Below are 54,257 nucleotides of genomic sequence, written 5' to 3' on the forward strand. Positions count from 1 at the left end.
AACGGAACATGGCGGAGAAGGTTTGCGTGATCATCGGCGGGGGCCGCGGCATGGGCGCCGCCACCGCGCGGGAGATGCACGGGAGGGGGTACAAGCTGGCGCTGATGTCGCCGTCGGAGAGCTGCGAGGCGCTGGCGGCGGAGCTGGGCGGCGTGGCGCGGCGCGGCAAGGCGGAGGTGGCCGGGGACACGCAGGCGCTGTTCGACCTGGCGATGGAGACCTATGGCCGGATCGACGCGCTGCTGATCCACGTGGGCGGGCCGCCCAAGGGCGACCTGCTGGAGATTTCCGAGGAGGATTGGGACCGGGCCAACGAGATGGTGCTGAAACCGGTGATCCGCATGGCCAAGCTGGTGACGCCGGTGATGGAACGCCAGGGCGGCGGCTCGATCGTGGCGATCACCACGTTCTCCGCCTTCGAGCCGAGCCTGACCTTCCCGACCTCGAGCGTCTACCGGGTGGGGGTGTCGTCCTTCGCCAAGCTCTACTCCGACCGCTACGGGCCGGCGAATATCCGGTTCAACTGTCTGTTGCCCGGGTTCACCGACAGCCTCGACCTGCCGCAGAAGTTCGCCGAGATGTCGGCGCTGGGGCGGCTGGGAAAGGCCGAGGAGCAGGCGAAGGCGGCGGCGTTCCTGCTGAGCGAGGACAGCGGGTTCATCACCGGCCAGTCGCTCAGGGTCGACGGGGGCGTGACGCGGCATATGTGAAGGGGTGGGGCATGGCCGGCCCGGGCCGGCCTGCCGTCACGAGAAGGAGAGTGCCGATGACCCTGCGCGCGTTTGTCTTGCTGATGCTGCTGGCCGGCCTGCCGATGGCGGCGGGCGCGGTGGACCGGGCCGCGGTGGAGCGGCAATACCAGGACTGGCTGGAACAGGCGGTGTGGCCCAGGGCCAAGGCCGAGGGCGTGTCGCGGGGCACGTTCGAGGCGGCGTTCCGGGGCGTCACGCTCGACTGGAACCTGCCGGACCTCGTGCCGCCGGGCAGCGAAGCGCGCACGCCCGAGACGCAGTACCAGTCCGAGTTCGGCGTGCCGGCCTCCTATTTCGGGCGCGGCAACGTGGAAGGCGCGGCCGAGGTCGGGCGGGTGATGGCACGGCGCCATGCCGGGGCGCTGGCCGCGGCGGAGGCGGCGACGGGCGTGCCGGGCCGGATCGTGCTGGCGGTCTGGGGGCGCGAGAGCGGGTATGGCCGGGTGGCGATCCGCCATGACGCGTTCGAGGTGCTGGGCACCAAGGGGTTCATGAGCACGCGGGCGGCGTATTTTACCGAGGAGCTGATCGCCGCGCTGCGGATTGCCGAGGCGGGCCATGCGCCCGGTTCGGGGCTCAAGAGCAGCTGGGCCGGGGCGCTGGGCCAGCCGCAATTCATGCCCACGCGGTATCTGCAGTTCGCCACGGATGGCGATGGCGACGGCAAGGCGGATATCTGGGGATCGGAGGCGGATACGATCGCCTCGATCGCCGTCTACCTGAAGCATTTCGGCTGGGTGCCGGGGCGCGACTGGGGGTTCGAGGTGGAGGTGCCGGCGGCGGTCTCCTGCACGCTGGAGGGCCCGGACCAGGGGCGGCCGATCGCCGAGTGGGTCGAGATGGGCGTGACCCGCGTGTCGGGGCGGCCGTTTCCGGAACACGAGCTGGCGGGCGAGGGGTTCCTGATGATGCCCGCCGGGCGGAAGGGGCCCGCCTTCATCGTGACGCCGAATTTCTACGTGCTGAAGAAATACAACGAGAGCGACCTTTACGCGCTCTTCGTGGGGCATGTGGGGGATCGCATCCAGTACGGTGTCGGGGATTTCCGCGGCGACTGGGGCCGCGTCGGCGGGCTGAAACGCTCGGACGTGGCCGAGATGCAGGCGGCGCTGGTGGAGCAGGGCCACGACGTGGGCGGGGTCGACGGGCTGGCAGGGTTCAAGACGCGGCGGTCGATCGGGCGCTGGCAGACGCAGGAGGGGCAGGAGGCGACCTGCTTCCCGGAGGCGTCGATGAAAGGGGCATTGGTGCGGTAAGTGGCCGTTTTCTTTAAAAGAAAACGGTCCGCAATCCTTTCAGGATTTCGGTCGCTCAGTCTTTCATCACCGTCAGGAAGTCGTTGAAGGCCTGCATCCGCGAGGCGAATGAGCCGGTGCGGTTGATGCCGGCCTTGTCGCCGTCCATGTTCTCCCACGCGGTCTTGCCCAGCTCGTAAAGCTTGTCCGAGGCATAGAGGGAGAGCTCGGACTCCTGCGCGCGGAGGCGGTCAAAATTCTCGGTGAACATCTGCCAGCAGATTGCCTTGAAGTCGATTTGCGGGTTCTGCGGGCGCTTGACGGAGAAATTCGCGGCCTCGGCCCGCTGTTGCAGCAGCTCGGGAGCGGCGGGGAATTCGAGGACCTTCCCGTCATATTGCGAGGGACGGTGATAGTCGGACTGGGTGAAATCGACCTCCCACGGTTTGTCGTACTGGACATAGGCCAGCTTTTCGCAGAGCGCCCGGGTGATGTCGAAGACGACGCGGCCGGTGGCCTTGACCTCGGGCGGCAGGCCGCGGGCGGCCTTGAGGAGCGAGACGGAGACGCCGGGGTTGATATCCTCGGCGTTGCCGATCTTGGGCATCTTGATGCCGTAGTGATAGCTGTTGCGGAAGAAGAAATAGTGACTGTCGACCTTCTGGCTCAGGGTGGCGCCGGGCAGGTGATCGAAGGTCGCGGTGTAGAGCGGCATCGCCGCGGTGATGATGTCGGGAACGTCCTCCCACGCTTCGCGGGCCATGAGGTGACGGCGGAGCGTGGGGTGGTCAAAGGGCTGGCGGCGGTCGGTGACCTGCAGGAATTTCTGAAAGACGTCGCGGTAGATTTCGCCCGCGCCGCCCAGCATACGCACGCCCTTGACGCCGCCGATGGCGTGGACGCTGTTGAGCTGGGACTTGGGGAAGAAGTGATAGGTGCCGAAGAAATGGCTGCGGCGCTTGAGCAGGCGGTCCTGCGGCGTACCCACGTCCCAGCCGATGGTTTCGGGTGTGGGGTGATAGCTTCCGCCGAATTCCTTGACGAGGCCGGTGGCAATGGCGACGTCGATGTCGCCCAGCTTGTTGGGCGTGACCTTGGTGTTGAAGACCACGTCCTTCATCCGCCTGAGGGCGACGACGGCGGCCAGCACGATGCGGCTGTCGCGCCCGCCGGAGATGTCGCACGTCACCGGGCGGCCCGAATCGAGGATGGCCTGCACGTTGGCGATGATCTCTTCGGCGCCCTTCTCGACAAGGGCGTGGTATTCCTCGGGGGTGAGGGTCTGGGGGGTGCCCTTGTCGTCGGTGGGCGGGCCGGGGAAGACCTCGTCGCGCCGGTGGACGGTGACGGTATCGGTGACCTCGACCTCTTCGCCGCCGAGAAGCACGCTGACCCCTTCGACGGGCGTGGCGATGGTCGAGAGCTGATGGCAGATGACCGAGTTGAAGGCGGCGTTGGCGAAGGCGCCGCGCTGGTCGAGCCGGCCCACCGCGATGGCCGCGAGGTGCAGGCGGTTGGTGACGATCCCGTTGCCGTAATAAAGCGAGTGGTGGGCGCAGATATCGGTGCGCACGCTGGTCTTGTCGGGCCAGAAGCTGAGCAGGTTGAACATGCCGACGCCGGGTTTTTCCGGGAAGCGGTCGAGCACGGCGGGGCCGATGGCGAAGCGGCCGTCGAAGATGCCCGTGCCGGAGAGGATGTGCTGCCCGCGGGGCAGGTTCCACGTGTAGACGGTGTGGCCATTGCGGACCATCGCTTCGGCGCCGAGGGCGGAGAGCCGGCTGCGCAGGGCGTCGGAATCGCTGGTGGTGATCAGGAAGTCACCGCAGGCGCCGTCATACGGGATGAAGTCGAGGGAAGCAGGACCAAACGCGTCGTACATGAAATGCCTTCGTCTTTTTGCCGGGCCGCGGGCCGGTCGCCGGGTCCGGAATAACGAAGGTGCCGGGGATTGGGAAGCCGGAAGCGGCAAGGGGAGGGTGCCGCGGCCGGAACGCGCGTGGCGATATTGCGTTGGGATAGCATCACAACGCGGGTTCCGGGGCCGTCACCATGTTCGAAACATTGTCGCTACCGCTGGTCTTCGGCGCCTTCGCGCTGGCGGCGCTGGTCGTGCTGGTGTTGGGCACCAGGATGGCCGGGCTGGCCGACCGGATCGCCGACAGCACGGGCCTGGGCGAGGCGGTGACCGGCGGGCTTCTGCTTGGGGCCGCGACCTCGCTTTCGGGCACCGTGGTGTCGCTGACCGCCGCGCTGGACGGGCGCGCCGGGCTCGCGTTTTCCAACGGCATCGGCGGGATCGCCGCGCAGACGGCGTTCCTGGCGCTGGCCGACATGGTCTACCGGAAGGCCAACCTCGAGCATTCGGCGGCGGACGTGACCAACATCTTCCAGGCGGCACTGCTGTCGCTGATGCTGGTGGTGCCGCTGGGGGCGGTGCTGACGCCGGACATGTCGGTCTGGGCGGTGCACCCGGCCTCGCTGATCCTGCTGGTGATTTACCTGATGGGCGCCTACCGCACGGCGGACATGAAGGAAAACCCGATGTGGGAGGCGGTGGACACGCGCGAAACCCGCCACGACACGCCCGACGAGGACACCACCGCGAAGGAGAGCCCGGCGCGGCAGATTGCTGCTTTCGTGGCGATGATGCTGGTGCTGGGCGTGGCGGGCTGGGTGATCGCCCAGTCGGCGGAGCAGATCACCGACCGGATGGACCTGTCGGCGGCGCTGGTGGGGGCGCTGATGACGGCGGTGGTGACCTCGCTGCCGGAGCTGGTGACGACGCTGGCCGCCGTACGCCGGGGCGCGCTGCAGCTGGCCGTGGGCGGGATCATCGGCGGCAACAGTTTCGACGTGCTGTTCCTGACCCTGTCGGATGTCGGCTATCGCGAGGGCTCGCTCTACCACGCGATCGGGTCGGGCGACCTGTTCTGGCTGATCGTCGGGCAGGCGATGACGGCGGTGCTGCTGCTGGGCCTGATCGTGCGCGAGAAGCAGGGGCCGGGGGGGATCGGCTGGGAAAGCGTTCTGATGCTGTCGATCTATGGCGGCGCGGTGGGCTTCCAGGCGTGGTCGGGCTGAGGGGCGCCGGCGGGCGGCGCGCCTCCTTGCCGGTGCCGGGTCAGCTGCCGTCGGCGGCAGGGCTGACCGAGACGAGGTAGGCCCAGAGATCCTGCGCGTCCTCGGCCTTGCGGACCTTGAAGGTCATCTTGCCGCGCCCGCTTTCGCCGGTGGTCTCGTTGAGCCAGGTGGTCGGGTCCTGCACGTAGCCGGCGAAGCTGTCCGCGTCCCAGGTGACGCCCTGCTCTCCGGCCGTGACGAGAAGGTCGGAATAGCGGAAATCCTCGACCGAGCCGGCCACCCGGCCCGGCAGGCCATAGAGGTTGGGCCCGGTCCGGCCGCCGCGCACGATGGTCTCGTCGGCGGACGCGATGGTGTGGCAGGATTTGCACTGGCGGAAGGCCTTTTCCCCGGCCGCCGCATCGCCGGCCGTCTCGGCATGGGCGGGCAGGGCAAGGGCGATCGTGGCGGTGAGGGCTGCAATCGTTGGTTTCATCGGGATGCCTCCTGGCTTTTGATGGCCGGAGTGTTCGCGGCGCGGGCCGCCCCGTCAACGCAACGCGGTGTCGCAGGTGCTGGCATCCGGACGGGATGGGGGTTACAAGGCGGCGGAACGTGAATTGCAAAACGATGACCGACGCCATGGCCGCAGCAGAGACAGTGACGCCCGACATGATCCCCGCCTGGGTGGAGGGGGAACTGGTGCCGGTGGAGAAGATCGAGGCGCATCGCCGGGGGCTCCTGCACAAGGCGGTGTCGGTCTTCGTGCTGTGTGGTGACGAGGTGCTGATCCAGCGGCGGGCGCTGGGGAAGTACCACACGCCGGGGCTGTGGGCGAACACCTGCTGCACCCATCCGCACTGGGGCGAGGCGCCGGAGGCCTGCGCCCACCGGCGGCTGCGGCAGGAGCTGGGGCTGGAGGGGCTCGACCTTGTGCACCGCGACCGGGTCACGTACCGCGCCGATGTGGGCGGCGGCCTGACCGAGCACGAGCGGGTCGACATCTTCGTGGCGCGGGTGGCGGAAAAGCCGGTGCCGGTGCCGAACCCGGCGGAGGTGATGGCGGTCGACTGGATGGCGATGAGCGAATTGACGGACCAGACCCGCGAGAGGCCGGAGCTGTTCACGCCCTGGCTGCGGATCTACCTGGCCGAGCATGCCGACCAGATATTTGCCTGAGCGCCGCGCCTGCCCAATCTTCGGGCCAAGCGGCGGCCGGGCCGGCGGCATCGTGCGGTTTGCGGCACCGGTTGTTTGACATGACCGTTGAAACCCTGAAAAACAAGGCTTGACCAAGGCGCCCGCGCGGCGCGCCACAGGCAGGAGGCCAGCGGGCACGTGCCCAGCAAATCCAACCCATTCGACGCACGGCTGCGCGCGCTGGTCGGCCGTATCTATCCGCAAGCCGACCAGAAGGCGATCTGTGACCGGATCTGCGCGGCGTTCTGGCCCGAGGGCACGCATCGGCGCAAGCGGGCGCGGGCGCCGTCGAACCGGCTCTGGTCGGAGCAGGACGCGGTGCTGATCACCTATGGCAACTCGATCGTCGACGGCACCTACAAGCCGCTGGACCTGCTGGAGGATTTCCTGACCGAACGGATGCAGGGGGTGGTCAACGGGGTGCATATCCTGCCTTTCTTCCCGTTCAGCTCCGATGACGGGTTCGCGGTGACCGATTACCGCGCGGTGAACCCGCAGCTTGGCGACTGGACGGACATCACCCGGATCGCCCGGCGGTTTCACCTGATGTCGGACCTGGTGCTGAACCACGTGTCGAGCCAGGGGTCGTGGTTCCACGATTACCTGCAGGGGCGCGAGCCCTACGACCGGTTCTTCTACGAGGGCAACCCCGCGGACGACCTGAGTCAGGTGGTGCGACCGCGCACGACGCCGCTTCTGCGCGAGGTCGAGACGCGGGACGGGGCGAAACATGTCTGGTGCACCTTCAGCCATGACCAGGTCGACCTCGATTTCACCAACCCCGAGGTGCTGCTGGAGATGCTGCGCATCATCCGGATGCATATCGCCCGCGGCGTGCGGATCCTGCGGCTCGACGCGGTGGCCTTCCTTTGGAAGGAGCCGGGCACGCCCTGCATCCACCTGCCGCAGACCCATGCCATCGTCCAGCTCATGCGGCTCCTGTGCGACTACGCGACCGAAACCGTTGTTCTGCTGACCGAGACCAACGTGCCGCGGACGGAGAACCTCAGCTATTTTGGCAACCGGAACGAGGCGCACGCGGTTTACAACTTCCCCCTGCCGCCGCTGATCCTGCACGCGGTGCAGTCGGGAACGGCGAAGTTCCTGCACCGCTGGCAGTCGGCGATGCCGCCGGCGCAGCTGGGCTGTGCCTATCTCAACTTCACCGCCAGCCATGACGGGATCGGGATGCGCCCCGCCGAGGGCGTGCTGCCGCCCGCCGAGCAGGCGCGGATGATCGAGGCGGTGACCGCCGCGGGGGGGCTGGTGTCGATGCGCACGCTGCCCGACGGGCGCGAGGCACCCTACGAGCTGAACTGTTCGCTTTTCGACGCGATGCGCCAGACCTTCCACGGCGAGGACGAGCATCACCACGCCCGCTTCCTGTGCTCGCAGACCATCGTGATGTCGCTCGAGGGGATCCCGGCTTTCTACATCCACGCGCTGCTGGCCACGCCCAACGATCACGACGCGGTGGCGCGGCGGGGGATGAACCGGGCGATCAACCGGCACCGGTGGCATTACCCCGAGCTGCTGGAAAAGCTGGGCGACGAGGGCTCGGACCAGGCCCGGGTGATGGCCGGCATGGCCGAGCGCCTCAGGCTCAGGGCGAAACAGAAGGCCTTCCACCCCAACGCCACGCAGTTCACCCTGGCGCTCGACGAGCGGCTCTTCGGGGTCTGGCGCCAGAGCCTCGACCGGCACCAGTCGATCTTCGCCATCCACAATGTCAGCGCCGACGAGGTGCGGGTCAGCGCCTATGCGTTCAACATGATCGAGGGCGAGCGCTGGGTCGACCTGCTGTCGGGCGAGGACATCGTGACCGAGGGTGACGATATCACCTTCGCCCCCTACCAGTGCCGGTGGATTTCCAACCGGGGATAGGGCGACCCCTGCTTCTTCTTGGCCCAAATATCCAAACCGGAATTCCCGGAATTCCGGAAGGAAAACCCCGTTTTCCTGACCGTTTTCCGTTCGGAAAACGCCCCCTCAGGCAAATTCCGCCGCGTCCTCGTTGGCGGCCTGCCTGAGGTCGCGCAGGAACTGTGGGTCGGCGGCGTGGACGCGGTTCCACGTCGGGATGAACGGGCTCTCGTTGGGGTTCTCGAGGAAGATCTGCCCGGCACGGATGATGTTCTCGGCGAACAGCTCGACCGATTTCTCCTCCTTGTGGCGGTCGACGCGCAGGCCGTTCATCTTGGCGTCGTTGTAATAGCTCTCCAGCAGGTCGAGCGCCTGGCGGTAATAGGTGGCCTTGAGCGTGCGGAAGAGGTTGGGCGTGAACACCGTGCCGTCGGAGGCGAGCTTGCGGAAGACCGCCTTGCAGATGTCGGTGGACATGCGGCTGAGGCCCTTGCTGGCATCCTCTTCCGAGAGGTCCTGGTGCTTGTGGTCGTAGGCGTCCGAGATCTCGACCTGGCAGACCGATTGCGGCGCGAGGTTGCGCCAGGCTTCGGAGAGGACGCCGATCTCGAGCCCCCAGTCGGAGGGGATGCGCAGGTCGGGCAGGGTCTGCGTGCGCATGGCGAACTCGCCCGAGAGCGGGTAGCGGAAGCTGCGCAGGTAATCGAGGTAGTCGCGGTCGCCCACCACCTTCTTCAATGCGATGAGCAGCGGGCTGACCAGCAGGCGCGTGACCCGGCCGTTCAGCTTGCCCTCGCCGATGCGGGGGTAATAGCCCTTGGCCATCTGGTAGGGGAAGGTCGGGTTCGCCACCGGGTAGACCAGCGAGGCCAGCATCGCGCGGTCATAGGTGAGGATGTCGCAATCGTGGATCGCCATGACCGAGCTGTCGGCGCAGGCGATCAGGTAGCCCATGCAGGTCCAGACGTTCTTGCCCTTGCCCGGCTCCTGCGGGTAGAGGCCGAGCTCCTTCAGCCGTTCGCCCAGGGCCAGCATCCGCGGGCTTTCGTTCCAGAGCACCATGTGGGTCTGGGGCAGCTCGGCGAAGAACTCGCGCGCGTGGCGGAACTGGGCCTCGTCGGCCTGGTCGAGGCCCACGATGATGCGGTGCAGGTAGGGCACGGTCTTGAGCTCGGCCAGGATGTTGGGCATCGCCGGGCCTTCCAGCTCGGAATAGAGGCAGGGCAGGACCAGCGTGATGCGGCGGCTTTCGGCGAAGGCCTGAAGCTCGTATTCGAGGTCGTCGAGGCTGCGGGTGCGCAGGTTGTGGAGTGTGGTGATATTGCCGTTCTGGTGAAAGTCGCTCATGCCCTGGCCTGTTGTCAGCGTTGCGTTTCGGTAAGCCCGAGCTCCTGCATCAGCGCAAGGACGGCGTGGCACCAGCCTGTCGGGCCTTCCTCGGCGGTGCGGCGGATGCGGCCCTCGGCCTCGCCCGGCAATTCGGGCAGGGGCGGGGCGGCGTCGTTGCGGATGATGACGCCGAAATCGGCGCGTTCGAGCATCTCGGTGTCGTTCGGGGCATCGCCCAGGGCGATGGTGTGGCGGGGTCGGTAGGTGTCGATGATCTCGTCCATGTGGCCGGCCTTGGTGCCTCCGAAGGAAAATGTCAGGAAGCGGCCGCCGCGCCGGGCGGAGAGGCCGGCCGCCCCGGCGGCCTTGAGGAAACGTTCGAGGGCGGCGTCGGTTCCCGTCCAGACGCCCGGTTCGGAGAAGCGGCGCCGTCGGGCCAGCGCGGCGGCGGGTTCGGGCAGGCCGGTTACCTTGGCCACCTCGGCCGCGTCCATGTCGCCGAAGCCGCGGAAGCCAGCCGGCAGGCTGGCGAGGCGGGCGCGGAGGTCGGTATAGGGGCTGTCGCCGGTCTCCGTCACCGCGTCGCCGGGGGCCAGCAACCCGCTGCCGTTCTCGACGATGGCGGGCCAGTCACTGAGCCCCATCTCGGCCCTCAGTGGGGCGATCTCGGCGGCGGTCTTGCTGCTGGCGAGGATGACGCCACAGCCCTTGGCCTTCAACGCGTCGAGGGCGGGCCCGGCGGCCTCCCAGGAATAGTCGTCATGGTCCAGCAGCGTGCCGTCGAGATCCGAGAAGACCAGGATATCGGGGGTATGCCTCATGCCGTCGCCTATCTGTGCCTGTCGGAACGACACTAGCCAGCAAGGCGCGGGGGCGTAACCGGATTCTCAGGAAATGGCGAAGCCGGTGATCAGTTGGCGCAGGCCGATGGCCGCACCGATGAAAATTGCGGCGAAGGTGACGGGCGCCGAGAAGGCCAGCACCGAAAAGGCCGAAAGCCCCTGGCCGATGGTGCAGCCGAAGGCCAGCACCGAGCCGAAGCCCATCAGCACCGCGCCCAGCACCTGCCGGCGGAGTTCGCGGGGGTCTTCGCAGGCTTCCCAGCGGAAATGGCCCTTGATGAGGCTGCCCGCGAAGGCCCCGGCCAGCACGCCCGCGACCGAGCCCACGCCGAAGCTGAGCCCGCCGCCGCTGGAGGTCATCACGTAGAGCAGGGTTTCGCCCAGGGGGGCCGAATAGGTGTGCGAGACCACCGGCAGGGCGCTGAAATGGCTTTGCACGACAGCCGACGTCCCCCACCAGCCCGAGACGATGGCCAGGCCGACGACCGCGCCCCAGAACAGGTGGACGGGTCTGGAGAGCGCGTCTTTCGAGGCGAGCGCAGCCACGGTGATGGCAAGGCCCGCGACGAGGCCGGGGATTGTCGGGCCGGCATGGCCGATCTGGCCGATGACGCCGGCGATGGAGAGCGTATCGAGCCTGGCTTCGGTGGCCTCGATCAGCGCCACGCGGGCGGCGGCGAGGGGGCCCGACAGCATGATGTAGGCCGAGATGCCCATGACCAGCACGATGACGAAGGCCCGGAAATCCCCGCCGCCGGTGCGGGCCAGCGCGCCGAAGCCGCAGGTGCCGGCGATCGACATGCCGTAGCCGAATATGAGCCCGCCAAGGATGCTGGCGACAGGCGACCAGGGCGAGGCGAGGTAGAGCGTTTCCGACAGGTCAATGGCGCCCAGCCCCGCGAGGAGATGCACGCCGGTCACGGCCACGCCGATGGCGAGGATCCACATGCGCAGGCGCAGGGCGCTGTGCTGGTAGAGGACATCCTCGATGGCGCCGAGGGTGCAGAAGCGCCCCAGCCGCGCGGCGAGGCCAAGCAGCGTGCCGCCGACAAGGCCCACGAGGGCCATCAGCGCCGCATCGGAGATGCCGTCGAACACGTTTTCCTCCTCCCGGTGTCCGGACCTCAGCGCTTGCGGCAGAAGAGGTCGTGGACAGTGTCGAGTATTCGGATCGCGCGGTCGTCTGTCAAACGGTAGTAGATGGTCTTGCCCTCGCGGCGCGGGGCGACGAGGCCCTCGGCCCGCAGGCGGGCCAGCTGTTGCGACACCGCGGCCTGCCGGGCGGAGAGCAGTTCTTCCAGTTCGGTCACCGATTTCTCGCCGGTGGTCAGGTGGCAGAGGATCATCATCCGCCCCTCGTGGCTGATCGCCTTGAGGAAGGCGGCCGCCTCGGTGGCGCTTTGCACCATGCGGTCGAGCTCGGCCTCCGAGGCCGGGGGCTCCGTCGCGCCGGAGGGCAGGCCGGGGGTCATGAGTCGCCTCGCCCGGTGGCCTCGGGGTGGGCGTCGAGCAACTGCGTCAGCATCGGCCAGAAGAAATGTTCGCCCGGGTAGCCCTCGATCCGGCCAAGTTCGGCGCCGTCCTCGACCAGCACGAAGGTGGGGGTGTAGACGGGGGTGGTGGCGAAGTCGATATCGGGGGGCAGGTCGCTGATGCGGACGCGGCGGAGGGGCGCGCGGCGGGCCTCCTCCGTCTTGTCGTAGCTCGTGCCGATCTCCTCGTGCCAGAGCTGGCACCAGTGGCAGCCGGGCCGTTCGACCATGACAAGCTCTGCCGCGTCTACCGCGCGCAGGGGCAGCACGGTGATAGCGGCCAGAAGGAGGGCCGTGACAATTGCAGGGCGAAAGGGCATGAAGGCTCCGGTTGACTGGATCGCGACATATAACATAGTTTGAATATGACGGGCGATCAAGAATGACGGGCGTGGATTATGCTGGATGTTTCGCTGATTGGCGCCTTTCTTGGCGGGCTGATCGTTTTCTTCTCGCCCTGCGTGCTGCCGATCGTGCCATTCTACCTGAGTTACATGGCCGGCGCCTCGATGCAGGAGATCAGCGGCGAGGGCGAGCTGGCGCCGGGCGTGCGGCGGCGGGCGTTCTGGGCGTCGGTGATGTTCTCGGCCGGGATCATCACGGTGTTCGTGCTGCTGGGCGCCGCGGCCTTCGGCCTGAGCCAGGCGTTCCGGTCGGTACAGACGGAATTCCGGCTGGTGGCGGCGCTGACCGTCTTCATCCTCGGGCTGCATTTCCTGGGCGTGCTGAAGATCGGGTTCCTCAACCGGGTCTTCCAGATGGAGGCCGGCTCGACCCAGAAGATGTCGGTGATGGGCGCCTACGTGGTGGGGTTCGCCTTTGCCGCCGGATGGACGCCCTGCGTGGGCGGCGTGCTGACGGCGGTGGTGTTCACCGCCTCGACCGAGGCCACGGCGCTGCGGGGGCTGGTACTGCTCTTGGTGTTCGGGCTGGCGATGACGACGCCCTTCATGATCGCGGCGCTGTTCATCGGGCCGTTCCTGCGCTTCGCCGCGCGGTTCCGGCGGCACCTGCCCAAGGTGGAAAAGGCGATGGGGTTGCTGCTGATCGTGTTTGCGGTTCTGATCGCGACGGATAGTGTCAACTATATCGCGCAATGGATGCTGGAGGCCTTTCCGGCCTTCCAGAATATCTGACGGAGGAGAGATGTGATGACACGCCTGCTGACCATGATCGCCGCCCTGGTGCTGGCCCTGCCGGTCTATGCCGCCGAGCTGGGCGATGACGGGCTGCACAAGACCGACTGGATGCGGGACACGTTCAAGGACCTGAACGAGGACCTGGCCGAGGCCAATGCCGAGGGCAAGCGGCTGATGATCCTGTTCGAGCAGCGCGGCTGCATCTACTGCACGCGGATGCACGAGAACGTCTTTCCGATGGAGGTGATCGAGGACTACATCGAGGCCAATTACTTCGTCATCCAGATGGACCTTTACGGTGCGACCGAGGTGACGGATTTCGACGGCGAGCTGATCTCGGAACGCGATGCGGCGCGGAAATGGGGGGTGATGTTCACGCCCTCGATCCTGTTCATGCCCGAGGAGGTCGAGGAGGGAAAGACCGCCGCGCAGGCCGCCGTGGCGGTGATGCCGGGCGCCTTCGAGGCGGGCACCACGCTTGACCTTCTGACCTGGGTCAACGAAAAACGGTATGAAGGCGGAAACGCCGAGGATTTCCAGCGCTACCATGCGCGGATGGTTCGCGAGCGGGACGTCGACCTGGGGGACTGAGCCGGAGATGGATCTTCGTCAAATTCAAGAATGCGAATTTATTCTTGCCCGGGCGCGGCCTGCCGAGCTATGGTATATAAAAACATGAATGTGTAACGGGAGGACACATGCGGATACTCACAGCAACTTGCGCGGCCGTACTGATGACGGCGGTCAGCGCGGCAGCCGACGAGGTCGCCCCTGACGACGTGACCTTCGGAGAATACGGCGAGGTCGAAACCTCGCTGTCCGGTGCGGAGGGCGATGCCGAGAACGGCGCGATGGTGATGAAGACCAAGTCGATGGGCAACTGCATCTCCTGCCACCAGGTCAGCGCGCTGAGCGATGCGCCGTTCCACGGCGAGATCGGCCCGGTGCTGGACGGGGCGGGCGACCGCTGGTCCGAGGCCGAGCTGCGCGGGATCGTGAGCAACGCCAAGAACACCTTCCCGGAATCGATGATGCCCGCCTATTACAAGAGCAGCGGCTTCATCCGCCCCGGCGACGCCTTTACCGGCAAGGCGGGCGAAGAGTCGCTTCCGCCCCTGCTGACCGCACAACAGATCGAGGATGTCGTGGCCTTCCTGATGACCCAGAAGGAAGAGTGACGTCCTGCGACGGAGACACCCAGAGGAGATGACAATGGAATTCACGAGACGCGAAACGCTGGTGATCGGGGCGGCCGCCGCCACGGTGGCCGCGCTGCCGATGCCGGCATTCGCCGCGACGACCGACGAGTTGATCGCCGAGTTCACCGGCGGGGCCGACGTGGCCGAGGGCGGCGTCGATCTCGACGCCCCGGAGATTGCCGAGAACGGCAACACGGTGCCGATCGAGGTGGGCGCCGAGGGCGCGACGGCGATCATGGTTCTGGCGGCGGGCAACCCCGTGCCGCCCGTGGCGACGTTCAATTTCGGCCCGCTGGCCGGGGCCACCCGCGCCAAGACCCGCATCCGCCTTGCCACCTCGCAGGACGTGATCGCGGTGGCGAAACTGGCCGATGGCAGCTTTGCAAAGGCCACCAAGGCCGTGAAAGTCACCATCGGCGGCTGCGGCGGCTGAGGCATTAGGAGACAAGACAGATGGCAAAAGGTGTACGCCCCCGCGTGAAAGTTCCCTCGTCGGCCTCGGCCGGGGAGGTGATCACCATCAAGACCCTGATCAGCCACAAGATGGAATCGGGTCAGCGCAAGGACAGCGACGGCAACAAGATCCCGCGCTCGATCATCAACCACTTCACCTGTACCTTCAACGGCGAGACCGTGATCGACGTGAAGATGGAGCCCGCGATCTCGACCAACCCGTATTTCGAGTTCGACGCCACGGTGCCCGAGGCCGGTGAGTTCAAGTTCGTCTGGAACGACGATGACGGCTCGGTCTACGAGGAAACCAAGGCGATCGAGGTCGGCTGAGGATCTGCAAGCCAGTTCCGCGCCCCGGCAAAGAGGGCGCGGGACCACGCCAGGGAGGATAGGATTAGATGAAACTCAAAGCACTCACCGCCGCCGCCGCGCTGCTTGTCGCGCCGGGGCTGGCGCTGGCCGGGCCGGATGACGACACGCTGGTGATCAACGGCGAGACCGAGATGGTCACCAAGACCGAGGCGCCCGCCCACATGGAGGAGACCGGGATCAGCGAGATCATCTCGGGCTGGCATTTCCGGTCGGACGAGACGCAGGCGCTGGAGATGGATGATTTCGACAACCCCGGCATGGTGTTCGTCGATATCGGCATGGAACAGTGGGAAACGGTCGAGGGCAGCGCCGAGAAATCCTGTGCCAGCTGCCACGACGCCCCCGAAGACAGCATGACGGGCGTCCGCGCCGTCTATCCGAAATGGAACGAGGCCGCCGGAGAGGTGCGCACACTGGCCCAGCAGATCAACGCCTGCCGGGAAGACCAGATGGGCGCCGAGCCCTACGGCTACACCAGCGGCGAGATGGCCAACATGGAGGCGCTGATCTCGCTCCAGTCCCGCGGGATGCCGGTGGACGTGGCCATCGACGGCCCGGCGCAGAGCACGTGGGAGGCGGGCAAGGAGCTGTACTATACCCGCACCGGGCAGCTCGAGCTGAGCTGTGCCAATTGCCACGAGAACAACTATGGCAACATGATCCGCGCCGACCACCTGAGCCAGGGGCAGATCAACGGCTTCCCGGTCTACCGGCTGAAGAACGCCAAGCTGAACACGGTGCATGCCCGCTTCAAGGGCTGTGTGCGCGACACCCGCGCCGAGACCTACAGCCCCGGCAGCCCCGAATTCGTGGCGCTGGAACTGTATGTCGCCAGCCGCGGCAACGGCCTGTCGGTCGAGGCACCGTCGGTTCGTAACTGAGTGGAGCCCCGCATCGCGCGCGCGGTGCGGGGTTTTCCTTGTCTGAACACATTCAATATTCCGCATGTCAAGGCGGGTCAGGAAGCGCATAACATGATTTCACGCCGCGATTTTCTTCAGGTCGGGATGGCCGCCTCGGCGCTGGTGGGCGCCAGCGGGTTCGGCAACTGGTCGAAACTGGCCGCACAGCAGGCGCTGACGCAGGACGAACTTCTGCAGTTCGACACGTTCGGCAACGTGAGCCTCATTCACGTGACCGACATCCATGCCCAGTTGAAACCGGTCTATTTCCGCGAGCCGGAGGTGAATATCGGCGTGGGCGCGAACAAGGGCGAGGTGCCGCATGTCACCGGCGCCGCCTTCCGGAAACTGTACGGGATCGAGGATGGCAGCCCCGCGCATTACGCGCTGACCTATGACGATTTCACCGCGCTGGCGCGGGCCTATGGCCGGATGGGCGGGATGGACCGCGTGGCGACGGTGGTGAACGCCATCCGCGCCGACCGGCCCGACGCGATCCTGCTGGATGGCGGCGATACCTGGCACGGCTCCTACACCTGCCATCACACCGAAGGGCAGGACATGGTCAACGTGATGAACGCGCTGAAGCCCGACGCGATGACCTTTCACTGGGAATTCACGCTGGGCCAGGACCGGGTGCGCGAGCTGGTCGAGGGGCTGCCCTTCGCGGCGTTGGGGCAGAACATCTTCGACGCCGAGTGGGACGAGCCGTCGGAGGAGTTCGCGCCCTACGAGTTCTTCGAGCGCGGCGGCACCAGGATCGCCGTGATCGGGCAGGCCTTCCCCTACACGCCGATCGCCAACCCGAGCTGGCTGTTCCCGGATTACAGCTTCGGCATCCGCGACGAGCGGATGCAGGAGATGGTCGACGAGGTGCGCGGGCAGGGGGCCGAGCTGGTCGTGCTGCTGAGCCATAACGGCTTCGACGTCGACAAGCAGATGGCCACCGTGGTCGAGGGGATCGACGTGATCCTGTCGGGCCACACCCACGATGCCCTGCCCGAGCCGGTGCTGGTGGGCGAGACGATGATCGTGGCGAGCGGGTCGAACGGGAAATTCGTCAGCCGGGTGGATCTCGACGTGCGCGACGGGCGGATGATGGGCTTCCGGCACAAGCTGATCCCGGTCTTCTCGGATGTGATCGAGCCGGATGCCGGGATGACAGCGCTGATCGACGAACAGCGCGCGCCTTTTGATACCGAGATGGCCGAGGTGATCGGCCAGTCCGACAGCCTGCTCTACCGCCGGGGCAATTTCAACGGCACGTGGGACGACCTGATCTGCGACGCGCTTCTGTCGGAGCGGGAGGCGGAGATCGCGCTGTCGCCCGGCGTGCGCTGGGGGCCGAGCCTGATACCGGGCGACGACATCACGCGCGAGGATATCTGGAACGTCACCTCGATGAGCTATCCCGAGGCCTATCGCACGGAAATGACGGGTGAATTCCTGAAGGTCGTGCTGGAGGACGTGGCCGACAACATCTTCAACCCCAACCCCTATTACCAGCAGGGCGGCGACATGGTGCGGACCGGCGGGCTGGGCTACCGGATCGACGTCTCGAAACCGCAGGGCGAGCGGATCTCCGACCTGACCCTGCTTGGCAGCGGCGAGGCGATCGAGGCGGATCGGAGCTACGTGGTGGCCGGCTGGGCCAGCGTCAACGAGGGCACCGAGGGGCCGCCGATCTGGGACGTGGTGGAAAACCATATCCGCAAGCTGGGCACGGTCACGGTCGGCGGGGCCGACAGCGTGACGGTGACCGGCGTCGAGGGCGAGTGAAGGAGGGCGGGCGATGTCCGACAGTTTCGCAAGCAAACCCACCTCGCGCCGCGCGTTCCTTGGCGGCAGCGCGGCGGCGGCGGTGGCGGTTGGGGCCGGGGCGGCACGGGCCGGCGCGCCCGATCCGCTGATCACCGAGGTGCAGGACTGGGCCGCCGGGCTGGGCGAGGGGGTGGATGCCACGCCCTACGGCCTGCCGATCCGGTTCGAGGATGACGTGATCCGGCGGAACGTGGAATGGTTGACCGCCGACACGATCAGCTCGATCAACTTCACGCCGATCCACGCGCTGGACGGAACGATCACCCCGCAGGGCTGTGCCTTCGAGCGGCACCATTCCGGCGCGATCGAGCTGCGCAAGGAAGATTACCGGCTGATGATCAACGGGTTGGTCGAGACGCCGCTGGTCTTCACCTACGAGGATCTGACGCGCTTCCCGCGCGAGAACCACGTCTATTTCTGCGAATGCGCGGCGAATTCCGGCATGGAATGGGCGGGCGCACAGCTCAACGGCGCGCAGTTCACCCATGGCATGATCCACAACATGGAATATACCGGCGTGCCCCTGCGCACGATCCTCGAGGAGGCGGGCTACAGCGCGCAAGGCAAATGGGTCTATGTCGAGGGCGCCGATGCCTCGTCGAACGGCCGGTCGATCCCGATGGAAAAGGCGCTGGATGACGTGCTGGTGGCGTTCAAGGCCAATGGCGAGGCGCTCAGGAAGGAGCATGGCTACCCGGTGCGGCTGGTGGTGCCGGGCTGGGAAGGCAACCTCTGGATCAAGTGGCTGCGGCGGGTCGAGGTGACGGATGCGCCGGTGGAAAGCCGCGAGGAGACCAGCAAGTACACCGACACGCTGGCCGACGGCACGAGCCGCAAGTGGACATGGGAGATGGACGCGAAATCCGTCGTGACCGCGCCCAGCCCGCAATCGCCGATCCCGCACGGGCCGGGGCCGATGGTGATCACCGGGCTCGCGTGGTCGGGGCGCGGGGCGATCACCCGGGTGGACGTGTCAAAGGACGGCGGCCGCACGTGGGAGACGGCCCGGCTGGCCCGGCCCGGCGAGGCGCGGGCGCTGACGCGGTTCTACCTCGATACCGAGTGGGACGGCTCGGAGATGCTGCTGCAATCCCGGGCGATGGACGAGACGGGATACGTGCAGCCCAGCAAGGCGGCTCTGCGCGAGGTGCGGGGCGAGAACTCGATCTACCACAATAACGGCATCCAGACATGGTGGGTGCGCGAAAGCGGGGAGGCGGAGAATGTCGAGGTATCGTAAATGGGTTGTACTGGGCCTGTGCCTTGGACTGGCCGGGCCCGCAATGGCCGGGCAGTACGACCTTGGCCGCCCGGCGCTGCCCGAGGAGATTGCCGCGTGGGACCTGGACGTGCATCCAGACGGCACCGGCCTGCCCGCGGGGCAGGGCTCGGTGAAAGACGGCGAGCGGCTCTTCTCGGAGCGCTGCGCCGCGTGCCATGGCGAGTTCGCGGAAGGCGTGGGCAACTGGCCCGAGCTGGCCGGGGGCGAGGGCACGCTGGCCGACAAGGATCCGGTGAAGACCGTGGGCTCCTACTGGCCCTACCTCTCGACCGTGTGGGATTACGTGCACCGCTCGATGCCCTTCGGCGATGCGCAGAGCCTGTCGGATGACGAGGTCTACGCGATCACCGCCTATATCCTTTATTCCAACTACCTGGTGGAGGAGGATTTCGTGCTGTCGGACGAGAATTTCCTCGAGGTGGCCATGCCCAATGCCGACGGGTTCATCGTCGATGACCGGGAAGAGGCGGAGGCGCATTTCTGGACGGACGAGCCCTGCATGGAGGATTGCAAGGACAGCGTCGAGATCACCATGCGCGCCCACGTGCTGGACGTGACACCCGAGGATGAGGGCGGGGAAGTTGTGGCCGAGGACGCCGTCGAGGTGGCGGCCACGGATACCGCGTCGGACCCGGAGCTGGTGGCCGAGGGCGAGAAGGTGTTCCGCAAGTGCAAGGCCTGCCACCAGGTGGGCGAGGGCGCGAAAAACCGGGTTGGCCCGCACCTGAACGGCGTGGTGGGCCGGGCCGCCGGGGCGGTCGAGGGGTTCCGGTATTCCAAGCCGCTGGAGACGGCGGCGGCGGAGGGGCTGGTCTGGTCCCAGGAGGCGCTGGGCGCGTTCCTGGCCGATCCGCGGGGGTTCCTGAAGGGCACGAAGATGGCCTTCGCCGGGTTGAAATCGGAAGTGGACCGGGCGGCGATCGCGGCCTACCTGGCGACGTTCGAGTGATGGGCTGGCCCTCTGCGCCCGGTTTGCGGCGGGGGTTCTGCGACGCGCGTTCGGATGCCTCCGGCGGGGATATTTGGCCCAAGAAGAAGCCGGGGGTGTGGCTGGCGTGACCGGGGCGCGTCTGGCATGATGGGGTCAGGTTCGGGTGCGGCGAAAGGAGCGGGCATGAGATACCTGGTGACAGCGCTGGTGCTGGCCGCGATGCCGGCGGCGGCGGACGACGCGGTGACCTACGATTTCGACGGCAGCTACGAGGATGCCACCTTCGCGCTGGAAAACGCGATCATCGGGCAGGGGCTGGTCGTCGATCACGTGAGCGACGTGGGCGAGATGCTGGCCCGCACGCGCGAGGACGTGGGCAGCGATGTCGTGCTCTATGACGGGGCGGTGGTGATGCAGTTCTGTTCCGCCAGCCTGTCGCGGAAGATGATGGAGGCCGATCCGCTGAACATCGCGCATTGCCCCTACGGGATCTTCGTGATCGACCGGGACGGCGCGGTGCAGATCGGCTACCGCACCTTTCCCGAGGGCGAGATGCAGGAGGTGCAGGAATTCCTCGACGCGATCGTGCAGGAGGCGCTGGAATAGCGCCTCAAACATATTCCAATTGATGCATATCAAGGCGTGGGATTCCGGCCGGGGGTAGGACCCGGGTATGTTGGAAACCCTTGTCGACACCTATGGCGAAGGCGCGGTCCTGATGATGGCGGGGCTGGCGGTGGGCGTGCTGTTCGGCGCGGCGGCGCAGCATTCGCGGTTCTGCCTGCGGGCGGCGGTGGCCGAGGTGACGGGCGGGCAGCTTGGCCCGCGGCTGTCGATCTGGCTGGTGGCGTTCTTCGCCGCGGTGGCGCTGGTGCAGGGGGCGGTGGCGCTGGGCTGGTTCGAGGTGGCGCAGTCGCGCCAGCTGGCCGCGACCGGCAGCCTGTCGGGCGCGGTGATCGGCGGGCTGATGTTCGGCGCGGGCATGATGCTGGCGCGGGGCTGTGCGAGCCGGCTGCTGGTGCTGTCGGCGACGGGGAACCTCAGGGCGCTGGTGACCGGACTGGTGCTGACGCTGGTGGCGCAATCGGCGCTGCGCGGGGTCCTCGCGCCCGCGCGGGAGGCGCTGGGGCGGCTCTGGCTGGTGCCGGGGGGCGCGGCGCGGAACCTGCTGGCGGTCACGGGGCTGGAGGCGGGCGGGGCGGCGACGCTGGCGGTGGCCGGGCTTGCTTTGTCCTTCGGGCTGGCGTGGTGGCGGGGCGTGCGGGTGAGCCACGCGCTGGCCGCGGCGGTGGTCGGGCTGGCGGTGGCGCTGGGCTGGGCCGCGACCTGCGCGGTGGCGCGGGTCTCGTTCGAGGTGGTGCCGATCTCGTCGGTGACGTTCACCGGGCCGGCGACGGACACGCTGATGGGACTGGTCAACAGTACCCGGCTGCCGGCGGGGTTCGGCGTGGGGCTGGTGCCGGGCGTGTTCGCCGGCGCCGGCGTCATGGCGCTGCTGACCGGGACGTTCCGGGTGGAGCGGTTCGGGGCCGAGACGCCGATGGAACGCTACCTGCTCGGCGCCGGGCTGATGGGGTTCGGGGCGATGCTGGCGGGCGGCTGCGCGGTGGGCGCGGGCCTGTCGGGCGGGGCGATCATGGCGCTGACCGCATGGGTGGCGGTGTTCTGCATGTGGCTGGGCGCGATGGCGACGCAGGCGCTGCTGAACCGGGGCGCGGCCCGGCATCCGGTGGCCGGCTGAGGCGCTATTCCCACTCCATCTGCTCGTAGACCCGGCCGGCGTTCTTCGTGGCCAGTTCCTCGAACGTGTCGAGATGGGCATAGGGGGATTGATCGACGTAATAGGCATCCGCCAGCTCGCCGCCCGCGTCGATATGCTCGCGGATCTTCCCCCGGAGATAGACGAGATAGTCGCGGGTGTAGCGGCGGACCTGCGCCATGTTGGTCGGATGGCCGTGACCGGGGATCACGTAGGTGGCGCCGAGCGGTTCGAATGCGGTCTCCCACGTCTCCAGCCAGTCGGCGGTATAGGTGTGCTGGAAGATCGGCAGAAGCCGTTCGTGGAAGGCCATATCGCCCGAGATGACGAGGCTTTGGTCGGGCAGCCAGACGACGATGTCGCCGGGGCTGTGGGCGGGGCCGAGATAGCGGGCCTCGATGCGGAAATCGCCCATCTCGACGATATATGCGTCGGAGAAGGTTTCCGTGGGGCCCTGCACGGTGGTGCCCTCGGCCTTTTCGCGATTGTAGCGCTTCATGCCCTCGAGCACGGTGCCGCCATACTCCTCGATTTCCTGCGCCGCGTCCTCGTGGGCGACGATGGGCACGCCCTGTTCGGCCCAGTAGCTGTTGCCCAGCATGGCGTGGCCCTGGCCGTTCTCGTTGAAGACGAGCGTCACGGTCTGGTCGGTGATGCGTTTGATCTCGTCATGCAGCGCCTTTGCAAGGCCGTAGGCGGCGGCGCCGTTGATGACCACCACGCCCTCGCCGGTGACGATGAAGCTGAGGTTGTTGTTGTGGCCGGAATTCTCGTAGGTGGGCGGGGCCGACGCGCCGATGGCCGACCAGACGCCGGGGATGACCTCGACCGGGGCGTCATAGAGCATCGAGCCGGGGTACTTGTCGGCGATCCGCTCGCTGGCCGTCGCGGCGGTGGCGAGGAGGAGGGCGGCGGCGAGGGCCGGGAGCCTCATGCCCCGTCCTCCACGAAGCGGAAGGCGTCGCCCGTGCGCTCGACCCGGCCGATGCCCCCGCCGGGCAGGTGGAAGCCGATCAGGCGCAGCCCGTCGGTGGCGGCCCGGTCGAGCAGGCGGGCGCGGGTTTCGGCGCCAAGATCGGGGTCCTGGTCGGAGCCGCTGGGCCAGCCGGGCTGTTCGAAATTCACATGCGCGTTCGTCACCGCGTCGCCCGCCACCAGCACCGGGTCGCCCCCCGTGGCGATCTCGAAGGACATGTGGCCCGGGGTGTGGCCGGGGGTGGCATGGGCCATGATGCCCGGCAGCACCTCGTCGCCATCGGTGAAGAAGCTGGTCTTTCCGGCGATGGCGTCGAGCCGGCGCTGGGCGCCCACGGCGAAGGCGGCGCGGGCCTCGCCGATCGTGTCGACGGTGTCGGGGTCTGACCAGTACTCCCATTCCGCCTGCCCGAAATGAAAGGCGGCCTCGGGGAAGAGCAGCTCGTCGAAATCGTCGAGCACGCCCCAGAGATGGTCGGGGTGGCCATGGGTGAAGACGATGTCGGTGACGTCCTCGGGTGCGATGCCGAGCCCGTCGAGCGTAAGCGCCAGATCGCCCGCGCTGGGCATGAAGAGGGGGCCCGCGCCCGCGTCGAACAGGATCACCCTCTCGCCGTCGCGCAGCAGGGTGACGTTGCAGGGCTGGCGGATCTCCTCGCGGGAGATGTCGTGGCGGTCGAGGATCGGGGCGAGCTTTTCCTCGTCCATGCCGTCGAAGACGAAATCGCCGGGCAGGACGAGATGGCCGTCGCTGGCGGTGATGACCTCGCGGCTGGTGCCGGCGGCGATGACCCGGGTGGCGAGGCCGGAGAGGCCGGAGGCCATGGCCGCAATTCCCAGCCTGTTCAGGACCTGCCGTCTGGTGATGGTCATTGCTGTCTCCCTCCCGTTTATATTCGGTGTTGTGAATGTTTTAACCCTGAGCGCCGCGCCGGGCAAGCCCGGACACCGGATATGGTCAGCCGGCGGCGGGGGCGCTAGGTTTGCGGCATGACAGAACTTCTGATCGTTTACCACTCGAAGACCGGGGGCAGCCGGCAGATGGCGGAAGCCGCCGCCGGGGCCGCCGAGGGCGAGGCGCCGACGGTGCTGAAACCGGCGGCGGAGGCCGGGCCGGACGACCTGCTGCGGGCGGACGGGTATATCTTCTGCGCGCCCGAGAACCTGGCGGCGATTGCCGGGGTGATGAAGGATTTCTTCGACCGCTGCTATTACCCGGTGCTGGGCCGGATCGAGGCGCGGCCCTATGCGCAGATGGTCTGCGCCGGGTCGGACGGCACCAACGCCGTGCGCCAGATCGCGCGGATCGCGCAGGGCTGGCGGTTGCGGGAGGTGCAGGAGCCGCTGATCGTCTGCACCCATGCCCAGACGCCGGAGGAGATCCTGGCCGAGAAGACCATTGCCGAGGCGGAACTGGCGAAATGCCGCGACCTGGGGCAGGCGCTGGCGGCGGGGCTGAGCATGGGGGCGTTCTGAGGTGGCGCGCGTGCTGATCCTGTCGAGCGTGGTGGCGATGGGGCATGTGGGGCTGTCGGCGGGGCAGCCCGTGTGCCAGTTGCTCGGGGTCGAGGTGACGGGCGTGCCGACGATCGTGCTGTCGAACCATCCGGCATGGCGCCATGTGGCGGGCACGGCCGTCGCGCCCGAGCGGATCACGGATATGGTCGGGGCGCTGGAGGCGAATGGCTGGCTGGCCGGGCACGCGGGCGTTCTGGTGGGCTACATGCCGGGGGTCGGGCATGTCGAGGCGGCGGTCGGGCTGGTGGAGCGGATGAGGGCGGCGGCGCCGGGTGTGCGAGTGGTGGTCGATCCGATCCTCGGGGATCATCCGAAGGGGCTTTACGTGAAGGAAAACGTGGCCGAGGCGGTGCGGGACCGGCTGGTGCCGCTGGCCGATATGGTGACGCCGAACCTGTTCGAGCTGGGCTGGCTGACGGGGCGGGACTGTGCGGATTTGGCCGGGGCGAGGGAAGCGGCAGCGGCGCTGGGCGTGCCGGTGGTGCATGTGACCTCGCCCCCGCTTGGGGAGGCGGAGACGGGCGTGCTGTCGGTGTCAGAGACCGGAGCGGAATTGTACCGGAGCGCGAAGGAATGGGACGTGCCGCATGGCATCGGCGACGTGTTCGCCGCGCTCATCGCGGCCGGTCTGCCGGTGGGCCAAGCGCTGGGCCACGTGGCGGCGCTGGCGGAGGTATCGCGGGGATGCGATCATCTGGCCATTGTCGAGAGCGCGGCGCGGTGGACCGGCGCCGCGCCGATCACTTCGGAAAGGGTTTGACCGATGGCGTTCAACTTCATCCTCATGCTGACCGAGAATGACCGGACGATCCCCGACGCGGCCGAGCGGCTGGAGCAGGCGCTCGAAGGCGGGGCGCGGCATATCGGGTTCAAGGATGTGGGCCTGCCCTTCGAGGAGCTGCGGGGGCTGGCGCGGACCATCCGGCAGGCCGGCGGGCGGTCCTATCTCGAGGTGGTGAGCCTTGACGAGGAGAGCGAGCTGAACTCGGCCCGGGCGGCGGTGGCGCTGGACGTGGATTGCCTGCTGGGCGGCACCCGGGCGGCGGCGGTGACGGAGGTGATCCGGGATCACCCGCTGCGCTATTACCCGTTCCCGGGGCGGATCACCGGCCATCCCAGCGTACTGGAAGGCCCGGCGGAGGAGATCGTGGCCTCGGCCCGGGCGCTGGCCGATCTGGAGCACGTGCACGGGCTGGACCTTCTGGCCTACCGCTTCGACGGCGACGTGCCGGGGCTGATGGGCCAGGTGGCGCTGGCGGTCAGCAAGCCGGTGATCGTGGCCGGCAGCATCGACAGCGAGGCGCGGATCGGCGCGGTGGCCGAGGCGGGCGCGGCCGGGTTCACCGTGGGCACGGCGGCCTTCGCCGGCGCCTTCCGGGCGGGGGAGAGCTTCGTCGAGCAGGTGCGCGCCATCCTGTCGATCACGGCACGCGCGCAGGCCCGCTCGACCGCCCCGCGCAAGTTCGCACTGGTGGCGCATGATGCGCGCAAGGCGCATCTGCGGGCCTGGGTGCTGCGGCACCGGGCGGCGCTGGCGGGGCACCGGCTGATCTGTACCGGCGGCACCGGCACGATGCTGGCCGAAACCTGCCCGGAATTGCAGGTGCAGCGGCTGCAGCGCGGCTCGATGGGCGGCGACCAGCAGCTTGGCGCGCTGGTCGCCAATGGCGAGCTTGACGCGGTGGTCTTCTTTGCCGACCCGATGGCGCCGCATGGCAGCGATGTCGACCTGCAGGCGCTCACGCGCCTGTCGATCGTGCACGACATTCCCATGGCGCTGAGCGGGGCCGCGGCCGACCTCGTGATCCTTGCCTTCCTGGCAAAGGGGTAAGGGCGGCGCGGTCGCTCGCGCGTCAGGGGGTTCTGGTTTCCGGGTGGGCCGGTGGCGGCGTCAGGAGGCGTGCGGCCGGCGGGTGCGGGCGGTCATTTGACCGTACGCACGAGGGCCAGCAGCAGGCCACCGACGGCAACAAGTCCGACAAGGATAAGAGCGCTCGACATGGGTTGTCCCTTTCTCATGCTGAGCATTGGCAACAGACACCTGCTTACGGGCGACTCACCCGTTGCGGCAACGGGGTGTTGCAGGTGGGTCGAGGAAGTGTTGCGGGAATGTCAGAGACCTTGGGCGGAATGGCGCCTAGGTTGGTGTCATTCGCATTTCGGAAGCCAGCCCTTCACCTGCTCGGGACCGGGGCGCATGGATCCGGGAAGATCCTGCAGCACCTCGTCGATGACTTCGGCGGAGAGTTCCGCGACCTCGCAGGTGTAATCTGCGCGAGTGCCGTCCGGGTTGTCCCGCTTCCATTCCTGAAAGTCCCGCTCCTCGAAATAGGCGATGGCGCCAAGGCCGGCGATGGGAACGGCCGCGATGAGGCGGCGCAGGCGGGCCTTGGCCTTGGTCCGGGCAATGGCACGGGTCAGTTGGCGCCGATGGGCCACGGCGGTGGCCGCTGCCTTGGCGCTGACGGTGGCGACCGTAGCGGTAAGCTGGACGGCCCAGACGGTGGCTGCAAGGGTGGTGGAGGCCAGAGCAAAGCAAAGCCACCCGAGAAAGACCACGTTTCGGAATAGCCTGAAGATCATGCCCATCGAGTGCCTGCCCCTCTCCTGCCTGTTTGGGCAGCGTACGCCGATTGGGCCCTTGGGCCAACTGGGAGTCCGATCAGGCCAGGCCGTTGCCGGCAAGGAAGCCGTCGAGCCGGGCCTGCTGCGCGTCGGTCAGGGGCCAGGCGGAGGGCGGGCGCGTCGGGCCGCAATCGTGGCCCTGGGCGAGGAGCGCGGCCTTGACGACGGTGACGTTGGTGCCGTTCATCTCCTCGGCGCGGATCTCCTCGAAGGGGCGCATGCCGGCGATGAGGTGGTTGGCTTGCGTATAGTCGCCCGCGGCCAGCGCGGCGTGGATGGCGGCGGAGCGCTCGGGCCAGGCATTGATGAGCCCGGAGGTGAAGCCGCGCGCCCCCACGGCATAGAGCGGCGGCGCCCAGATCTCGGCCAGGCCGCAGACCCATGTGATACCGGGATCGCAGGCGTCGATGGCGGCGGCGAGCTTCAGCGGGTTGGGCGTTGCCCATTTGACGCCCTTGACGCCGGGCAGGGCGCAGAGCTCGGCGATGGCCTGCGTGCCCATCGCGTCGTTGCGCAGGTAGAGCATCACCGGCAGGCCGCCGCCCGCGTCGATGATGGCCCGGACGTAATCGACCGTGCCGCGCGGGCTGACGAAGGGGTCGGGCGGTTGGTGGATCATCAGGGCCGCCGCCCCCGCCTCGGCCGAGGCACGGGCCAGGCGGCAGGCGTCGCGGACACCGCGCCCGACGCCGGCGATAAGGGGCGCGCGGCCGTCCAGCAGGGCCGCCACCTCGCGCACCATGGTGCAGGCCTCGTCGGTGGTCAGCGCATAGAACTCGCCCGTGTTGCCGTTGACGACGGGCATGTGCACCCCCGCGGCCAACGCCCGGTCGAGGATCGGCGCCAGCCGGGCGGGCGCGATCTCTCCCGCGTCGTCGTAAGGCGTCACGAGGATGCCGGAGATGCCGGCCAGCGCGGTGTCGAGATCGTGGGCCATCGGTGTCACCCTTCCAGCAGGCGTTTCAGGTCCTTGCGCATGTCGAAGATATCGTGGTCCTCGGTGATCTCCACGTCCGCCAGCGTGATGACCTGGTCGCGCTTCACCGGGCGTTTCAGCTTGATGTGGTGGGCAAGGCCGATGGGCAGCGCATCCTCCGCCGCAGACAGCCGGGCCGGGATGGCCTTGGCCCAAACCTTGTAGCCGCCCTCGCCGTCGAGCATGTCGCCCGCCTCGAAATCGCCCTTCGCCGTGGCCACGGCATCGGCGCGGTAGCGGGTGGAGCTGCCCGTCGCCTCGCCCCGCAGCACGGCGGAGAGGACCGAGACGGAGGTTTCCAGCCCGATCAGGTGGAACGGCCGCCACATCGAGCCGTACCAGCCCGAGGCATCGGTCAGCAGACCGTATTGCCGGAAACAGGCGCGGGTATACTCATCCGGCGCGCGGAAGGTGACGAACATGCCCCACTGGATGTTGTTGAGCACCACGCGCCCGTCCGGCTCGCGGCTGGCGGCGATATCTACGAGGCCGGGCTTGGCAAGCTGCCCGCCGTCGGATTGCGGTTTGAACACGGTGGCGAGGTCCTGCAGCCCGGCAGGGTGGAAGGCCAGCCCGTCCTCGGGGCAGTCCAGTCCGGTGGCGTTGGCGACGGCGGCCATCTCGATCGCCGCCTTGGTGCCATCGGTGAAGGAATTGTACATTTTCGGGTTGAAGTCGCCCTTCGCCACCTCCTCCTCGGACCAGCCGAAGAAATCCCACACCGTGTCGGGCGTGGAATAGCGATAGGGCGGGGCGAAGTTCATGCCCTTGCCGGCGGCCACCAGCTCGAACCCGCTGGCATGGACCCAGTCGACCAGCTCGCAGATCGCCGCCGGCTGGTCGCCATAAGCCATGGAATAGACCACCCCCGCCGCGCGGGCCTTTTCCGCCAGGATCGGCCCGCACAGCACGTCGGCCTCGACATTGACCATGACCACGTGCTTGCCCGCCTCGATGGCGGCCAGCGCATGGCGGATGCCGGCGAGGGGGTGGCCGGTGGCCTCGATCACGATCTCGATGCCGTCGAAATCGAAGAGTGTCGCGGCGTCGTCGGTGATGTGGGTGGCGCCGCTCTCATACGCCTCGGCAAGGGAGGGGGCGGCGTACTGGTCCTCCTCCCAATGGACGCGGGCAAGCGACTCGCGGGCTTTTCCGATGTCGAGATCGGCCACGCCGACCACGTGGTAGCCCTCGATGTGTTTCGCCTGCGCAAGGATCATCGAGCCGAACTTGCCCGCGCCGATCAGGCCGATGCGGACGGGTCTGCCTTCGGCGGCGCGGGCGGCGAGCATGGCGGAGAGGTTCACTGGTGCTGTCCTTTTGCCTGCGGTTCGCTTGGACCATAGCCAAGGGGGGAAGCGCCAAACCATCATTATTTCGAACGTAAAGCTTAAGTTCTGCTTCACATCCCTTAACCAAACCTCGCTTGCCAGATGGCGCGTCACGGGGCTTTTTGCGGGCATCCGGCTCAGACGTCAGGGGAGGGACGGCGTGCAGACCCGAAGCGAGACATCCGGTTCCAACGTGAGCCTGCCGCGGCGGGCCTGGGCGATCCGGCGCAATGCGCTGCTGATGGGTGAGGTGCAGGGGCAGGGATATATCGGGCAGGCACTGGGGGTCGCCGACGTTTTGGCGGCCTCCTACTTCCACGCGATGACCTACCGCGCCGATGACCCGGAATGGGAGGGGCGCGACCGGTTCTACCTCTCGATCGGGCATTACGCCATCGCGCTTTACGCGGCGATGATCGAGGCCGGGATCCTGCCCGAGGAGGAGATCCCGACCTACGGGATGGATGACAGCCGGATGCCGATGTCGGGGATGGCCGCGTATACGCCGGGGATGGAGATCACCGGCGGCTCGCTGGGGCATGGCTTGGGCATTGCCGTGGGCGCGGCGCTGGGGCTGAAGCGCAAGAAGAACCCGGCCTTTGTCTACAACATGCTGTCGGATGGCGAACTGGGCGAGGGCTCGACATGGGAGGCGGTGATGTCGGCGGTGCAGTGGAAGCTCGACAACCTGATTGCCATCGTCGATTTCAACAACCAGCAGGCGGATGGGCCCACGCGCGACGCGCTGGCCGTGGGGGCGGAGGCGCCGAAATGGGCGGCCTTCGGCTGGTACGCGCAGGAGGTGGACGGGAACGACCTCGATGCGCTGGTCGAGGCCTTCGACAACGCCCGGAACCATGCCGAGGCGAAGCCGCGCGTGATCATCTGCAACACGAAGATGTGCAAGGGCGTGCCGTTCCTCGAGGAGCGGGAATCGAACCATTTCATCCGGGTCGAGGCGGATGAATGGGCCAAGGCGCTGGCCGTGCTGGACGAGGGGAAACCGCTGTGACCATACCCGCCCATTCCCGCCGCAAGTCGAAATACGAACCCCGGTCCGTGCCGGAGGGGGAGAATCTCGCCACCTCGGCGATGATCGCCTCGCTCGATGCCGAGGGGCGCGAGACGGTGGCGGCCCCCTTCGGGCATGCGCTGGTCGACCTGGCAAAGACGCGCGAGGATATCGTGGGGCTCTCGGCGGACCTGTCGAAATACACGGACCTGCATGTCTTTGCCCAGGCCCACCCCGACCGGTTCTACCAGATGGGCATGGCCGAGGCGGTGCTGATGTCGGCGGCGGCGGGGCTGGCGCGGGAAGGGTTCACGCCCTTCGCCACCACCTACGCCGTATTCGCCTCGCGCCGGGCCTATGACTTCATCGCCATGGCGATTGCCGAGGAGAACCTGCCGGTCAGGATCTGTTGCGCGCTGCCGGGGCTGACAACCGGGTATGGCCCCTCGCACCAGGCGACCGAGGATCTGGCGATCATGCGGGGGATGCCGAACCTGACGGTGGTCGACCCCTGCGACGCGGTCGAGATCGACCAGGCGACGCGGGCCATCGCCGACACGCCCGGGCCGGTCTACATGCGGCTTCTGCGGGGGAAGGTGCCGGATGTGCTGGGCAAGTATGGCTACCGGTTCGAGCTGGGCCGCGCGCAGACCATTCGCGACGGTTCGGACGTGCTGTTCATCTCGTCGGGCTTCATGACGATGCGGGTGCTGGACGCGGCCGAGGCGCTGGCGCGCGACGGCGTGTCCTGCGCGGTGCTGCATTCGCCGACCATCAAGCCGCTCGATGCCGAGACCATCGTGGCCGAGGCCCGGAAGGGCGGGCGGATGGTGGTGACGGCCGAGAACCATTCGATCACCGGCGGGCTGGGGGAGGCCGTGGCGGGCGCGCTGATGCGGGCCGGGGTGCATGTGCCGTTCCGGCAGGTGGCGCTGCCCGACGAGTATCTCGATGCGGGTGCGCTGCCGACATTGCACGAGCAGTACGGGCTGTCGGTCGGCAGCATCACCGCGCGCGTCAAGACATGGCTGGAGGAGTGAACATGCCGGGCACCGCGATCATCGGGTTGGGAAACATGGGGCAGGGGATGGCCCGCAACATCCTGAAGGCCGGGATCGGCCTGAAGGGGTTCGACCTGTCGGAGGGGGCGCTGACCCGGTTCGCCGGGGACGGGGGGACGCCCTCGGCGAGCGTGGCCGAGGCGGCGGAGGGCTGCGACCTGCTGCTGGTGATGGTGCAGACGCCGGCGCAGGCGCAGGACGTGCTATTCGGCACCGGCGGCGCGGCGGCGGCGCTCGACCCCGGATCGACCGTGATGCTGTGCTCGACGGTGGCGCCGTCGGATGCACGGGCGCTCGGCACGGCGCTGGAGGAGGGCCGGCACCAGATGCTCGACGCGCCGGTGTCGGGCGGCATGAAGGGGGCCGAGGCCGGTACGCTGACAGTGATGGCGTCGGGCGCGCCGGAGGCGTTCGAGCGGGCCGGCCCGGTGCTGGAGGCGGTGGCGAAGACGGTGCACCGGCTGGGCGACGCGCCGGGGATGGGGGCGACCTACAAGGTGGTGCATCAGCTTGCGGCAGGCGTGCACCTCGCGGCCGCCGCCGAACTGCTGGCGCTGGGGGCGAAGGCGGGCTGCGACCCGCAGAAACTGTTCGAGATCGTCACCGGCTCGGCCGGGCAAAGCTGGATGCTCGAGGATCGCGGCCCCCGGATGATGCAGGCCGACCCCGATTGCACCTCCTCGGTCGACATCTTCGTCAAGGACGTCGGGCTGGTGCTGCAGACGGGCCGCGAGAATGCCGTGCCGCTGCCACTCGCCGCCGCCGCGCACCAGATGTTCCTCGGCGCTTCGGGGCTGGGCCACGGGGCCGAGGATGACAGCAAGGTGGTCCGCGCCTACGCGGCGCTGACCGGCAAGCAGGTGCACGAAAGCTGACCGGCCACGGGGCCGCATCACAGGAGCGACGGATGGGACTTCTCGACGGACAGACGGCGATCATCACCGGCGCGGCCAGCCCGCGGGGGCTGGGCAAGGCCACGGCGCGGCTCTTTGCCGAGCATGGCTGCCGCGTGGCGATCCTCGACCTCGACCTGGGCCAGGCCGAGGAGGCGGCGGCCGACCTTGGCGAGGGGCATATCGGGCTGGCCTGCGACGTGACCCGCCGGGCCGATTGCGACGCGGCGGCGGCCACGGTGATCGAGGCGTTCGGCCATATCGACATCGTGGTCAACAACGCCGGCATCACCCAGCCGCTCAAGATCATGGACATCCGGCACGAGAATTACGACGCCGTGCTCGACGTGAACCTGCTGGGCACGCTGCACATGAGCCAGGCGGTGATCCCGCACATGCGGGGCCGTAAATCGGGCAAGCTGGTGAACATGTCCTCGGTCTCGGCCCAGCGGGGCGGGGGCATCTTCGGCGGCCCGCATTACTCGGCCGCCAAGGCCGGGGTGCTGGGCCTGACCAAGGCCATGGCGCGGGAACTGGCGCCCGACGGCATTCGCGCCAACGCCATCTGCCCCGGCTTCATCGCCACCGACATCACGCAAGGCAAGCTGACCCCCGAGATGAAGGAGCAGATCCTGGCCGGCATCCCGATGGGGCGCGCCGGCGAGGCGTCGGACGTGGCCGGCTGTGCCCTCTTCCTCGCGTCGGAGCTGTCGGCCTACGTGACCGGCTCTGAGGTGGACGTGAACGGCGGGTCGCTCATTCACTGAGGCACGGGCGCCTCAGGTTTGCCCGACGCGGCCCGAGGGCCGGTCTGCCTCGAGCGAGATGTCTTCCATGAAGAGGCCGAGCCGGTCGAGCACGGAATGCAATTCCGCCTCGTGCGCGGCCACCTGTTCGTCGAGCCAGCCGAGGAAGCGGCGCACCGCCCGGCGGTTGAGGTTCCGGGCCGGGCAGATCGCCCAGTAGGCCGGGAAGCGCAAGACGGGCAGCGAAGGCGTCACCGGCACCAGCCGCCCCTCGGCCAGTTCGGGCAGCGCCAGCGCCAGCGATTCCAGCACGATGCCCGACCCGTCGAGCGCCAGTTGCAGCGCCATCGACGAGCGGTCCATCAGGATGGTCTTGCGGTTGGCCCCGGTCTCGACCCCGGTGTGCATCAGCCAGAAATCCCACTGGCAGAGCGCGCGGGCGCTGTCGATCAGCCGGGCCTTGTCGAACATCTCGCCCGGTGTGCCACTGCCGAGACCTTCGAGGTAGTCCGGGCTGCAGAGCGGCAGCACATGATCCTGCACCACGGCCTGCGCATGGTAGCCCGCCCACTGCCCGGTGCCGTAGCGGATATCGAGATCCATCACCTCGCGGTCGAAATCGGTGGGGTCCGGGGCGGCATCGGCGCGCAGGTCCCAGTCGGGATAGCGGGCCACGAAATCCGACAGGCGCGGGCCCAGCCAGCGCACTCCAAAACTGGGTGAGACGCGCAGGTTGAGCCGGTAGGTCTCGCGCGTCTTGCCGAGGTGGCGGCGGGCGTCGCGCAGCATCCGCAGGGCGGTGGCCGAGGTCTGGAACAGCTGCTCGCCTTCCAGCGTCAGGCTGAGCAGTCGCCCCTCGCGGCGGAACAGCCGGACGCCAAGCTGCTGTTCCAGCAGCTTGATCTGCTGGCTGACCGCCGAGGGCGAGACCGACAGTTCCTCGGCCGCGCGGGTGATGGTGCCCCGCCGCGCCACGGTTTCGAAATAGAGGAACCCGTTGAGGTTGGGAGTGCGGGGCATGCCGTGCTCCGTCTCAGTCGGCGGCGACCGTCTCCTGTCGCTGGGTGCCGAGCCCCTCGACGGTCAGCTCCATCACGTCGCCGGGCTTCAGGAAGCGCGGCGGCTTCATGCCCAGCCCGACGCCCGAGGGGGTGCCGGTGGCGATGATGTCGCCGGGCTGCAGCTTCATGAAATTGCTCATGTACGAGATGATCTCGGCCACGCCGAAGATCATGTCGTCGGTGTTGGAGTTCTGCACCGTCTCGCCGTTGAGCGAGAGGCTGAGGTCGAGCGCCTGCGGGTCGGGCACCTCGTCGGCGGTGACGAGCCAGGGGCCGGTGGGGCCGAAGGTGGGGGCGGATTTGCCCTTGATCCACTGGCCGCCGCGCTCGGCCTGGAATTCGCGTTCCGAGACGTCGTTGATGACGCAATAGCCCGCCACGTGGGACAGCGCGTCGGCCTCGCTCACGTAAAGCGTCTCGCGGCCGATGACGACGCCCAGCTCGACCTCCCAGTCGCCCTTGACCGAATTGCGGGGGATAATCACCGGGTCGTTCGGGCCCGACAGGGCCGAGCTGGCCTTGGAGAAGATGATCGGCTCCTTCGGCGGCTGGGCGCCAGTTTCGGCGGCGTGCTTGGCATAGTTGAGGCCGATGCAGAAGAAGTTCGGCACCGAGGCGAGGCAGGCGCCGATCCTGCCGGGGTTTTCCACCACCGGCAGGCCGTCGAGGTCGAGGCCGCGGATCGCGTCGAGCGCCTCGAGCGAGACGCCGGTGCCGGCAAGATCGTCGGCCTTGCCGGACAGGTCGCGCACCTGTCCGTCGGCGTCGAGAATGCCCGGCTTTTCCTGACCTTTCGGACCAAAACGCAGTAATTTCATGGTATTGCTTTTCCTCGCGCTGCTGGCCGCCGGTCAGGCGGCCGGTGTGTTGTCGGGTTCGGGGGGCAGGTTTTCCTGCCCGTGCTCGAAGTAGTCGCGCACGTTTATCACCAGGTGTTCGAGGTGGCTATGCAGGTGGCGCTTGACCATGTCGACATCGCGGTTGCACAGCCCCGTGGCGATGGCGTTGTGCTGTTCCAGCACCCGGTCGCGCGAGCGTTTGCGGCTGGCCGACAGGTAGCGCGCGCGCCAGAGCCGGGCGAGGATGGCGCCATGCGTTTCGGCAAGCACCCGGTTGTTGGCGGCGCGCACGATGGCCTTGTGAAACTCCATGTCGAGCTCGAACACGTCGACCATGTCGAGCTCGTCATAGAGCTGTTCCATGCGGCTCTGGGCCTCGACGATCTCGCGGATCTGCTCGTCGCTGGCGCGTTCCACGGCCAACTCGCCCGACAGCATCTCGAGCGAGGTCAGCACCTCGATATTGTCCTCCACCTCGCGCAGGGTCGGCTGGGCGACGATCGGGCTGCGGGCAGGCCGGAGGATGACGAGACCGTCCTGCGCGAGGATGCGAATCGCCTCGCGCATGGGGGTGCGGCTGACCCCCATCTCGGCCGCGTTGTCGCGTTCCTTGATCGAGGCGCCCGGCGCCAGCTTGCCGCGAAGGATATCCCGTCGCAGCTGGTTGGCAATCTGTTCTGCCAGAATTCCCTCGGCCATGCCGGCGCTCCACCTGATCCAGTCAAAAGTCTTATAACCCCTTGGAACGTAAGGCCAAGGGAGGCCAGTTCAATCGCTTTAATGAATTTGGTATACCAAAATCTGTTGATTGTCGAGGGAGCAGTGGGTAGCCTCCGCGTGGATGGTATACCATCTGCGGCTGCGCGCCGGAGGATGCGTGCGGTGTAACCGGTGCTGCCGAGGCATCACAAAGGGAGGAGACAAAGAATGAAACTCACGAAATTTCTGATGACGGCCGGGGCGGGGGCGCTGATGGCGGCGCAGGCCATGGCCGAGCCGGTCACGCTGCGGGTGCAGACGCATTACGCGACCGAGCATCCGACCGGCAAGCAACTGGCCGAATGGGCCGACGACATCAGCGTCATGTCGGGCGGGGATATCACGGTCGAAATGTTCTACTCGTCGTCGGTCGTGGCCTCGACCGAGACCTTCGATGCGGCGATCAACGGCATCATCGATTGCGACGCGACCAGCGGCGCCTACCAGACCGGCAAGAACCCCGCCTTCCAGTTCGTGGGCGACATCATGGGCGGCTACGAGACGCCGTGGCAGCAATATTCGTGGCTCTATTACGGCGGCGGCTACGATGCCGCGCAGGAGCTTTACAACGCGCAGAACATGCAGCTTGTCGGCTGGTCGATCTACGGCCAGGAATCCCTCTCCTCGGCCAAGCCGATTGCCGGGATGGAGGACGTGAAGGGCTGGAAGTTCCGCTCGCCCCCGGGCATGGAAACCGAGATCTTCGAGAAGCTGGGCGCCTCGCCCATCGTGATGGATTTCACCGAGATCTTCACCGCGCTGGAGACCGGCATCATCGACGGGGCGGACGCCTCGGGCCTCTACAACAACGTCGGCCTCGGCCTCTACGACATCGTCAAGCACGCCACCTATCCGGGCTTCCACTCGATGCCGTCGGATCACCTGGCCTGTAACCTCGACGTCTGGAACGGCCTGACCGACCAGCAGCGCCGGATCATCGACACGGCCTGGCAGAAAGTTTCGTTCCAGATCGCCCTGTCCAACGGCAAGAACAACTCGGCCGCCGCCTCCGAGCTGCGCGCTCAGGGCGTGACCCTGCATGACTGGTCGGAAGAGGACCGGGCGGCGTTCCGCAAGGCGGCGCAGGAATCGTGGGAAGACTGGGGCACACGCTCGCCCGAGGCCGCGGCGATTCTCGAAAGCCACAAGACCTATCTGCGTCAGCTCGGGCTGATCGACTGACCTTCGGACCGGCGGTTTTTGCAAGCCGCCCGGGGGTGGGCCGGGACACGGGCCCACCCCGATCGGCGGACACCGGATTTTGGTCAATTTGGTATACCAAAATTGTTGATTATCGAAACTCCATTCGTTACCGTCACCAGAGATGGTATACCATCTTTGGCCGCGCGATGGAGGATGAGCGGCAGTGAAACAGGCGGTGCAAAGTCGCTGCCAAGGGAGGAGACAAAGAATGAAATTCACCAGTTTTCTGATGACGGCCGGGGCAGGGGCGCTGATGGCGGCGTCGGCCGTGGCCGAGCCGGTCACGCTGCGGGTGCAGACGCACTACGCGACCGAGCATCCCACCGGCAAGCAGCTGGCCGAATGGGCGGATGACGTCCAGGTCATGTCGGGCGGGGACATCACCGTCGAGATGTTCTATTCGTCGTCGGTCGTGGCCACGACCGAAACGTTCGACGCCGCGATCAACGGCATCGTGGATTGCGACGCCACCGGCGGCGCCTACCAGACCGGCAAGAACCCCGCCTTCCAGTTCGTGGGCGACATCATGGGCGGCTACGAGACGCCCTGGCAACAGTATTCGTGGCTCTACTACGGCGGCGGCTACGACGCCGCGCAGGAGCTCTACAACGCGCAGAACATGCAGCTGATCGGCTGGTCGATCTACGGGCAGGAATCGCTTTCGTCATCCAAGCCCATCGCCGGGCTCGACGACCTCAAGGGCTGGAAATTCCGCTCGCCCCCGGGCATGGAAACCGAGATCTTCGAGAAGCTGGGCGCCTCGCCCATCGTGATGGACTTCACCGAGATCTTCACCGCGCTGGAGACCGGCATCATCGACGGGGCGGACGCCTCGGGCCTCTACAACAACGTCGGCCTCGGCCTCTACGACATCGTCAAGCACGCCACCTACCCGGGCTTCCACTCGATGCCGTCGGACCACCTGGCCTGCAATCTCGACGTCTGGAACGGCCTGACCGACCAACAGCGGCGCATCATCGACACCGCGTGGCAAAAGGTGTCGTTCCAGATCGCCCTGTCGAACGGCAAGAACAACTCGGCCGCCGCGGCGGAACTCCGCGCCAAGGGCGTGACGCTGCATGACTGGTCGGAAGAGGACCGGGCGGCGTTCCGCGAGGCGGCGCAGGCCGCGTGGGAAGACTGGGGCACACGCTCGCCGGAAGCGGGGGCGATCCTTGAAAGCCACAAGACCTACCTCAAGCAGCTTGGCCTGATCGACTGAGGCTGAGACAGGGCCGGAAAGGCCCGAAACGACGGATGCGCCCCACGCGGGCGCATCCGACAGGTCCGATCGAAAATAATCATCAAACGACGGGGGAGAGCGAGCATGGAGAAGGAAAGCCTCTGGCTCGGACCAATGCGACAACCGGTTCGAATTGCCATGCTGCTGTTCACCGGCATCGTTGTCCTGCTTTTCATCTGGCTGGCGGCCAACGCCATGCTGTCCGACTCCGCACTGGGAATGCACGAGATGATCAGGCCGCAGGGCCGCCCGCTGGTCTGGGCGATGCTGCTGTCGATCACCGGCGCCGTCCTGTTCGCGGCGCTCTACCTTTCGGATTTCCACGGCGCGCTCGAGAACCGGCCGGGCGGGTTCTTCGATATCGTGTCGCTGATCACGTCGCGGATGGCGATGATTATGACCGCTCTGATCGTCCTCGTGATGTTCTACGAGGTGGTGTCGCGCTACGTCTTCTCGCGCCCGACGCTCTGGGCCAACGAGCTGTCGCTGTGGATCGCGGCGCTGGTGTTCCTGTTCGCGGGGCAATACGCCATGCAGCAGCGCAGCCATATCCGGATCTACGTGATCTATGACATCATGCCCCGCTGGGCACAGAAGACGGCCGACGTGCTGTCGGTGCTGCTGATCGTGGGCTTCACCTTCGCGCTGGTCTGGGGCAACTACGCCGACGCACAGCGCCGCTTCCTGCGGATGGAGACGTTCGGCACGGCCTGGGATCCGCCGATCCCCGGAACCATCAAGCCGGCGGTGCTGATCATCATCGTGCTGGTGGCGATACAGGCGGTATCGAACCTGATCGCCGACTGGAACAAGGCACCCGAACATCATTCGCCGCTCGACGAGATCGACGAGGCCGAGATCGAACATATCCGCGAAACGCTGGAGAAGAAGTAAATGGAGTTCCTCGAGCTTTTCGCCTGGATGAAGGTGAGCGACATCGCCACCCTGTCGATCTTCCTGTTGCTGGGCATGTTCGTGCTGCTGGCCATCGGGATGCCGCTGGGCTTTGCCTCGGCCTTCCTTGCGGTGGCGGTGATCGTGATGAAATTCGGGCCGGAGGCGTCCTTCGGCCGGTTCGGCAGCGGGCCCATGTCGGTGCTGGCACAGGCCGTCTACCGGCAGATGACGAATTACGTCCTGATCTCGGTGCCGCTCTTCATCTTCATGGCCTCGCTGCTGGAACGCTCGGGCATCGCCAAGGACATGTACGACGCCCTGAACCAGTGGCTGTCGCGGACGCGGGGCGGGATTGCCATCGTCACCTCGATCATGGCGGTGATCATGGCGGCCATGTCGGGGATCATCGGCGGCGAGGTGGTGCTGCTGGGGCTGATCGCGCTGCCGCAGATGCTGCGGCTGGGCTATAATCAGAACCTCGCCATCGGAACGATCTGTGCCTCGGGGTCGCTGGGCACGATGATCCCGCCGTCGATCGTGCTGATCTTCTACGGGCTGGTGACCGAGACCTCGATCAAGGCGCTGTTTACCGCGTCCTTCCTGCCCGGCTTCATGCTGGCCTCGTTCTTCATCATCTACATCATCATCCGTACCAACCTGAACCCGTCTTTGGCGCCGCTGCCCGAGGAGGATCCGACCGCGCCCAAGGGGATGGAGAAGTTCCTGCGCTTCGTAGGCTTCCTGTCGCGCTTCGCGCTGTGGATCACCGGGTTCCTGCTGCTCCGGGCGGTGTTCTTCACGATCACCGGCGACAACCAGGTGCAGGAGGGGCTCGAGCCGATCGCGCTGGGGATGGTGTCGGACATCCCGTATATCGTCGGCGCCTTCGCCATTGCCGCCGCGCTGATCCTGTTCGTGGTCGGCCGCGAACGGGCCGCGGAAGGCTGGCAGATGGGCAAGGGCCTGATCGCGCCGGTCATCGTCATCGGCGTGGTGCTGGGCTCGATCTACATGGGCATCACCGGCATCACCGAGGCCGCGGGCATGGGCGTGGTGGCGGTGTTCGTCATCGGGCTGATCCGGCGCGAGATGACCTTCGAGATCGTCTGGGACAGCCTGATGCGGACGCTCAGATCGACCGGCACGATCATCTGGGTCACCATCGGCGCGGCCTCTCTCGCCGCCGCCTATACGCTGGCGGGCGGGCCGACCTACGTGGCCAACATGATCGTCGCGGCGGAACTGCCGACCATGGGGATCATCCTGGTGATGATGGTGATCTTCCTGATCATGGGCATGTTCATGGACTGGATCGGCATCGTGCTGCTGATCATGCCGGTCTTCCTGCCGATCGTGCTGAAGCTGCCGGTCGAGGAGATCGGGATCTTCGGCGAGCTGGACCCGCGCCAGGTGGCGATCTGGTTCGGCGTGGTGTTCTGCATGAACATGCAGGTGAGCTTCCTGTCGCCGCCATTCGGGCCGGCCGCGTTCTACCTCAAGTCGGTGGCGCCGCCGCATATCTCGCTGACGGCGATTTTCCGGGGGTTCCTTCCGTTCATCGTGCTGCAGCTTTTGGCGCTGTCGGTGCTGCTGATCTGGCCGCCCATCGTGACCCTGTTCCTCTAGGGCGGCCGGGCTGAAAATCTTCCCGAAGGGGGCGGGCGAGCCCGCCCCTTTCCACGTCCTGATAAGCGCGCGGAGGCGCCATGCTTGACCAATCCCAGATAGATGCGTTTCACCGGGACGGGGTGATCGTTGACCCGGACGTGCTGCCGCCCGAGGTTCTGGCGTCGGTACGGGCGGAATATGCGGGCCTGCTGGACGGGTTGTATGACGGCTGGCATCGCGAGGGGCGGGTGCCCCCGCCGGAAGGGCGGGATTTCCAGGACAAGCTGCTGACCAGCTACAAGGCCAGCTGCGACTGGTTCCAGCCGATGGATATCTCGCTCCCGGGGGACCAGGTGACGCCCGAAACGCCGTTTCACTTCGGCCCGGCGGTGTTCGACATGATCACCTGCACGCGGCTTCTGGACCTGGTGGAAGGCCTGATCGGGCCCGAGATCACCTCGAACCCGATCCAGCATGTCCGGCTCAAACCGCCGGTGGGCGAGTTGCACAAGGACGAGATCCGCGCGCATGTGGGCGGCACCGACTGGCACCAGGATCGCGGCGTGGGGCACGAGGAGGCCGACGGCACGACCATGGTGACGGTCTGGCTGGCGATCACCGATGCCACGGTCGAGAACGGCTGCCTTCAGGCGATCCCCGGCACGCCGCAAATGTACCCGCATTGCCCGAAGAAACAGACGGCGATTGCCGACGGCTGTCTCGACCTTTCGCAGGCGCGGCCGCTGCCGGTCAAGGCGGGGGGCGCGGTGATCTTCCACCCGCTGACGCCGCATGCCTCGCTCGACAACCGGTCGGACCGGTTCCGCTGGTCCTTCGACATCCGCTACAGCGTGACCGGCCAGCCGACGGGCCGCGCGCATTTCCCCGGCTTCGTCGCCCGGTCGCGCACCCACCCGGAGACCGAGCTGCGCGACTGGCGCACCTGGCGCGAGATGTGGCAGGCCGCACGGGCGCGCCTCTCCGGCCAGCCGCACATCCCCATCCACCGCTGGCGCGCCGACAGCCCGTCCTGCGCCTGAGGTGATCGATGAAGACCGTGCGACTGTCCGACGCCGACAACGTGGCGACCGCCATCACCCAGCTTGCCCCCGGCGAGGGCGGCGCCGCGGAACCGATCCCGCGCGGCCACAAGCTCGCCACCCGCCCCATCCCCCGCGGCGAGGCGGTGCGCAAATACGCCCAGGTCATCGGCTATGCCGCGGCCGATATCCCCCAGGGCGCCCACGTCCACACCCATAACCTCGAATTCCGCAACGTCGACACCGCCTACGAGTTCTCGACCAACCTGACACCCGCCACGCCCGCGACCACCACCGACACCTTCATGGGCTACCGCCGCGCCTCGGGCCGGGTCGGCACGCGCAACTACATCGCCGTCCTCACCTCGGTGAACTGCTCGGCCACCGCCGCGCGGATGATCGCCGACCACTTCACGCCTGAGCGGCTTGCGCCCTATCCCAATGTCGACGGCGTCGCGGCCTTCGTCCACGGCACCGGCTGCGGCATGGCCGCCTCGGGTGAGGGGTTCGAGGCCCTGCAGCGTGTCATGTGGGGCTATGCCCGCAACCCCAATGTCGGCGGCGTGCTGATGGCCGGGCTGGGCTGCGAGACCAACCAGATCGACTGGCTGGTCGAGGCGTTCGGCCTGACGCCGGGGCCGCTCTTCCAGACGATGAACATCCAGGACGTGGGCGGCATCCGAAAGACGGTCGAGGCCGGCATAGCCAGGATCGAGGCGATGCTGCCCCTGGTCGACGAGGCCGAGCGCGAGCCATGCCCGGCCTCGGAGCTGATGATCGCCCTGCAATGCGGCGGGTCCGATGCCTGGTCGGGGATCACCGCCAACCCCGCGGTCGGCCATGCCTGCGACCTGCTGGTCGCACAGGGCGGCACCGGCGTGCTGGCCGAGACGCCCGAGATCTACGGGGCCGAGCACCTGCTGACCGCGCGCGCGGCCAGCCGCGAGGTGGGCGAGAAGCTGGTCACCCTCATCCGCTGGTGGGAAGATTACACCGCCCGCAACCACGGCAACATGGACAACAACCCCAGCCCCGGCAACAAGAAGGGCGGCCTGACCACCATCCTCGAAAAGTCGCTCGGCGCGGCGGCCAAGGGCGGCACGACCCCCCTCACCGGCGTCTACAAATATGCCGAGCCGGTGACGGCCAGGGGCTTCACCTTCATGGACAGCCCCGGCTACGACCCGGCCAGCGTGACCGGGCAGATTGCCGGCGGCTGCAACCTTGTCGCCTTCACCACCGGCCGCGGCTCGGCCTTCGGCTCGAAGCCCGCGCCGACGCTGAAGGTGGCGACCAACAGCCAAATGTACGACCGGATGACCGAGGATATGGACGTGAACGCCGGCCGTATCCTGACCGACGGCGCCAGCGTCGAGGAGGTCGGGCGCGAGATCTACGAGGCGTGGCTGCGGCTGGCCTCGGGCGAGGTGTCGAAATCCGAGGCGCAGGGGCTGGGCGATCATGAATTCGTGCCGTGGCAGATCGGCGCGGTGATGTAGGGCGCGCCAGCCCTTCGGGCGGCGCCATCAAAGGGAGGAAGACATGAGCAAGCCGACGATCGGATTCATCGGGCTCGGGCTGATGGGCCGGGCCATGGTGGGGTGCCTGCAGGATGCGGGCTACGACGTGACCGTGCTGGGCAACCGCGACCGGAGCGGGATCGAGGAGGCCGTGGCACGCGGCGGCCGCGAGGCCGGTTCGGCCAGGGAGATGGCCGAGAGCTGCGATATCGTGATGCTCTGCGTGGGCACCTCCGAGCAGGTCGAGCAACGGATCTACGGAGAGGACGGCGTGCTGGCCGGGGCAAAACCGGGCCAGGTGGTGATCGATTTCGGCACCTCCTTGCCCTCGTCGACGCAGAAGATCGGGTCCGACCTGGCCGAGAAGGGCGCGGTCTATCTCGACGCGCCGCTGGGCCGGACGCCGGCCCATGCCAAGGATGGCTTGCTGAACATCATGTGCGCGGGGGACGAGGCCGCCTACAGCCGCGTCAAGCCGGTGCTCGACGTGCTGGGCGAGAATGTCTTCCACCTCGGCAAGCTGGGCAACGGGCACACGATCAAGCTGATCAACAACTTCTTCGCCATGACCACGGCGACCGCCATGTCCGAGGCCTTCGCAGCGGCGGATGCGGCGGGCATCGAGCGCGAGGCGCTCTTCGGCGTGATGTCGGCCGGGCCGCTCAAATCGGGGATGATGGAGTTCATCCGCAACTACGCCGTCGACGGCAAGATCGACCTGGCCTTTTCGGTGGCGAACGGCGCCAAGGACGTGGGCTATTACCGGCAGATGACGGCGGATCTCGGGCTGGAAAGCCGCATGTCGACCGCCGCCGACGCCACGCTGCGCGAGGCGCGGGATGGCGGCGATGGCGGGATCATGATCCCGGAAATGGTCGACTGGATGGGCAAGCATCTCGGGAGTGGACGATCATGAGACTGAAGGGCAAGCGCGCCTTCATCACCGCCGCGGGGCAGGGCATCGGCCGCGCGAGCGCCGCGGCGATGGCCCGCGAGGGGGCGCAAGTGATTGCAACCGACCTGAACGGCGACCTGCTGGCGGGGCTCGACGTGGCCGAGAGCTTCGCGCTCGACGCGCTGGACAAGGCGGCGCTGGTGAAGGCGGTGGGCGCGGCGGCGCCCGATATCCTCGTCAACTGCTCGGGCATCGTGCATTCGGGCACGGTGCTGGATGCTACGGACGAGGAGTTCGACCTTGCCATGAACCTCAACGTGCGGGCGCATTTTCACGCGATCCAGGCGGCAGTGCCGGGGATGCTGGAACGCGGGGCGGGGTCGATCGTCAACATCGCCTCGGTCTGTTCCAGTATGCGGGGCCTGCCGAACCGGTTCATCTACGGCACGTCGAAGGGCGCGACGATCGGGCTGACCAAGCAGGTCGCGGCCGATTACATCACGCGCGGCATCCGCTGCAACTGCATCGCGCCGGGTACGGTGGACAGCCCCTCGCTTCAGCAGCGGCTGAAGGACACGGGCGATTACGACGCGGCGATGAAGGCCTTCGTCGCCCGCCAGCCCATGGGCCGGCTGGGCGAGGCCGAGGAGATCGCCGATCTCGTGGTCTACCTCGCCAGTGACGAGACGCGCTACATGACCGGGCAATGCGTGGCCATCGACGGCGGGATGACGATGTGACCGGCCAGCGGATGACGATGTGAGCCCGCCCCAGCCAAGGGAAGACCGCACCGCCGCGGGCGTGCTGACCATGTTCTTTGCCGTGGTCTTCTTCACCTGCATCGACAGTTCCGCCAAGTGGTTGACGCTGGCGGGGATGCCGGTGCTGCAGGTGGTGTTCGCGCGCTATTGCGGGCATTTCGTCTATGCGACGCTGCTTTACCTCCCGCAGGAGGGGCTGTCGGCGTTCCGGTCGCGGGCGCCGCTGAAACAGGTGTTGCGGTCGAGCTTCCTGTTCGGCTCGACCGTCTGCAACTTCTTCGCGCTGCAATCGCTGCCGATCACGGTGACCACGACGATCATGTTCGCGGGGCCGATCGTGGTGACGCTGCTGGCCATTCCGATCCTTGGAGAAAAGGTCGGCCTGCGCCGGATCGCGGCGGTCTGCACCGGGTTCGTAGGCGTGCTGGTGGTGATGCAGCCCTGGGGGGCCGAGTTCCACCCGGCGATGCTGTTCTCGCTGGCGGCGCTGGTGATCGCCTCGCTCTACTTCATCATGACCCGGATGCTGGCAGGGGTGGAAACCAACGCGACACAGCAGGTCTGGTCGGCGGGGATTGCCTCGGTCGTGCTGGCGCCGTTCGCGGCCTCGGTCTGGGTCTGGCCGGAAAGCGGCACGGAATGGCTGGTGATGTTCCTGATCGGCGGGTTCGGGATGACCGGGCACATCCTGGCCACGACCGCGCATCGCTGGGCCGATGCGTCGATCCTGGCGCCGATGGTCTACAGCCAGATCTTCCTGGCGGCGGTGGCGGGGATCGTGGTCTTCGCAACATGGCCCACGGTCTGGACGCTGGGCGGGGGCGTGATCATCATCGGCGCGGGCCTCTACATCTGGCACCGCGAGCGGCAGAAGGCGGGCGCGCTGCGCAAATCGACCCGGGTGCCCTGAGCGGGGCGTCGGCAAAAACACCGACGCAATACCGACAAAATACCGACGTTATACCGACGTCTGAAATCCTGCAAAACAAGGGGTGTGGGCCCCGACCGGGTCAGTCCTCGAAATGCCCCGCCTTGGCGAATTTTCCACCTTGGTAGATCACCTCCGGATCGCCCGGATCCTGCGCCGGGTCATCGGCGAAGAGGTGGGCGAATTGCGCCGAGCTGTCCTGTGGATGCCAGCCGAGATAGGCGGTTTCGGAATTGTCCCACCAGCTTTCCTCGTTGTCCGAAACCCCGTAAACTATGGGGCATCCCAGCCTCGGCACCTCCAGCATCACCCCGATCAGCCGCAGCATGTCGGCCGACGACATCCACGTCGCCAGCATCCGCCGATCCTTCGGCTGCGGAAAGCACGACCCGATGCGCAGGATCAGCGTCTCGATGCCGTACTTGTCCCAATACATCCGCGCCAGCGCCTCGCCATGGGCTTTCGATACGCCGTAATTGCTGTCCGGTCGGATGGGGGAGGATGCGGTGAGCCTTGTTTCACGGGCGTGAAAGCCGATCACGTGGTTGGAGCTGGCGAAGAGGATGCGCTTCGCGCCTTCCTTGCGGGCGGCCTCGTAAAGGGAATAGGTGCCGTCGATATTGACCCGGTGGATCAGATCGGCGCGGTTCTCGGTCGAGATGCCGCCGAAATGCAGGATGGCATCGCAACCCTTGACCATGGACCGCACGGCATCGGCATCGGTCAGGTCGCAGGCGACGAGTTCCTCGTGCGCGGCCGCTTCGCCAAGGTCGGCGACATCGGCAAGGCGCACGGTCTTTGCATACTCGGCCAGCCCCTCGCGAATCTGCTGGCCGATGGTGCCGGCGGCGCCGGTCATGAGCAGGCGGTCGGTCTTTCGCATGGGTTACCCCCGGCCGATATAGGGCATGTTGGTGGCCATGACGGTCATGAACTGCACGTTGGCATCCAGCGGCAAGTTGGCCATGTGCAGCACGGAACTGGCCACCTGTGCCACGTCCATCACCGGTTCAACCGCGATGGAGCCGTCGGCCTGCGGCACGCCCTCGGTCATCTTGGCGGCCATCTCGGTCAGGGCGTTGCCGATGTCGATCTGGCCGCAGGCGATGTTGAACGGGCGCCCGTCGAGGCTGATCGAGCGGGTCAGGCCGGTGATCGCGTGTTTCGAGGCGGTGTAGGGCGAGGAACCCCAGCGCGGAACGTAGGCCGAGACCGAGCCGTTGTTGATGATCCGGCCACCCTGCGGCTCTTGCTTTCTCATGATACCAAACGCGGCGCGGGCACAGATGAAGCTGCCGGTCACGTTGATGTCGATGACCTTGCGGAACTCGTCGACCGGGATTTCGTCGATCGGCGCGCCGGGGCGGCCGATGCCGGCATTGTTGAAAATGGCGTCGAGGTGGCCCCAGTCTTTCGCCGCGCGGTCGAAGGCCGCCTCGACCTGCGCCTCGCCGGTGACGTCGCAGGGCAGGGTGAGGGCGTTTGCGTGCCCGTTCGCCGTTTCCTCCAGCGCCTCGGCGCGGCGGCCGACGAGCCCCACGCGCCAGCCGGCGTCGAGGAAGGCATGGGCGGTGGCGCGGCCCACGCCGCCGCCGCCGCCGGTGATGATGATGGTCTTGGACATGGTTTTCCTCCCGTTGTGCCGGGCGGCCGGGCCACCCTGCCGCGTGGTCTAGTGGTTGTCCCTCGGCAGGTCGCGGCCGACCTTCTGATAGGCGGTGGCCAGTTCGAGACAGCCGCCATTGGCAAGCTGGCCGACATGGGTGCGGTAGATTTCCTGCCACGGTGTCTGGCTCTTGATCTCGGGCGCCTGCCACGCGTCGATCCGGGCCTGCCACTCGGCCTCGTCCACCAGCGCATCCATGCGCGAGGCGTTGAGGTCGAGCCGCACCATGTCGCCGGTCTCGAGATAGGCCAGCCCGCCGCCGACCGCGCTTTCGGGCGAGGCGTTGAGGATCGAGGGGCTTTCCGAGGTGCCCGACTGGCGCCCGTCGCCCACGGTCGGCAGGTGGTGGATGCCCTGCCGGATGATCGCATCCGGGGGCTGCATGTTCACCACTTCGGCCGCACCCGGATAGCCGACACAGCCGACACCGCGAATGAAGAGGATGGTGCGCTCGTCGATGCCGAGCCCGGCATCGTTGATCCGGTCGTGGTAATCCTCGGGCCCTTCGAAGACCACGGCGCGGGCCTCGAACACGTTCTCGTTGCCGGGTTCCGACAGGAACCGCTTGCGGAAATCGTCGGAGATCACGCTGGTCTTCATCAGGGCGGAGTCGAACAGGTTGCCGGTCAGCACCTTGAAGCCCGCGTTCTTGCGCAGGGGGGCGTCGTAAGTGGTGATGACATTGTGGTCCGCGCTTTCGAGCCCGGCGAGGTTTGTGCCCATGGTCTGCCCGGTGGCGGTCATCACCCCCTCGTGGATGCGGCCCGCGCGGACCAGCTCGGCCATCACCGCCGGCACGCCGCCCGCGCGGAAGAAGCTTTCGCCGAGGTATTCGCCGGCGGGCTGCATGTTGACCATGAGCGGCACGTCGAAGCCGATGGTCTCCCAGTCCTTCACGTCGAGGTCGACGCCGATATGGCGGGCGACGGCCTGCAGGTGGGGCGGGGCGTTGGTCGAGCCGCCGATGGCGGCGTTGACGATGATGGCGTTCTCGAAGGCCTCGCGCGTCATGATGTCGGACGGCTTGAGGTCCTCGTAAACCATGGCGACGATGCGCTTGCCGGTCTCGTATGCCATGGCCATTCGTTCGCGGAAGGGTGCGGGAATCGCCGAGTTGCCGGTCAGCGACATGCCGAGCGCCTCGGCCATGGCGTTCATCGTGCTGGCCGTGCCCATGGTGTTGCAATGGCCGAGGCTGGGCGCGGAGGAGCAGACGCGGCTGAGGAACTCGTCATAGTCGATCTCGCCCGCGGCCAGCAGGCGGCGGCTTTCCCAGACGATCATGCCCGAGCCTGCGCGCTTGCCCTTCCACCAGCCATCCAGCATCGGCCCGCCGTTGAGGGCGATAGCCGGCAGGTCGACCGTGGCCGCGCCCATCAGCATGGCGGGCGTGGTCTTGTCGCAGCCGGTGGTCAGCACGACGCCGTCGATCGGGTAGCCGTGCAGCACCTCGACAAGGCTGAGATATTGCAGGTTCCGGTCGAGCGCGGCGGTGGGCCGCTTGCCGGTTTCCTGGATCGGGTGGACGGGAAACTCCATCGGGATTCCGCCCGCCTCGCGGATGCCGGCCTTGATCCGGTCCATCAGGAAGACGTGGATCTTGTTGCATGGCGCAAGGTCCGAGCCGGTCTGGGCGATGCCGATGACGGGCTTGCCGGACTGAAGTTCCTCGCGGGTGAATTCCTGGTTCTGGTATCGCTCGAGATAGAGCGCGGTCATGCCCGGGTTGTTCGGGTTGTCGAACCATTCCTGCGACCGGAACTGCTTGTTCGCGCGTGTGTCAGACATCGAGCCAATCTCCCAATATTCCGTGTTCGCTGGCGTCGGGCGAACACGCCTCTTGTGACAGCATTCCCATTTGGTATACCAAATGCAAGGGCAATTCGCCCTGATTTGAAAGGCATCCGGCGGAATCTTTCGTCTTGTGGCGTCAGTTTGCCGGAAATGCCCGGCGTCGTGCCGGAAACGGTGCGGCGGGAAGCCGAGATGTGTCGGCGGGCCTGTGCGCCGATGCCTGCAACGTGGAGAGACGCCATGATCGAAGAGCCGCCCGTATTGACCCTGCGCCGGAGCTTTCCGCGCCCCACCGCCGCCCAGATCGCTGCGTTCAAGGGCGTGCCGACCGGGTTCGTCTGTGACGCGATGGGCGGGCAGGGGGCGCTGAGTTCCGCCATCCAGCCGATCGGCGGCGGGCGGGATATCGACTGTCGCGCCGTGGGCCCGGCGCTGGTGGCCGATAACGGGCCGGCGGAGATCCTCGCGACGATGGGCGCGCTGCATATCCTCGAGCCGGGCGACATCGTCGTGGCGGCGGTGCACGGGCACCGAAACTGTTCGGCGGCGGGCGATCAGTTCTGCGGCATGATGAAGAACAAGGGCGCGGCCGGGTTCGTGACCGATGGCGAGATGCGCGATTACGAGGGGATCGTCGAGGTGGGGCTGCCGGCGTGGTGTACCGGGCTGAGCCCGAATTCGCCCTATTCCAACGGGCCGGCCAGGGCGGGGTTCGGCGCCATGATCGGCGGCGCGCGGGTCGAGAGCGGCGATTTGATCGTGGCCGACCGGAACGGCGTGGTCGTGGTGCCCCTGTCCGAGATCGACCGGGTGATCGAGCGGCTGGCGAAGGTACGGGAGCTGGAAGGCGCGCTCGAGGCGAAGGTGCGGGACGGGTTCTGCCAAATGGCGGCCATCGAGGAGATGATCGCCGACGGCCGCGCGGTGATCGAGGCGTAGGCGGTCAGTCCATGGCGAAGGCGCTGCGCGCGCCGGCGGATTCCTGTGTACGGAAGATCGAGCCGGTGTCGGGCGCCGGGGGCAGGGGCATGGTGACGGGCACCTGTTCCAGCCGGGGTGTCAGGCAGGGTTTGCCGGTGATCGTGCGGTCCTGAAGATCCTCCCAGAACTTCCGCTGGCCGAGCGCGTGGAAATAGGAATTCGCGCCGAGAAGCGGCCAGGCATCGGCGCTGGCGCATTCGTAGAACAGGATCATCCGCGCCCGGTCGCTCCGGTTCGGGGCGGAGCCGTGCAGGAGGCGGGCGTGGTGGACCGTCATGCTGCCGGCCTTGCCGGTGAGGGTGACGATTTTCTCGCGGTCGAAGGCCGGGTCGTCGGGGTCGATGGCACCGGCGAAGACACCGTTGGACGTATGGTCGAGCACCGGGCCGCGATGGGTGCCGGGGATGACCATCAGGGGCCCGTTCGCCTCGTCCACGTCTTCCAGCATCAGGCCGAAGGCGAGCAGGTCGTCATTGGTGTGCGGGTAGAAGGCCCAGTCCTGGTGCCATTCCACCGCCCGCCCGCCGCCGGGGGCCTTTGTGTTGAGCTTGGAGGTCAGGATCGTGGTGTCGGGGCCGAGCAGGTCGTTGAGCACCTGTGTCATGGTGGAGTGGCGCAGCACCTCCCAGAAATACGGATCCTGCTTGTGGGGGATCTTGATACGGGTGAGGCGCGGGCTGTCGGGGCCGTGGCCTTTGTCGAGGTCGTAAACATCATCGCTTTCGCTGACGGTGCGGGAGGCGTCGATCAGCCTTGCGGTGATGGCGCGCAGGCGGTCGAGCTGGTCGGGCGTGACCGCGTTCTCGATCATCAGGTAGCCGTTCTCGGCGTAGAAGTCCCGTTGCGCGTCGCTCAGCATCGCATTGCCCTCCTTCAGCGGCCCTTCTTCACTTCCGCATCCATGTCGAGACCGTTCAGCCGGCCCACGTGATCCGACAGCATCGGCACGTAATCCTGGCCGGCGCCCACCGCCTCGGCATGGGTGAAGTAGTGTTTCGCGGCCGCGGCCATCACGTTCATCACGCTGGCGTCGGTGGCCATGGCGTTCACGTAGCGGATGTCCTTGGACATGTTGGCGATGGTGAACTTGTGGGCGTCGCGGTCGCGCTCGCAGACATAGGTCATGAAGGTGCCGAAGAAGCCGCTGCCGAGGCGGCTGGGGCCGATCACCTCGCGGAAGGTATGGGGCGAGATGCCGACCTTGGCGCCGAGGGCGGCGGTTTCGGAATAGAGCGCCGCGTAGGCCGCGCCGAGGAAGTTCATCAGCAGTTTCATCTTGTGGCCCGAACCCGTCGGGCCGATGCGGGTGATGGTGCCGGCCCAGCAGTCGATCACCGGCGAGACGGTGGCGAAATCACCCTCGTCACAGCCGACCATGGCGTCGAGCTTGCCCTCCTCGGCCTCCTTGGGGGTACGGCCGAGGGGCGCGTCGACCATCTTCACGCCCTGTTCCGCCATCTCGGCGGCCAGCGCCATGGTCGAGACCGGGTCGGCGGTGGTGGTGTCGATCACGATCAACCCTTTCCGCGCGCCGGCGAGGATGCCGTCGGGCCCGCGGATCACCGCCTCGACCTGTGGTGAGTTCGACAGGCAGATGTGGATGATGTCGCAGTGTTCGGCCATCTCCTTGGGGCTTGAGGCTTCCCTGGCTCCCTTTCCGACAAGGCTGTCGACCGGCTCGCGGTTCCTGTTGCCCTTGATCCAGAGGTCGTAGCCACCCTTCAGGATGTTGCTGGCCATGCCGTGGCCCATCAGGCCCACGCCGATGAAACCGATGACGGGTTTGTCGCTCATGTTCTCCTCCCTTAAAGGCTGGCCGTGATGCCGCCGTCGACGAACAGCGTGTGACCGTTGACGAAGCTCGCCGCGTCGGAGGCGAGGAAGACGCAGGCGCCGACCAGTTCCTCGACCTTGCCCCAGCGCCCTGCGGGGGTGCGTTTCTCGAGCCATGTGGTGAAATCCGGGTCGGCGACGAGGGCGGCATTGAGCGGCGTGTCGAAATAGCCCGGCGCGATGGCGTTGCAGTTGAGCCCGTGCTTCGCCCAGTCGGTCGCCATGCCCTTGGTCAGGTTGGTGACGGCGCCCTTGGACGCGGTGTAGGGGGCGATGCCGGGGCGGGCGAGCTGGCTTTGCACGCTGGCGATGTTGATGATCCGGCCCGATTGCCGGGCGATCATGTGGCGGGCGGCGGCCTGGCCCACGTAGAAGACCGAATTCACGTTGGTGCGCATGAGGCGGTCGAAATCCTCGGGCGGGAAATCTTCCAGCGGGGTCCGGTGCTGCATGCCGGCGTTGTTGACGAGGATGTGGATCGGGCCGGTATCGGTTTCGTAGCCGTCGATGGCGTCACGGGCGGCGGTGGCGTCGGTCACGTCGAAGGGCAGGGTGTCAACCTCGGCGCCCTCGGCGCGCAGTGTCTCCTCCGCCTCCTTCAGCCGGTCGGCATTGCGGGCGTTCAGCACCAGCCGGGCCCCGGCCTGAGCCAGACCGCGCGCCAGGGCGAACCCGATGCCCATGGAAGAGCCGGTGACGAGGGCCGTGCGGCCCGTCAGATCGAACAGTTGCATTCATCCTCCCTGCGGCGCCCGAAAGGGAAATTCGCATTCCCGGTCGAACGTGCCTTGAACAAATGGTATACCATTTTTATAACGATGCAAGCGGAACCCCGGGGAGGACGGTCTGCGATGACAGCGCTCTACGCCCATGTGGCGAAAGACCTGCGCCTCGAGGCGTGCGAGGCGGCCGACCCGGAGCCGGGGCAGGTGCGCGTGCGGGTGAGCCGCGGCGGGATCTGCGGGTCGGATTTGCATTACTTCAACCACGGCGGGTTCGGCACGGTCAGGCTGCGGGAGCCGATGATTCTCGGGCACGAGGTGGCGGGAATCGTCGAGGCGTTGGGCGAAGGGGTCGAGGGATTCGACCTTGGTGATCTGGTCGCGGTGTCGCCGTCGCGGCCCTGTGGCAGTTGCGGCGAATGCCTGCGTGGGCTGCCGAACCATTGCCTGAACATGCGGTTCTACGGCTCGGCCATGCCGTTTCCCCATGTGCAGGGCGCGTTTCGCGAGGTGCTGGTGGCCGAGGCGGCGCAATGCGTGCCGGCCCACGGGCTGACCCCGGCCGAGGCGGCGATGGCGGAGCCGTTGTCGGTGGCGCTGCACGCGGTGCGCCGGGCGGGGGAGATGCTGGGCCGACGGGTGCTGGTGACGGGCTGCGGGCCGATCGGGGTGCTGGTCATCCTGGCCGCGCGGCGGGCCGGGGCGGCGGAGATCATCGCCACGGACATTGCCGAGAACGGGTTGGCCTTCGCCCGGGCGGCGGGGGCGGATGTGGCGTTGGATACGTCGAAGGACCCCGAGGCGCTGGCGCCATACGCTGTGGGCAAGGGCAGCCTTGACGTGCTGTTCGAATGTTCCGGCGCCGAGACTGCGCTGGCCAGCGGGATCGCGGCGCTTCGGCCGCGGGGGCGGGTGGTTCAGCTTGGCCTGTCGGGCGACATGCGCTTGCCGATGATGCAAATCACCGCGAAGGAACTGTCGCTTGGCGGCTCGTTCCGGTTTCACGAGGAATTCGCGGTGGCGGTGGAGTTGATGCGCAAGGGGCTGATCGACGTGGCGCCGCTGGTTACCCACAGCTTTCCGCTGGCTGAGTTCGGGGCAGCCTTCGCCACGGCGTCTGACCGGGCGCAGGCGATGAAGGTGCAACTGGATTTCACGGTATGCTGACATTCGCCGCCGCCGTCTTCTTCCTGATCATCACGCCGGGGCCCGGGGTGATGACGACGGCCGGGTTCGGGGCGGCCTATGGGTTCAACGCCTCGCTGCGCTACGTGCTGGGGCTGTTCATCGGCACCAACCTGGTGATGCTGGCGGTGATGACGGGGCTTGCGGCGGTGATCCTGTCGGTGCCGTGGTTGCGGACCGTGCTGATGTTCGCCTCGGTGGCCTACCTGCTGTACCTGGCGGGTCGCATCGCCTTTGCCGGCGCGAAGGTGGCGTTCATGGAGGCGAAATCGCCCCCCGGCGTGCTGGGCGGGCTGATGCTGCAGGCGATCAACCCCAAGGCCTATGCGGTGAACACCTCGCTGATCACCGGGTTCGACTATGCGCCGGATGCCTTCCTGTTCGAGATGGTCAGCAAGGCGCTGATCATGAATATCATCTGGATTCCCATCCACCTTGCGTGGCTCTGGGCCGGGGTGTCGTTGCACCGGCTCAACCTGTCGGACCGCACCCAGCGGACGATCAACATCCT

At 67.2% G+C, this 54,257-nt stretch carries 55 protein-coding genes and 1 pseudogene (1 of these 56 cut by a window edge); 35 read left to right on the top strand and 21 right to left on the bottom strand.

Annotated elements, in window-relative coordinates; all coding sequences use genetic code 11:
* Positions 1–8: 8 nt before the first annotated feature.
* Both ACO07J_RS04980 and ACO07J_RS04985 read left to right on the top strand, forming a co-directional pair.
* The gene (locus ACO07J_RS04980) at positions 9–710 is read left to right on the top strand and encodes an SDR family oxidoreductase (protein WP_422026859.1); all 702 of its coding nucleotides are present in this window, start codon (positions 9–11) and stop codon (positions 708–710) included.
* Positions 711–766: 56 nt separating this feature from the next.
* On the top strand, positions 767–2,008 hold the full coding sequence (locus ACO07J_RS04985) for a lytic murein transglycosylase (protein ID WP_422026861.1): 1,242 nt from the start codon (positions 767–769) through the stop codon (positions 2,006–2,008).
* Positions 2,009–2,063: 55 nt separating this feature from the next.
* Here ACO07J_RS04985 and ACO07J_RS04990 read toward each other — a convergent pair whose 3' ends face one another.
* Positions 2,064–3,869, bottom strand: coding sequence for a hypothetical protein (locus ACO07J_RS04990; RefSeq protein WP_422026863.1), 1,806 nt, complete (start codon positions 3,867–3,869; stop codon positions 2,064–2,066).
* Positions 3,870–4,039: 170 nt separating this feature from the next.
* On the opposite strand from ACO07J_RS04990, the gene ACO07J_RS04995 reads away from it, so the two are divergent.
* Positions 4,040–5,071, top strand: a complete 1,032-nt coding sequence (locus ACO07J_RS04995; RefSeq protein WP_422026865.1) for a sodium:calcium antiporter — start codon at positions 4,040–4,042, stop codon at positions 5,069–5,071.
* A gap of 40 nt (positions 5,072–5,111) precedes the next feature.
* On the opposite strand, the gene ACO07J_RS05000 is transcribed toward ACO07J_RS04995, so the two are convergent.
* Positions 5,112–5,546 (bottom strand): c-type cytochrome, encoded by a 435-nt coding sequence (locus ACO07J_RS05000; protein WP_422026867.1) that lies wholly within the window; start codon positions 5,544–5,546, stop codon positions 5,112–5,114.
* 176 nt (positions 5,547–5,722) lie between these two features.
* Between ACO07J_RS05000 and idi the strand changes: the two genes are divergently transcribed.
* Complete coding sequence (gene idi, locus ACO07J_RS05005) at positions 5,723–6,229, top strand: isopentenyl-diphosphate Delta-isomerase (RefSeq protein ID WP_422029703.1); 507 nt, start codon at positions 5,723–5,725, stop codon at positions 6,227–6,229.
* 159 nt (positions 6,230–6,388) lie between these two features.
* On the top strand, positions 6,389–8,134 hold the full coding sequence (locus ACO07J_RS05010) for a sugar phosphorylase (protein WP_422026869.1): 1,746 nt from the start codon (positions 6,389–6,391) through the stop codon (positions 8,132–8,134).
* 105 nt (positions 8,135–8,239) lie between these two features.
* Here the strand turns inward: ACO07J_RS05010 and ACO07J_RS05015 are convergent, their stop codons facing one another.
* The 5 genes from ACO07J_RS05015 to ACO07J_RS05035 form a co-directional block, all read right to left on the bottom strand.
* Positions 8,240–9,460, bottom strand: a complete 1,221-nt coding sequence (locus tag ACO07J_RS05015; RefSeq protein WP_422026871.1) for a glycosyl transferase — start codon at positions 9,458–9,460, stop codon at positions 8,240–8,242.
* Between the two features lie 14 nt (positions 9,461–9,474).
* Entirely contained in the window at positions 9,475–10,263 is a 789-nt protein-coding gene (locus ACO07J_RS05020) for an HAD-IIB family hydrolase (protein WP_422026873.1), read from the bottom strand.
* A gap of 66 nt (positions 10,264–10,329) precedes the next feature.
* Positions 10,330–11,382: a YeeE/YedE family protein gene (locus tag ACO07J_RS05025; RefSeq protein WP_422026875.1), complete on the bottom strand. Its 1,053-nt coding sequence runs from the start codon at positions 11,380–11,382 to the stop codon at positions 10,330–10,332.
* Positions 11,383–11,408: 26 nt separating this feature from the next.
* Positions 11,409–11,756: an ArsR/SmtB family transcription factor gene (locus tag ACO07J_RS05030; RefSeq protein ID WP_422026877.1), complete on the bottom strand. Its 348-nt coding sequence runs from the start codon at positions 11,754–11,756 to the stop codon at positions 11,409–11,411.
* The gene (locus tag ACO07J_RS05035) at positions 11,753–12,136 is read right to left on the bottom strand and encodes a hypothetical protein (RefSeq protein WP_422026879.1); all 384 of its coding nucleotides are present in this window, start codon (positions 12,134–12,136) and stop codon (positions 11,753–11,755) included. The genes ACO07J_RS05030 and ACO07J_RS05035 overlap by 4 nt, the downstream gene beginning before the upstream one ends.
* Positions 12,137–12,214: 78 nt before the next feature.
* Here ACO07J_RS05035 and ACO07J_RS05040 point away from each other — a divergent pair, with 78 nt between their 5' ends.
* From ACO07J_RS05040 to ACO07J_RS05090, 11 genes are all read left to right on the top strand, one after another.
* Positions 12,215–12,952 (top strand): cytochrome c biogenesis CcdA family protein, encoded by a 738-nt coding sequence (locus ACO07J_RS05040; RefSeq protein WP_422026881.1) that lies wholly within the window; start codon positions 12,215–12,217, stop codon positions 12,950–12,952.
* A gap of 15 nt (positions 12,953–12,967) precedes the next feature.
* On the top strand, positions 12,968–13,546 hold the full coding sequence (locus ACO07J_RS05045) for a thioredoxin family protein (RefSeq protein ID WP_422026883.1): 579 nt from the start codon (positions 12,968–12,970) through the stop codon (positions 13,544–13,546).
* 107 nt (positions 13,547–13,653) lie between these two features.
* A complete protein-coding gene (soxX, locus tag ACO07J_RS05050) occupies positions 13,654–14,133 on the top strand; it encodes a sulfur oxidation c-type cytochrome SoxX (RefSeq protein WP_422026885.1) in 480 nt (159 codons plus the stop codon).
* 34 nt (positions 14,134–14,167) lie between these two features.
* Positions 14,168–14,587 carry a thiosulfate oxidation carrier protein SoxY gene (gene soxY / locus ACO07J_RS05055; protein ID WP_422026887.1) on the top strand — a complete coding sequence of 140 codons (420 nt, stop codon included), beginning with the start codon at positions 14,168–14,170 and terminating at the stop codon, positions 14,585–14,587.
* Positions 14,588–14,607: 20 nt separating this feature from the next.
* Positions 14,608–14,937: a thiosulfate oxidation carrier complex protein SoxZ gene (gene soxZ, locus ACO07J_RS05060; RefSeq protein ID WP_350127996.1), complete on the top strand. Its 330-nt coding sequence runs from the start codon at positions 14,608–14,610 to the stop codon at positions 14,935–14,937.
* A gap of 68 nt (positions 14,938–15,005) precedes the next feature.
* Positions 15,006–15,860 carry a sulfur oxidation c-type cytochrome SoxA gene (gene soxA, locus ACO07J_RS05065; RefSeq protein ID WP_422026890.1) on the top strand — a complete coding sequence of 285 codons (855 nt, stop codon included), beginning with the start codon at positions 15,006–15,008 and terminating at the stop codon, positions 15,858–15,860.
* A 93-nt stretch (positions 15,861–15,953) separates the two neighbouring features.
* On the top strand, positions 15,954–17,660 hold the full coding sequence (gene soxB / locus ACO07J_RS05070; protein ID WP_422026892.1) for a thiosulfohydrolase SoxB: 1,707 nt from the start codon (positions 15,954–15,956) through the stop codon (positions 17,658–17,660).
* Positions 17,661–17,673: 13 nt separating this feature from the next.
* Complete coding sequence (soxC, locus tag ACO07J_RS05075; RefSeq protein ID WP_422026894.1) at positions 17,674–18,942, top strand: sulfite dehydrogenase; 1,269 nt, start codon at positions 17,674–17,676, stop codon at positions 18,940–18,942.
* Positions 18,926–19,933: a c-type cytochrome gene (locus ACO07J_RS05080; RefSeq protein WP_422026895.1), complete on the top strand. Its 1,008-nt coding sequence runs from the start codon at positions 18,926–18,928 to the stop codon at positions 19,931–19,933. The genes soxC and ACO07J_RS05080 overlap by 17 nt, the downstream gene beginning before the upstream one ends.
* A 165-nt stretch (positions 19,934–20,098) precedes the next feature.
* Entirely contained in the window at positions 20,099–20,521 is a 423-nt protein-coding gene (locus ACO07J_RS05085) for a DUF302 domain-containing protein (RefSeq protein ID WP_422026897.1), read from the top strand.
* A gap of 67 nt (positions 20,522–20,588) precedes the next feature.
* Entirely contained in the window at positions 20,589–21,656 is a 1,068-nt protein-coding gene (locus ACO07J_RS05090) for a YeeE/YedE family protein (RefSeq protein ID WP_422026899.1), read from the top strand.
* A gap of 4 nt (positions 21,657–21,660) precedes the next feature.
* On the opposite strand, the gene ACO07J_RS05095 is transcribed toward ACO07J_RS05090, so the two are convergent.
* A complete protein-coding gene (locus ACO07J_RS05095) occupies positions 21,661–22,608 on the bottom strand; it encodes an MBL fold metallo-hydrolase (RefSeq protein WP_422026901.1) in 948 nt (315 codons plus the stop codon).
* The gene (locus ACO07J_RS05100; protein ID WP_422026903.1) at positions 22,605–23,522 is read right to left on the bottom strand and encodes an MBL fold metallo-hydrolase; all 918 of its coding nucleotides are present in this window, start codon (positions 23,520–23,522) and stop codon (positions 22,605–22,607) included. The genes ACO07J_RS05095 and ACO07J_RS05100 overlap by 4 nt, the downstream gene beginning before the upstream one ends.
* 117 nt (positions 23,523–23,639) lie before the next feature.
* Here ACO07J_RS05100 and ACO07J_RS05105 point away from each other — a divergent pair, with 117 nt between their 5' ends.
* Genes ACO07J_RS05105 through ACO07J_RS05115 form a run of 3 tightly spaced genes read left to right on the top strand, consistent with a single transcriptional unit; the run spans position 23,640 to position 25,998 of the window.
* Positions 23,640–24,125, top strand: a complete 486-nt coding sequence (locus tag ACO07J_RS05105; protein ID WP_422026905.1) for a flavodoxin family protein — start codon at positions 23,640–23,642, stop codon at positions 24,123–24,125.
* A 1-nt stretch (position 24,126) separates the two neighbouring features.
* A complete protein-coding gene (locus ACO07J_RS05110) occupies positions 24,127–24,927 on the top strand; it encodes a pyridoxal kinase (protein WP_422026907.1) in 801 nt (266 codons plus the stop codon).
* Between the two features lie 3 nt (positions 24,928–24,930).
* Positions 24,931–25,998: a methylglyoxal synthase gene (locus ACO07J_RS05115; RefSeq protein WP_422026909.1), complete on the top strand. Its 1,068-nt coding sequence runs from the start codon at positions 24,931–24,933 to the stop codon at positions 25,996–25,998.
* Positions 25,999–26,315: 317 nt separating this feature from the next.
* On the opposite strand, the gene ACO07J_RS05120 is transcribed toward ACO07J_RS05115, so the two are convergent.
* From ACO07J_RS05120 to ACO07J_RS05130, 3 genes are all read right to left on the bottom strand, one after another.
* On the bottom strand, positions 26,316–26,756 hold the full coding sequence (locus ACO07J_RS05120) for a hypothetical protein (RefSeq protein ID WP_422026911.1): 441 nt from the start codon (positions 26,754–26,756) through the stop codon (positions 26,316–26,318).
* 73 nt (positions 26,757–26,829) lie between these two features.
* Positions 26,830–27,729 carry a dihydrodipicolinate synthase family protein gene (locus tag ACO07J_RS05125; RefSeq protein WP_422026912.1) on the bottom strand — a complete coding sequence of 300 codons (900 nt, stop codon included), beginning with the start codon at positions 27,727–27,729 and terminating at the stop codon, positions 26,830–26,832.
* A 5-nt stretch (positions 27,730–27,734) separates the two neighbouring features.
* The gene (locus ACO07J_RS05130; RefSeq protein WP_422026914.1) at positions 27,735–29,075 is read right to left on the bottom strand and encodes an NAD(P)H-dependent oxidoreductase; all 1,341 of its coding nucleotides are present in this window, start codon (positions 29,073–29,075) and stop codon (positions 27,735–27,737) included.
* Between the two features lie 265 nt (positions 29,076–29,340).
* On the opposite strand from ACO07J_RS05130, the gene ACO07J_RS05135 reads away from it, so the two are divergent.
* From ACO07J_RS05135 to ACO07J_RS05150, 4 genes are read left to right on the top strand one after another with little or no spacing between them, the layout of a single operon-like run.
* On the top strand, positions 29,341–30,111 hold the full coding sequence (locus ACO07J_RS05135; protein ID WP_422029705.1) for a transketolase: 771 nt from the start codon (positions 29,341–29,343) through the stop codon (positions 30,109–30,111).
* Positions 30,108–31,151 (top strand): transketolase family protein, encoded by a 1,044-nt coding sequence (locus ACO07J_RS05140; RefSeq protein ID WP_422026916.1) that lies wholly within the window; start codon positions 30,108–30,110, stop codon positions 31,149–31,151. Before ACO07J_RS05135 ends, ACO07J_RS05140 begins: the two co-directional genes overlap by 4 nt.
* A gap of 2 nt (positions 31,152–31,153) precedes the next feature.
* Positions 31,154–32,047, top strand: coding sequence for an L-threonate dehydrogenase (gene ltnD, locus ACO07J_RS05145; protein ID WP_422026918.1), 894 nt, complete (start codon positions 31,154–31,156; stop codon positions 32,045–32,047).
* Between the two features lie 32 nt (positions 32,048–32,079).
* On the top strand, positions 32,080–32,832 hold the full coding sequence (locus tag ACO07J_RS05150) for an SDR family NAD(P)-dependent oxidoreductase (protein ID WP_422026920.1): 753 nt from the start codon (positions 32,080–32,082) through the stop codon (positions 32,830–32,832).
* Positions 32,833–32,844: 12 nt separating this feature from the next.
* Here ACO07J_RS05150 and ACO07J_RS05155 read toward each other — a convergent pair whose 3' ends face one another.
* Genes ACO07J_RS05155 through ACO07J_RS05165 form a run of 3 tightly spaced genes read right to left on the bottom strand, consistent with a single transcriptional unit; the run spans position 32,845 to position 35,410 of the window.
* Entirely contained in the window at positions 32,845–33,831 is a 987-nt protein-coding gene (locus tag ACO07J_RS05155) for a LysR substrate-binding domain-containing protein (protein WP_422026922.1), read from the bottom strand.
* A gap of 13 nt (positions 33,832–33,844) precedes the next feature.
* Positions 33,845–34,690, bottom strand: a complete 846-nt coding sequence (locus tag ACO07J_RS05160) for a fumarylacetoacetate hydrolase family protein (RefSeq protein ID WP_422026924.1) — start codon at positions 34,688–34,690, stop codon at positions 33,845–33,847.
* A 33-nt stretch (positions 34,691–34,723) separates the two neighbouring features.
* Positions 34,724–35,410: a GntR family transcriptional regulator gene (locus tag ACO07J_RS05165; RefSeq protein WP_422026926.1), complete on the bottom strand. Its 687-nt coding sequence runs from the start codon at positions 35,408–35,410 to the stop codon at positions 34,724–34,726.
* 228 nt (positions 35,411–35,638) lie between these two features.
* On the opposite strand from ACO07J_RS05165, the gene ACO07J_RS05170 reads away from it, so the two are divergent.
* From ACO07J_RS05170 to ACO07J_RS05210, 9 genes and pseudogenes are all read left to right on the top strand, one after another.
* Entirely contained in the window at positions 35,639–36,652 is a 1,014-nt protein-coding gene (locus ACO07J_RS05170) for a TRAP transporter substrate-binding protein (protein WP_422026928.1), read from the top strand.
* A gap of 229 nt (positions 36,653–36,881) precedes the next feature.
* Positions 36,882–37,895, top strand: a complete 1,014-nt coding sequence (locus ACO07J_RS05175) for a TRAP transporter substrate-binding protein (RefSeq protein WP_422026930.1) — start codon at positions 36,882–36,884, stop codon at positions 37,893–37,895.
* A gap of 105 nt (positions 37,896–38,000) precedes the next feature.
* A complete protein-coding gene (locus ACO07J_RS05180) occupies positions 38,001–38,810 on the top strand; it encodes a TRAP transporter small permease subunit (protein ID WP_422026932.1) in 810 nt (269 codons plus the stop codon).
* Positions 38,811–40,439, top strand: coding sequence for a TRAP transporter large permease (locus tag ACO07J_RS05185; protein WP_422026934.1), 1,629 nt, complete (start codon positions 38,811–38,813; stop codon positions 40,437–40,439).
* Between the two features lie 80 nt (positions 40,440–40,519).
* A complete protein-coding gene (locus ACO07J_RS05190) occupies positions 40,520–41,461 on the top strand; it encodes a phytanoyl-CoA dioxygenase family protein (protein ID WP_422026936.1) in 942 nt (313 codons plus the stop codon).
* Positions 41,462–41,469: 8 nt separating this feature from the next.
* Positions 41,470–42,960 carry a UxaA family hydrolase gene (locus ACO07J_RS05195; RefSeq protein ID WP_422026938.1) on the top strand — a complete coding sequence of 497 codons (1,491 nt, stop codon included), beginning with the start codon at positions 41,470–41,472 and terminating at the stop codon, positions 42,958–42,960.
* Positions 42,961–42,991: 31 nt separating this feature from the next.
* Positions 42,992–43,897 (top strand): annotated as a pseudogene (locus tag ACO07J_RS05200) (NAD(P)-dependent oxidoreductase); the annotation flags it as partial.
* Positions 43,894–44,616, top strand: coding sequence for an SDR family oxidoreductase (locus ACO07J_RS05205; RefSeq protein ID WP_422026940.1), 723 nt, complete (start codon positions 43,894–43,896; stop codon positions 44,614–44,616). The pseudogene ACO07J_RS05200 and the gene ACO07J_RS05205, both read left to right, overlap by 4 nt.
* Positions 44,617–44,635: 19 nt before the next feature.
* On the top strand, positions 44,636–45,547 hold the full coding sequence (locus tag ACO07J_RS05210; protein WP_422026942.1) for a DMT family transporter: 912 nt from the start codon (positions 44,636–44,638) through the stop codon (positions 45,545–45,547).
* Between the two features lie 100 nt (positions 45,548–45,647).
* On the opposite strand, the gene ACO07J_RS05215 is transcribed toward ACO07J_RS05210, so the two are convergent.
* Genes ACO07J_RS05215 through ACO07J_RS05225 form a run of 3 tightly spaced genes read right to left on the bottom strand, consistent with a single transcriptional unit; the run spans position 45,648 to position 49,019 of the window.
* Positions 45,648–46,448, bottom strand: a complete 801-nt coding sequence (locus tag ACO07J_RS05215) for an NAD-dependent epimerase/dehydratase family protein (protein ID WP_422026944.1) — start codon at positions 46,446–46,448, stop codon at positions 45,648–45,650.
* Positions 46,449–46,451: 3 nt separating this feature from the next.
* Positions 46,452–47,189 (bottom strand): SDR family oxidoreductase, encoded by a 738-nt coding sequence (locus ACO07J_RS05220; RefSeq protein ID WP_422026946.1) that lies wholly within the window; start codon positions 47,187–47,189, stop codon positions 46,452–46,454.
* 48 nt (positions 47,190–47,237) lie between these two features.
* On the bottom strand, positions 47,238–49,019 hold the full coding sequence (locus ACO07J_RS05225; protein WP_422026948.1) for an IlvD/Edd family dehydratase: 1,782 nt from the start codon (positions 49,017–49,019) through the stop codon (positions 47,238–47,240).
* A gap of 246 nt (positions 49,020–49,265) precedes the next feature.
* On the opposite strand from ACO07J_RS05225, the gene ACO07J_RS05230 reads away from it, so the two are divergent.
* Entirely contained in the window at positions 49,266–49,964 is a 699-nt protein-coding gene (locus ACO07J_RS05230; RefSeq protein ID WP_422026950.1) for an RraA family protein, read from the top strand.
* Positions 49,965–49,968: 4 nt separating this feature from the next.
* Here the strand turns inward: ACO07J_RS05230 and ACO07J_RS05235 are convergent, their stop codons facing one another.
* From ACO07J_RS05235 to ACO07J_RS05245, 3 genes are read right to left on the bottom strand one after another with little or no spacing between them, the layout of a single operon-like run.
* A complete protein-coding gene (locus ACO07J_RS05235; RefSeq protein ID WP_422026952.1) occupies positions 49,969–50,865 on the bottom strand; it encodes a phytanoyl-CoA dioxygenase family protein in 897 nt (298 codons plus the stop codon).
* 14 nt (positions 50,866–50,879) lie between these two features.
* Complete coding sequence (locus tag ACO07J_RS05240; RefSeq protein ID WP_422026954.1) at positions 50,880–51,800, bottom strand: NAD(P)-dependent oxidoreductase; 921 nt, start codon at positions 51,798–51,800, stop codon at positions 50,880–50,882.
* An 11-nt stretch (positions 51,801–51,811) separates the two neighbouring features.
* Complete coding sequence (locus tag ACO07J_RS05245) at positions 51,812–52,573, bottom strand: SDR family oxidoreductase (protein WP_422026956.1); 762 nt, start codon at positions 52,571–52,573, stop codon at positions 51,812–51,814.
* Positions 52,574–52,690: 117 nt separating this feature from the next.
* Between ACO07J_RS05245 and ACO07J_RS05250 the strand changes: the two genes are divergently transcribed.
* Both ACO07J_RS05250 and ACO07J_RS05255 read left to right on the top strand, forming a co-directional pair.
* Complete coding sequence (locus ACO07J_RS05250) at positions 52,691–53,728, top strand: L-idonate 5-dehydrogenase (protein WP_422026958.1); 1,038 nt, start codon at positions 52,691–52,693, stop codon at positions 53,726–53,728.
* Positions 53,722–54,257: the 5' portion of a LysE family translocator gene (locus ACO07J_RS05255; protein WP_422026960.1), read on the top strand. Its footprint extends 67 nt past the window's final position; 536 of the gene's 603 nt are visible here — the first part of the coding sequence; its start codon is at positions 53,722–53,724; the stop codon falls past the right edge of the window. Before ACO07J_RS05250 ends, ACO07J_RS05255 begins: the two co-directional genes overlap by 7 nt.

This window comes from Roseovarius sp. (assembly GCF_965228755.1).
In the GTDB taxonomy this organism is placed as follows: Bacteria; Pseudomonadota; Alphaproteobacteria; order Rhodobacterales; family Rhodobacteraceae; genus Roseovarius.

What these genes read in the sequence shown, in the direction of transcription:
- ACO07J_RS04980 (WP_422026859.1), top strand. Translation starts at nt 9, where the DNA reads ATGGCGGAGAAGGTTTGCGTGATCATCGGCGGGGGCCGCGGCATGGGC.
- ACO07J_RS04985 (WP_422026861.1), top strand. Translation starts at nt 767, where the DNA reads ATGACCCTGCGCGCGTTTGTCTTGCTGATGCTGCTGGCCGGCCTGCCG.
- ACO07J_RS04990 (WP_422026863.1), bottom strand. Translation starts at nt 3,869, where the DNA reads ATGTACGACGCGTTTGGTCCTGCTTCCCTCGACTTCATCCCGTATGAC.
- ACO07J_RS04995 (WP_422026865.1), top strand. Translation starts at nt 4,040, where the DNA reads ATGTTCGAAACATTGTCGCTACCGCTGGTCTTCGGCGCCTTCGCGCTG.
- ACO07J_RS05000 (WP_422026867.1), bottom strand. Translation starts at nt 5,546, where the DNA reads ATGAAACCAACGATTGCAGCCCTCACCGCCACGATCGCCCTTGCCCTG.
- idi (WP_422029703.1), top strand. Translation starts at nt 5,723, where the DNA reads ATGATCCCCGCCTGGGTGGAGGGGGAACTGGTGCCGGTGGAGAAGATC.
- ACO07J_RS05015 (WP_422026871.1), bottom strand. Translation starts at nt 9,460, where the DNA reads ATGAGCGACTTTCACCAGAACGGCAATATCACCACACTCCACAACCTG.
- ACO07J_RS05020 (WP_422026873.1), bottom strand. Translation starts at nt 10,263, where the DNA reads ATGAGGCATACCCCCGATATCCTGGTCTTCTCGGATCTCGACGGCACG.
- ACO07J_RS05030 (WP_422026877.1), bottom strand. Translation starts at nt 11,756, where the DNA reads ATGACCCCCGGCCTGCCCTCCGGCGCGACGGAGCCCCCGGCCTCGGAG.
- ACO07J_RS05035 (WP_422026879.1), bottom strand. Translation starts at nt 12,136, where the DNA reads ATGCCCTTTCGCCCTGCAATTGTCACGGCCCTCCTTCTGGCCGCTATC.
- ACO07J_RS05040 (WP_422026881.1), top strand. Translation starts at nt 12,215, where the DNA reads ATGCTGGATGTTTCGCTGATTGGCGCCTTTCTTGGCGGGCTGATCGTT.
- ACO07J_RS05045 (WP_422026883.1), top strand. Translation starts at nt 12,968, where the DNA reads ATGACACGCCTGCTGACCATGATCGCCGCCCTGGTGCTGGCCCTGCCG.
- soxX (WP_422026885.1), top strand. Translation starts at nt 13,654, where the DNA reads ATGCGGATACTCACAGCAACTTGCGCGGCCGTACTGATGACGGCGGTC.
- soxY (WP_422026887.1), top strand. Translation starts at nt 14,168, where the DNA reads ATGGAATTCACGAGACGCGAAACGCTGGTGATCGGGGCGGCCGCCGCC.
- soxZ (WP_350127996.1), top strand. Translation starts at nt 14,608, where the DNA reads ATGGCAAAAGGTGTACGCCCCCGCGTGAAAGTTCCCTCGTCGGCCTCG.
- soxA (WP_422026890.1), top strand. Translation starts at nt 15,006, where the DNA reads ATGAAACTCAAAGCACTCACCGCCGCCGCCGCGCTGCTTGTCGCGCCG.
- soxB (WP_422026892.1), top strand. Translation starts at nt 15,954, where the DNA reads ATGATTTCACGCCGCGATTTTCTTCAGGTCGGGATGGCCGCCTCGGCG.
- soxC (WP_422026894.1), top strand. Translation starts at nt 17,674, where the DNA reads ATGTCCGACAGTTTCGCAAGCAAACCCACCTCGCGCCGCGCGTTCCTT.
- ACO07J_RS05080 (WP_422026895.1), top strand. Translation starts at nt 18,926, where the DNA reads ATGTCGAGGTATCGTAAATGGGTTGTACTGGGCCTGTGCCTTGGACTG.
- ACO07J_RS05085 (WP_422026897.1), top strand. Translation starts at nt 20,099, where the DNA reads ATGAGATACCTGGTGACAGCGCTGGTGCTGGCCGCGATGCCGGCGGCG.
- ACO07J_RS05090 (WP_422026899.1), top strand. Translation starts at nt 20,589, where the DNA reads ATGTTGGAAACCCTTGTCGACACCTATGGCGAAGGCGCGGTCCTGATG.
- ACO07J_RS05095 (WP_422026901.1), bottom strand. Translation starts at nt 22,608, where the DNA reads ATGAGGCTCCCGGCCCTCGCCGCCGCCCTCCTCCTCGCCACCGCCGCG.
- ACO07J_RS05100 (WP_422026903.1), bottom strand. Translation starts at nt 23,522, where the DNA reads ATGACCATCACCAGACGGCAGGTCCTGAACAGGCTGGGAATTGCGGCC.
- ACO07J_RS05105 (WP_422026905.1), top strand. Translation starts at nt 23,640, where the DNA reads ATGACAGAACTTCTGATCGTTTACCACTCGAAGACCGGGGGCAGCCGG.
- ACO07J_RS05115 (WP_422026909.1), top strand. Translation starts at nt 24,931, where the DNA reads ATGGCGTTCAACTTCATCCTCATGCTGACCGAGAATGACCGGACGATC.
- ACO07J_RS05120 (WP_422026911.1), bottom strand. Translation starts at nt 26,756, where the DNA reads ATGGGCATGATCTTCAGGCTATTCCGAAACGTGGTCTTTCTCGGGTGG.
- ACO07J_RS05125 (WP_422026912.1), bottom strand. Translation starts at nt 27,729, where the DNA reads ATGGCCCACGATCTCGACACCGCGCTGGCCGGCATCTCCGGCATCCTC.
- ACO07J_RS05135 (WP_422029705.1), top strand. Translation starts at nt 29,341, where the DNA reads ATGGGTGAGGTGCAGGGGCAGGGATATATCGGGCAGGCACTGGGGGTC.
- ltnD (WP_422026918.1), top strand. Translation starts at nt 31,154, where the DNA reads ATGCCGGGCACCGCGATCATCGGGTTGGGAAACATGGGGCAGGGGATG.
- ACO07J_RS05150 (WP_422026920.1), top strand. Translation starts at nt 32,080, where the DNA reads ATGGGACTTCTCGACGGACAGACGGCGATCATCACCGGCGCGGCCAGC.
- ACO07J_RS05155 (WP_422026922.1), bottom strand. Translation starts at nt 33,831, where the DNA reads ATGCCCCGCACTCCCAACCTCAACGGGTTCCTCTATTTCGAAACCGTG.
- ACO07J_RS05160 (WP_422026924.1), bottom strand. Translation starts at nt 34,690, where the DNA reads ATGAAATTACTGCGTTTTGGTCCGAAAGGTCAGGAAAAGCCGGGCATT.
- ACO07J_RS05165 (WP_422026926.1), bottom strand. Translation starts at nt 35,410, where the DNA reads ATGGCCGAGGGAATTCTGGCAGAACAGATTGCCAACCAGCTGCGACGG.
- ACO07J_RS05170 (WP_422026928.1), top strand. Translation starts at nt 35,639, where the DNA reads ATGAAACTCACGAAATTTCTGATGACGGCCGGGGCGGGGGCGCTGATG.
- ACO07J_RS05175 (WP_422026930.1), top strand. Translation starts at nt 36,882, where the DNA reads ATGAAATTCACCAGTTTTCTGATGACGGCCGGGGCAGGGGCGCTGATG.
- ACO07J_RS05180 (WP_422026932.1), top strand. Translation starts at nt 38,001, where the DNA reads ATGGAGAAGGAAAGCCTCTGGCTCGGACCAATGCGACAACCGGTTCGA.
- ACO07J_RS05185 (WP_422026934.1), top strand. Translation starts at nt 38,811, where the DNA reads ATGGAGTTCCTCGAGCTTTTCGCCTGGATGAAGGTGAGCGACATCGCC.
- ACO07J_RS05190 (WP_422026936.1), top strand. Translation starts at nt 40,520, where the DNA reads ATGCTTGACCAATCCCAGATAGATGCGTTTCACCGGGACGGGGTGATC.
- ACO07J_RS05195 (WP_422026938.1), top strand. Translation starts at nt 41,470, where the DNA reads ATGAAGACCGTGCGACTGTCCGACGCCGACAACGTGGCGACCGCCATC.
- ACO07J_RS05205 (WP_422026940.1), top strand. Translation starts at nt 43,894, where the DNA reads ATGAGACTGAAGGGCAAGCGCGCCTTCATCACCGCCGCGGGGCAGGGC.
- ACO07J_RS05215 (WP_422026944.1), bottom strand. Translation starts at nt 46,448, where the DNA reads ATGCGAAAGACCGACCGCCTGCTCATGACCGGCGCCGCCGGCACCATC.
- ACO07J_RS05220 (WP_422026946.1), bottom strand. Translation starts at nt 47,189, where the DNA reads ATGTCCAAGACCATCATCATCACCGGCGGCGGCGGCGGCGTGGGCCGC.
- ACO07J_RS05225 (WP_422026948.1), bottom strand. Translation starts at nt 49,019, where the DNA reads ATGTCTGACACACGCGCGAACAAGCAGTTCCGGTCGCAGGAATGGTTC.
- ACO07J_RS05230 (WP_422026950.1), top strand. Translation starts at nt 49,266, where the DNA reads ATGATCGAAGAGCCGCCCGTATTGACCCTGCGCCGGAGCTTTCCGCGC.
- ACO07J_RS05235 (WP_422026952.1), bottom strand. Translation starts at nt 50,865, where the DNA reads ATGCTGAGCGACGCGCAACGGGACTTCTACGCCGAGAACGGCTACCTG.
- ACO07J_RS05240 (WP_422026954.1), bottom strand. Translation starts at nt 51,800, where the DNA reads ATGAGCGACAAACCCGTCATCGGTTTCATCGGCGTGGGCCTGATGGGC.
- ACO07J_RS05245 (WP_422026956.1), bottom strand. Translation starts at nt 52,573, where the DNA reads ATGCAACTGTTCGATCTGACGGGCCGCACGGCCCTCGTCACCGGCTCT.
- ACO07J_RS05250 (WP_422026958.1), top strand. Translation starts at nt 52,691, where the DNA reads ATGACAGCGCTCTACGCCCATGTGGCGAAAGACCTGCGCCTCGAGGCG.